General features: G+C 37.8%; 38 protein-coding genes. 22 read left to right on the top strand and 16 right to left on the bottom strand.

Going from position 1 to position 47094, the window contains the following annotated elements; translation table 11 throughout:
* Window positions 1-269: 269 nt before the first annotated feature.
* The 4 genes from BWI92_RS20820 to BWI92_RS20805 all read right to left on the bottom strand — a co-directional run bounded on the left by BWI92_RS20820 (window position 270) and on the right by BWI92_RS20805 (window position 4897).
* Window positions 270-1859, bottom strand: a complete 1590-nt coding sequence (locus BWI92_RS20820) for a glycerol-3-phosphate dehydrogenase/oxidase (protein ID WP_095166411.1) — start codon at window positions 1857-1859, stop codon at window positions 270-272.
* A 376-nt stretch (window positions 1860-2235) separates the two neighbouring features.
* A complete protein-coding gene (locus BWI92_RS20815; RefSeq protein WP_229241912.1) occupies window positions 2236-2628 on the bottom strand; it encodes a DUF3299 domain-containing protein in 393 nt (130 codons plus the stop codon).
* Between the two features lie 330 nt (window positions 2629-2958).
* Window positions 2959-4212 (bottom strand): FtsX-like permease family protein, encoded by a 1254-nt coding sequence (locus BWI92_RS20810; RefSeq protein ID WP_095166409.1) that lies wholly within the window; start codon window positions 4210-4212, stop codon window positions 2959-2961.
* Window positions 4213-4255: 43 nt separating this feature from the next.
* Complete coding sequence (locus tag BWI92_RS20805; RefSeq protein ID WP_176464493.1) at window positions 4256-4897, bottom strand: ABC transporter ATP-binding protein; 642 nt, start codon at window positions 4895-4897, stop codon at window positions 4256-4258.
* Between the two features lie 977 nt (window positions 4898-5874).
* Here BWI92_RS20805 and BWI92_RS20800 point away from each other — a divergent pair.
* On the top strand, window positions 5875-6951 hold the full coding sequence (locus tag BWI92_RS20800; RefSeq protein WP_095166407.1) for an alpha/beta hydrolase: 1077 nt from the start codon (window positions 5875-5877) through the stop codon (window positions 6949-6951).
* A 178-nt stretch (window positions 6952-7129) separates the two neighbouring features.
* Here BWI92_RS20800 and BWI92_RS20795 read toward each other — a convergent pair whose 3' ends face one another.
* Both BWI92_RS20795 and BWI92_RS20790 read right to left on the bottom strand, forming a co-directional pair.
* Window positions 7130-8335, bottom strand: coding sequence for a GTP-binding protein (locus BWI92_RS20795; protein WP_095166405.1), 1206 nt, complete (start codon window positions 8333-8335; stop codon window positions 7130-7132).
* Window positions 8311-8700 carry a MerC domain-containing protein gene (locus tag BWI92_RS20790; RefSeq protein WP_095166403.1) on the bottom strand — a complete coding sequence of 130 codons (390 nt, stop codon included), beginning with the start codon at window positions 8698-8700 and terminating at the stop codon, window positions 8311-8313. Before BWI92_RS20790 ends, BWI92_RS20795 begins: the two co-directional genes overlap by 25 nt.
* 202 nt (window positions 8701-8902) lie before the next feature.
* Here BWI92_RS20790 and BWI92_RS20785 point away from each other — a divergent pair, with 202 nt between their 5' ends.
* The 3 genes from BWI92_RS20785 to BWI92_RS20775 all read left to right on the top strand — a co-directional run bounded on the left by BWI92_RS20785 (window position 8903) and on the right by BWI92_RS20775 (window position 11528).
* Window positions 8903-9457 (top strand): hypothetical protein, encoded by a 555-nt coding sequence (locus tag BWI92_RS20785; RefSeq protein WP_095166401.1) that lies wholly within the window; start codon window positions 8903-8905, stop codon window positions 9455-9457.
* A 210-nt stretch (window positions 9458-9667) separates the two neighbouring features.
* Complete coding sequence (locus BWI92_RS20780) at window positions 9668-10648, top strand: glycosyltransferase family 2 protein (RefSeq protein WP_095166399.1); 981 nt, start codon at window positions 9668-9670, stop codon at window positions 10646-10648.
* Between the two features lie 130 nt (window positions 10649-10778).
* Window positions 10779-11528 (top strand): DUF5672 family protein, encoded by a 750-nt coding sequence (locus BWI92_RS20775; RefSeq protein WP_095166397.1) that lies wholly within the window; start codon window positions 10779-10781, stop codon window positions 11526-11528.
* Window positions 11529-11603: 75 nt separating this feature from the next.
* Here the strand turns inward: BWI92_RS20775 and BWI92_RS20770 are convergent, their stop codons facing one another.
* From BWI92_RS20770 to BWI92_RS20760, 3 genes are all read right to left on the bottom strand, one after another.
* Complete coding sequence (locus BWI92_RS20770; protein ID WP_310588938.1) at window positions 11604-12725, bottom strand: ATP-grasp domain-containing protein; 1122 nt, start codon at window positions 12723-12725, stop codon at window positions 11604-11606.
* 615 nt (window positions 12726-13340) lie between these two features.
* Window positions 13341-14801, bottom strand: coding sequence for a M17 family metallopeptidase (locus BWI92_RS20765; protein WP_095166395.1), 1461 nt, complete (start codon window positions 14799-14801; stop codon window positions 13341-13343).
* A 107-nt stretch (window positions 14802-14908) separates the two neighbouring features.
* Window positions 14909-15130, bottom strand: a complete 222-nt coding sequence (locus BWI92_RS20760) for a DUF2795 domain-containing protein (RefSeq protein ID WP_026997867.1) — start codon at window positions 15128-15130, stop codon at window positions 14909-14911.
* A gap of 553 nt (window positions 15131-15683) precedes the next feature.
* Here BWI92_RS20760 and BWI92_RS20755 point away from each other — a divergent pair.
* From BWI92_RS20755 to BWI92_RS20735, 5 genes are all read left to right on the top strand, one after another.
* The gene (locus BWI92_RS20755; RefSeq protein ID WP_095166393.1) at window positions 15684-16292 is read left to right on the top strand and encodes a hypothetical protein; all 609 of its coding nucleotides are present in this window, start codon (window positions 15684-15686) and stop codon (window positions 16290-16292) included.
* 152 nt (window positions 16293-16444) lie between these two features.
* Entirely contained in the window at window positions 16445-17182 is a 738-nt protein-coding gene (locus BWI92_RS20750; protein ID WP_095166391.1) for a copper homeostasis protein CutC, read from the top strand.
* Window positions 17183-17277: 95 nt separating this feature from the next.
* Window positions 17278-18237 (top strand): N(4)-(beta-N-acetylglucosaminyl)-L-asparaginase, encoded by a 960-nt coding sequence (locus tag BWI92_RS20745; RefSeq protein ID WP_095166388.1) that lies wholly within the window; start codon window positions 17278-17280, stop codon window positions 18235-18237.
* A 725-nt stretch (window positions 18238-18962) separates the two neighbouring features.
* On the top strand, window positions 18963-20786 hold the full coding sequence (locus BWI92_RS20740; protein ID WP_095166386.1) for a glycosyltransferase: 1824 nt from the start codon (window positions 18963-18965) through the stop codon (window positions 20784-20786).
* Window positions 20787-21374: 588 nt separating this feature from the next.
* Window positions 21375-22916, top strand: coding sequence for a GH3 auxin-responsive promoter family protein (locus BWI92_RS20735; RefSeq protein WP_095166384.1), 1542 nt, complete (start codon window positions 21375-21377; stop codon window positions 22914-22916).
* Between the two features lie 80 nt (window positions 22917-22996).
* Here BWI92_RS20735 and BWI92_RS20730 read toward each other — a convergent pair whose 3' ends face one another.
* Entirely contained in the window at window positions 22997-23773 is a 777-nt protein-coding gene (locus BWI92_RS20730; protein WP_095166382.1) for a porin family protein, read from the bottom strand.
* A gap of 436 nt (window positions 23774-24209) precedes the next feature.
* Between BWI92_RS20730 and BWI92_RS20725 the strand changes: the two genes are divergently transcribed.
* From BWI92_RS20725 to BWI92_RS20700, 6 genes are all read left to right on the top strand, one after another.
* The gene (locus BWI92_RS20725; protein ID WP_095166380.1) at window positions 24210-25235 is read left to right on the top strand and encodes a gliding motility protein; all 1026 of its coding nucleotides are present in this window, start codon (window positions 24210-24212) and stop codon (window positions 25233-25235) included.
* 150 nt (window positions 25236-25385) lie between these two features.
* Window positions 25386-27275 carry an ABC transporter ATP-binding protein gene (locus BWI92_RS20720; RefSeq protein ID WP_095166378.1) on the top strand — a complete coding sequence of 630 codons (1890 nt, stop codon included), beginning with the start codon at window positions 25386-25388 and terminating at the stop codon, window positions 27273-27275.
* Between the two features lie 4 nt (window positions 27276-27279).
* Window positions 27280-27714, top strand: coding sequence for a Fur family transcriptional regulator (locus tag BWI92_RS20715; RefSeq protein ID WP_095166376.1), 435 nt, complete (start codon window positions 27280-27282; stop codon window positions 27712-27714).
* Between the two features lie 138 nt (window positions 27715-27852).
* On the top strand, window positions 27853-28932 hold the full coding sequence (locus BWI92_RS20710) for an LptF/LptG family permease (RefSeq protein WP_095166374.1): 1080 nt from the start codon (window positions 27853-27855) through the stop codon (window positions 28930-28932).
* Window positions 28933-29164: 232 nt separating this feature from the next.
* Complete coding sequence (locus BWI92_RS20705; protein WP_095166373.1) at window positions 29165-30052, top strand: DMT family transporter; 888 nt, start codon at window positions 29165-29167, stop codon at window positions 30050-30052.
* 218 nt (window positions 30053-30270) lie between these two features.
* Complete coding sequence (locus BWI92_RS20700) at window positions 30271-31665, top strand: DUF6056 family protein (protein ID WP_141234860.1); 1395 nt, start codon at window positions 30271-30273, stop codon at window positions 31663-31665.
* Between the two features lie 280 nt (window positions 31666-31945).
* Here BWI92_RS20700 and BWI92_RS20695 read toward each other — a convergent pair whose 3' ends face one another.
* Complete coding sequence (locus tag BWI92_RS20695; protein ID WP_095166371.1) at window positions 31946-32905, bottom strand: MoxR family ATPase; 960 nt, start codon at window positions 32903-32905, stop codon at window positions 31946-31948.
* Window positions 32906-33247: 342 nt separating this feature from the next.
* Between BWI92_RS20695 and BWI92_RS20690 the strand changes: the two genes are divergently transcribed.
* Window positions 33248-34579 carry a DUF58 domain-containing protein gene (locus tag BWI92_RS20690; protein WP_217903457.1) on the top strand — a complete coding sequence of 444 codons (1332 nt, stop codon included), beginning with the start codon at window positions 33248-33250 and terminating at the stop codon, window positions 34577-34579.
* A 231-nt stretch (window positions 34580-34810) separates the two neighbouring features.
* On the opposite strand, the gene BWI92_RS20685 is transcribed toward BWI92_RS20690, so the two are convergent.
* On the bottom strand, window positions 34811-36085 hold the full coding sequence (locus BWI92_RS20685) for a Glu/Leu/Phe/Val dehydrogenase (RefSeq protein WP_095166370.1): 1275 nt from the start codon (window positions 36083-36085) through the stop codon (window positions 34811-34813).
* A gap of 444 nt (window positions 36086-36529) precedes the next feature.
* Between BWI92_RS20685 and BWI92_RS20680 the strand changes: the two genes are divergently transcribed.
* The 5 genes from BWI92_RS20680 (at window position 36530) to BWI92_RS20660 (ending at window position 41483) form a co-directional block, all read left to right on the top strand.
* Window positions 36530-36928: a TraR/DksA C4-type zinc finger protein gene (locus BWI92_RS20680; RefSeq protein ID WP_229241904.1), complete on the top strand. Its 399-nt coding sequence runs from the start codon at window positions 36530-36532 to the stop codon at window positions 36926-36928.
* 233 nt (window positions 36929-37161) lie between these two features.
* Complete coding sequence (locus BWI92_RS20675; protein WP_229363425.1) at window positions 37162-39684, top strand: M14 family metallopeptidase; 2523 nt, start codon at window positions 37162-37164, stop codon at window positions 39682-39684.
* 71 nt (window positions 39685-39755) lie between these two features.
* Complete coding sequence (locus tag BWI92_RS20670; RefSeq protein ID WP_095166368.1) at window positions 39756-40097, top strand: phage holin family protein; 342 nt, start codon at window positions 39756-39758, stop codon at window positions 40095-40097.
* A gap of 230 nt (window positions 40098-40327) precedes the next feature.
* Window positions 40328-40756, top strand: coding sequence for a hypothetical protein (locus BWI92_RS20665; protein ID WP_095166367.1), 429 nt, complete (start codon window positions 40328-40330; stop codon window positions 40754-40756).
* Window positions 40716-41483, top strand: coding sequence for a geranylgeranylglyceryl/heptaprenylglyceryl phosphate synthase (locus BWI92_RS20660; protein WP_095166365.1), 768 nt, complete (start codon window positions 40716-40718; stop codon window positions 41481-41483). Before BWI92_RS20665 ends, BWI92_RS20660 begins: the two co-directional genes overlap by 41 nt.
* A gap of 97 nt (window positions 41484-41580) precedes the next feature.
* Here the strand turns inward: BWI92_RS20660 and BWI92_RS20655 are convergent, their stop codons facing one another.
* Both BWI92_RS20655 and BWI92_RS20650 read right to left on the bottom strand, forming a co-directional pair.
* Window positions 41581-42339: a tetratricopeptide repeat protein gene (locus tag BWI92_RS20655; protein WP_141234859.1), complete on the bottom strand. Its 759-nt coding sequence runs from the start codon at window positions 42337-42339 to the stop codon at window positions 41581-41583.
* Between the two features lie 45 nt (window positions 42340-42384).
* Window positions 42385-42813 (bottom strand): hypothetical protein, encoded by a 429-nt coding sequence (locus tag BWI92_RS20650; RefSeq protein ID WP_095166360.1) that lies wholly within the window; start codon window positions 42811-42813, stop codon window positions 42385-42387.
* A gap of 373 nt (window positions 42814-43186) precedes the next feature.
* Between BWI92_RS20650 and BWI92_RS28925 the strand changes: the two genes are divergently transcribed.
* Window positions 43187-43417: a helix-turn-helix transcriptional regulator gene (locus tag BWI92_RS28925; RefSeq protein WP_095166358.1), complete on the top strand. Its 231-nt coding sequence runs from the start codon at window positions 43187-43189 to the stop codon at window positions 43415-43417.
* Between the two features lie 26 nt (window positions 43418-43443).
* Here BWI92_RS28925 and BWI92_RS28360 read toward each other — a convergent pair whose 3' ends face one another.
* A complete protein-coding gene (locus tag BWI92_RS28360; protein WP_229363432.1) occupies window positions 43444-44439 on the bottom strand; it encodes a serine hydrolase in 996 nt (331 codons plus the stop codon).
* A 56-nt stretch (window positions 44440-44495) separates the two neighbouring features.
* Window positions 44496-46529, bottom strand: coding sequence for a glycoside hydrolase family 3 protein (locus BWI92_RS28355; RefSeq protein ID WP_229363416.1), 2034 nt, complete (start codon window positions 46527-46529; stop codon window positions 44496-44498).
* Window positions 46530-47094 lie beyond the last annotated feature (565 nt).

The following is a 47094-nucleotide window of genomic DNA, read 5'->3' as shown; positions in this document are numbered from 1 at the left end:
CAATAAATCTTATCGTGACTACATGAATCGATTCAGATATTTTACAGACGAAATGGGAAGAAATATTTCGTTGAGAGTGCAGTATAGATTTTAAAATAGGGGTTAGGGGTTAGGGTAGGGTTAGGGGTGCAAAACGCTCCCACATCCTATCTACTCACTTTTAACCCACTTTTTTCAACTTTTAAAAAAAACTAATGCCTAACCCCTGTTTCCTATACCCTAAAACACACTTTGTGCCTCTGTGCCTGTTCACTAAAAAACGCTCACCCCTATCCCCTATCCCCTAACCCCTCAACATTCAACACCTCCTCCACATACCACTCTGCTTTAGCAGCAGCGTCAGCATCTCTTAGGGCAAGACCCAATCTTCTTAGTAGTACATCTTCTTTGGTACAAGCCATTTCGTGACGTACGGCATAGACTACTTCAGCTTTGATAAATGGATGTCCCGCTACCAATAAGCTCTTCAGATCAGCATCCTTGTTTGACAATTCTAATACTTTTCCAGCATTGCTACCGTACTTTTTCATGAGATGTTGTGCTACCTCAATGGATACATTATATTTGTTTACGAGTATCTTCCAATCATCAAATAGATAACCTTCTCCCCCAAATAATACCTGTTGGTCGGTTGTACATTCTACAACAGATTGTTTCAAAACATTTTCCTGAACCATGTCCACAGTATCTTTCGCCATCAAACGATAGGTTGTCCATTTGCCACCCATGATACTAACTAGTTTAGAACGTTTATCTATTTCCACCTCATGGTCGCGCACAAGTGATTTAGTTTCAGAGTCGAGCGCTGTATGGAGTTTGGCTTCCAACAAAGGACGTTGTCCAGCAAAACCAGAAGTAACATCTTTTTCGGTTACAGGCGTCTCCAAATAGCGGTTTACATAATCTATTAAATAAGTACGCTCGTAATCTTCCAATTTTGGATTTTCGCTCAATTGGTCTTCCTCGTCGGTTGTACCCACCAAAAGATGGTCTTGCCAAGGAATCATAAAGATGACGCGTCCGTCGTCGGTTTTAGGAACTAAGATAGCCGCATCGCCTTGAAGAAACTTTTTGGGCAAAACGATATGCGCGCCTCGGCTTACTTTTATTCGAGGTTTCATCTTGCTATTGGCCATTTTACGAATATGATCTGCAAAAGGACCAGTGGCATTAATAAATGCTTTGGCATGGATTTGAATATCTTCCCCTGTAAGCAAGTCTTGTGCAAGAAGCGTTTTGATACGTCCTGTATCTTCGTTTTTGACAAACTTATTAGCTTGTATATAATTAAATGCCAGCACGCCCTTTTCTACTGCCGTTTGTACCAAGGCCAAACAATAGCGAGCATCGTCGAGCTGCCCATCATAATATAACACCGCCGAGTTCAGACGCTTTTTCTTAAGTTCAGGAATTAACTCCAAAGCCTCCTTTTTCGAAAGTCTTTCACTTGACGAGATATTCTGTGAACCAGCAATCCACTCATACATCTTTAGACCGATGGTATAATAAATACTTTCGATAAAACTAAAGCAAGGAGTAAGCAAAGCCAAAGGGCGAGAAAGATGTGGTGCGTTTTTCAGCAAAATCTCCCGTTCTTTTAGGGCCTTTCTTACCATTTTGTATTGTTCCCAGTCCAATTTTTTAACAGCCTGTTCCAAGTACCTAACCCCACCATGGATGAGTTTGGTAGATTTGGAAGAAGTCTGAGACGCAAAGTCATTTTTATCAATAATTACTACTTTCAAACCTCGTAGTACTGCATCAATCGCAATACCAGCGCCAGTGGCTCCTGCTCCTATGATACAGAGGTCAAATTGCTCGGTTTGGCGTAACTGTTGGAGTTGGGAATGTCTGTTCATTGTTTATATATTTGATTAGGGATATATAGAAGAGGAGACCTTCAATATAAAGAAATTACAATTTCAAAATCGTCTGAGTAAATCAATCTCGAAGTTTTCTTGATGAATGAAAGAATATTTGAGATAGTTTTGAGTATAAAGTACTATAAATAAACAAGCTACTTAAAAAATAGTTATAATTCTTGTTAAGTTCACAAAGAAGCCTAAAACTCCCTTTTTTTCCAAACATTTGTTCAAACTGAGGTATTTCTTCTACTTGATTATCAAATGATAAGAAGTTGAGCAGCTTGTCATAAGCTCACAAAAAAAGTCTTGCTAGTTTAGCAAGACTCCTTGAAAAATACAATAAAATTAACAATTTGATATATCCTTTTGATTACTCTATAACTTCAGCATCTTCAAGAATATAATTCATTTCGTAAATATCGTCAGCATTGAGTTTTAGTTTACCTGTAAACGTGTGCATTTCGTCAGTTTTGTATTTCTTAGAACTTCCTTTTTTAGGTTTCAAAGACATTACTGACTCGGGGCCAGCCCCTCCACAAAAGAAACATTGGCTGTAAGGAAATGCCGATAACACATATACATTAGTAGCAGCATCTACAGGAATCACATATCCTTTGATCGTAACTTCTTTATGTTCTAATTTCTTGATGGATGCTCCAAAAGTTGGATACAACATATAAATAGATTCTTGTGGATACCACTTCTTTTTGAAGACTACATCCTTCAAAATTTCCCAAGTAAGTTTTTCGCCTGGTGCAATCATGCGCAAGGCAGGATGCTCATGAGCCAATACGCTAGTACTCAATAGTAAACTCGCAAATACAAAAGAAAGAAAGCTCTTTTTCATTGATACAAAATTTAGTTTTTAGTGTTGAAATCGTAAATTCAAGTTGCCTGTAGGAGATTTTCGCTTTTTACAAACGATACTGAATTATAAGCAATTGTGCAGAATTTAGATTTGAGTTTTGTGTTTTAGGCACAAGGCAAAAAGTGTAAAATTGTTTTTTTAGTAACAATAAATATGTTTTTGCCGAATGCCCATAGCTAAAAGCCCAAAGCTCAAAAATGTGCTTGCCTAAATAAGCACTCTTACTTAATCGTCTGCCAAAGTTCTTGAAATATCTATTTTGTAAATACCTAAAGAAGGTATCGCTGCGGCCAGTAAACCTATTATCAAAGCTCCTGCTAACAACCACACTTCTTCGGCTAACAAAGATAAAACGCCAAAATCATAATGAAAGTTTTGTTCGACATTCTGTGCCATAACTCCTAAACCTAAACGACTGAGAAATACTCCCACCATATAACCTATAATACTGATAATCAATCCTTCGGACAGTAATAATAAAAATAATTTTGTACGACTAGCTCCCATCGACAACATCAAAGCCATTTCATATTTTCGCTCTTTTAACGAATTATACAATGAAACAAATACACTTATTCCCGAAACAATAATGATAACCAGTGCTATCAGCTTCAGTGTATCAATCCCAACACCCATCAAGGCAAACAAACGATTCATTTCAATAGCAGGCGTAGCAGTCTGCATGGTAGAGTTTTCGTTGATACTTCTTGATATCATCATACCCATGGCAGGATTTCTAAATTTTACGAGCATAGCTGTAATCTCCTTTGCCTCCTCATGATGCTCTTCGCCATGTTCGCTGTGTTCGTCTTCTGTAAGCAATTTCAAGGCATTGGCACCTTTTCCAGCCTCTTCTGCTTCATGATGCTCGTGTACAGCCCACACGCTTTCGAGTGGCGTTATCAATACTTGGTCAAGCACAGAGTTGCTTTGCTTAAGAATCCCAACCACTTTGAACTTACTTTCTTCGTGATGATCACCCTCGCCATCGTAGCCATGTTGACTGGCAAAAGAATCACCAACTTTGAGTCCTAAATTGCGAGCTGCTTTAGCTCCAACCACGATTTCTAAGGCATTTTCAAATGCTTTTCCTTGTTCAAATTCTCCTTGAAAATGCTCGATATATTTCGGAGTTGTACCAATAATACGATACCCTTGATAGCTATCGCCCATCGAAAGCGGAATAGCTGATTGTACCATCGGGTTACGGGTAAAACGCATGGCCTCATCCATATTGATATTGCCTGTGGGCGAGTCTATTTGATATACCGCCGCCAAAATCAATTGTAGAGGACTTCCTTTAGCACCCAATACCATGTCGATACCTTGTATGTTTCGGGTAAATTTTTCTTCTAATTGTTTCCCTACTAGAAGCAACAAGGAGATAATTGCAATCCCAAGTGACATCAATAAGATACTTAGGAAACTGGTTAGGGGTTTATCTTTAAGGTTTTTCCAAGAAATATGTAATAAATTCATTGTTAGTCAATTTTGTGATTTCCTACGTGATTTTCAAAACTCATTATAAGTACAAGTGCTTCTCGAAAACATCTTTGAGACGCTGATCGTGTGTTACTACCACAAGGCTTGCCCCTATTTCAGAAGTTTGAGTTTTTAGTAAGTCTATTACTTTCAAGCAGTTATCATCATCGAGATTGGACGTAGGCTCATCTGCCAAAATTACCGAAGCATTATTCATCAATGCTCTGGCAATACTCACACGTTGTTGTTCACCCTGTGATAATTGTGTAGTCTTTTTAGCAAGATGGTCTGCGAAACCTAGACTTTCGGCTAAGTGTTGTGCTTTTTCTTTTGCCAAAGACTTGTTTGCCAAATAATTAGCCAATAGCAAATTATCCAACACGCTCAGCGAATGTACAAAATGAGGTATTTGATAAATAATACCCACATTGGCCGCTCGAAAGGCCGCCGCTTGAGCACTATCAAAATGGCTTATTTCTTGGTTATGAATTTGAATTGAGCCACCCGTTGGCTTCAACAAAAGTGCCATAAGGTGCAAAAAAGTAGTTTTACCACGACCAGATTTTCCTAAAATCAACATGGTTTCGCTATCAGCACAGCTGAAATCAGGAAACGTAAATTGCTTCGTAGGAACATTGGATTGAGTCGGATACGCAAAAGTTAATTGTTGAGTAGCTATCACAGTTGATGAATATGTTTTGGGTTGATAGATCATTGAGCGAATAAGCCTTTGTACTTCATCAAATGCTATTTTCAAGCAAAATTTCTGCTTGGTCAGAATCGGATTTTAGGCATTGGTATAGTTTTCACTCCCAAAAGCTAATACCTTCATTCATTTCGCACAATACAATATTTTCTGTCTGTAAATGAGTCAGTTTTTATTACAAATATAAACACTAAGCTCATCAAAACGTACCGAACTGTGGGTTATTCAGAGGATTTAAAGATATTTTAAAGAAGGGGTTTTACATGGCTAGCAATATCTCGGCAGGGATTCCCAAATGATGATAGAGGTTTTTGATGACTTTAAGCGTAAGCGGTCTTTTTCGATTAAGTATTAATGTCGAATTGTGAATGGTGAATTACGAATGTAAATTATTAATACTCCATATCTAAAATTGATTCAATCTTACTCTTTACTATTATTTTTTCCTGAAAATTTGAAGTTACTAGTTCAAGCCTTAATCTTGAACTTATTCCTTTAAACAGTTTTGAAAACGGAAACGACGTAGAAATGAGAGTGGAAGGTTTGTAGAATTTCATGATGTAGCTATTTTACAGTTATTATAATCAAATATATAAGTTTGAATCGTTTTCTCCTAATTCGCTCATAACCCTGTCTATTCATCGCCTATAATGCAATTATAAAAGATTATCTAATAATTAGTTAGATACTTTAAACCTTGACTTTTGAGTTGTTTCTAACTTTTTTACCTTAGAGTAGAAAGCCCTTACAAACGGCTTTAATATTCTATCACAAATACCCAATGTATAGTTATCATTTGTTAATTATGCGTTTCTCAAAGCCCCATTTTGGTAAAATTTAGCATGTTTTTGCTAATTTATTATAGAAGTTTTCAAATTTAGAATAGCATAGAACAGCTAATTTGCTAAATTTGCGTCCACTTTTGAGGAACAGCAATTTTTGAGTAGAAAGCTATGAGTAACAACGTATTATATTTTGAACTAACCACCCCAGTTGAAGACGACCGCCCAATTTATATATCTGGCAATTTTAACGGGTGGCTCCCCGACAAGGAAGATTTTCGTTTGAAAAAAACAGAGGAAGGAAGATATGTTTTGAAGTTTCCACACTCTGTACCACTTCCTGAAAAACTTGAATACAAGTACACCAAAGGTGGCTGGAATCAAGTGGAGTTGGATGAATTTGGTAACGCTACTTACAACAGAGTAGTTACCAAGAAACTAGGTGTCATGCACGACTTTGTGCCACACTGGCGCTTAGATGGTTCGAACTTGCAACAGGATTTAATGCCTGAAATCAGACTAATTTCTGATTCATTTGATATGCCTCAGTTTGATACCAAACGTGCGGTATATATCTTGTTGCCTCATGATTATGACAAAACTGACAAAAAATATCCTGTCATGTACTTACAAGATGCCCAAAACCTTTTCCAAGAAGGTTCGGAATTTGGGAATTGGGGTATCGACAAACAATTGGCAGTATTGGCATCTCGTGGTCATGGCGACGTGATCATTGTGGCTATTGCACATGGTGGCGAAAACCGCTATAAAGAGTATTCTCCGTACAATAACCCTAAATTGGGCAAGGGCGAAGGTCGTAAGTATGTACAATTTATTAGTCGTACTTTGAAACCTTACATCGATGCCAATTTCCGTACGCTCACCGATCGTGAACATACAGGTATTGGAGGAAGCTCATTAGGAGGATTGGTAAGTATTTATGCAGGTTTGATGTATCCAGAAGTATTTGGGCGCTTGATGCTTTTCTCGCCTTCTCTTTGGGTTTCGCCAAATATCTACTTCGATGCGATTGACTTTTTGAGTCATTTACCCACCAAAATCTATGCATATGCTGGAGGTGGCGAAGGACATTCGATGATTCCAAATGTGGAAAAACTCAAGCAAACTTTGCTACGTCAAGGTAATAAAAAGATAGATATTAACCTTTCTTTGGATCCTGAAGGTAAACACAACGAATCACAATGGGGCAAAGAATTCCCTAAAGCTATCGAATGGTTATTCTTTTAATCATTGAGTGATTTTTTATTGCATAAAAAAGCCATCTTCCACGGGAAGATGGCTTTTTGCATCACACTACCTTTATATAATGTCGTTATTTATATTACTAGTTCAAGACCTAGTCACTAACTAGACAACAAATACAAGCGCATATTCATTAATTCACAAATCACTCATTCACAATTACTTAAAACTCAGGAAACGGATCTTCAAACTTCTTCTTGGCTTCCATTTGTTTGATTTCCTCTTCAGTACAAAGACAATCTTTCAGTTCTTGTATCAATAATTCTTTGTCTAAATCTTGCCCAATAATTACTAATTCATTGATTCGGTCCCCAAAGCGTTCGTCCCAACGCTTCATGATTTCGTCTTTTGAGTCTTGCCAAGCAGGATAAAAAGAACGCTCCCACTTGGGTACGCCTGCCCACCATTTTCCTGCATAGTCTGCACGAAGCGAGCCACCCGCCTGCCCCCAATTCAAGGCATCTTTGGGTCTTGAAGCTAGCCAGAATAAACCTTTAGAACGAATAATTCCCGCATGCCAATGTTGATTGATATAATTCCAAAAACGTGTAGGATGGAATGGACGTGTATCTCTAAAGACGAATGAACTAATGCCATATTCCTCCGTTTCGGGCGTATGACTAGGTTTTTCTAATTCTTGAATCCAGCCTGCCGATTGTGAAGATTTTTCGAAATCAAACAACCCTGTATTGAGAATATGTGAAGTTTCAATTTTTCCAAAAGTCGATTCGACAATTTTTGCCTCAGGATTAAGTTTCTGAATAATGGTCTTTAATTCAGCAACTCTCTTAGGTGGAAGTAAATCCGTTTTGTTCAAAACAATAACATTGGCAAATTCTATCTGATCTGTTAATAGGTTTACGATGGTGCGCTGGTCGTTAGGATCGTCGTCATTGAGACCGCGAGTCCAGACTGTATCAATTGAGCCAAAGTCTTTGGCAAAATTAAAACAGTCAACCACCGTCACCATCGTGTCTAGTTGGGCAAAACGTGAAAGGTCAATTCCGCTGTTTTCATCAACATACGAAAACGTTTGAGCCACAGGTAAAGGCTCCGATATACCCGTGGACTCTATGAGCAAATAATCAAAACGATGGTCTTTGGCGAGTTTTTCAACTTCTACCATCAAGTCTTCACGAAGTGTACAACAAATACAACCATTGGACATTTCGACCAATTTTTCTTCCGTTCTTGAAAGTACATTTTCTTGTTTGACCAACTGAGCGTCGATATTCACCTCGCTCATATCGTTGACAATTACTGCTACTTTCAAGCCTTCTTTATTATGTAAAATATGATTGAGCAAAGAGGTTTTTCCAGCACCTAAAAAGCCACTCAATACTGTTACTGGCAATTTTCTATTTGACATTTTTTACAAAATTTTATGTTAAAATAATGTGTTGTAATCAGCCCAAAAGAGGCAATCCATCCCAAATACTGCGCAAACCACACTTGGTCTTCATAAAGCAAAGCCCACGCAAAAACAGTGTACGCCACCCAAAGCCCTATTCGGATACGCTTAGGCGTATGCTTATGCGAACTCATCCAAACGGCGATGAAACCCAAACCTATAAAGCAATAATCCCAAGAAGGATGATGCGCAAACCCCAAGCTCTCTAACTGAAACTCCCATTTAAACAATAGTAAAATCGGCATCAGCATGCAATGTATGAGACATATACCCGAACTAATAATCCCTACATAATCAAAAGTATTCTTTTTGTAATTTTCCATAAATGCAACATTGTTGCAAATATAAAATATCAAAATTCATTTTTGCAACATTATTGCGAATATTTAAAATATGTTTTTATATTTGCAACACCATTGCATTAATTTAACTAAACAAAAATCAATAAAAACACTTTGTCAGACACTCTCAAATTACCATTTACCCCAACTGACATTGGTAGTCCTTTTTTTAATACAATCATTTATGAAAAACTTACGTAAATCCCTCACAATTTTGGCTTTAGCCCTTGCTGTCGTTACTGTTAGTAGTTGTAAAAAAGACGAGCCAGATCCTGTACAGGATAGTGAAAACCTTACTACTCTAAAGCTCAATTTTACGGCCGATGGAGTTACAAAAACCTTTGCGTTCAAAGATTTGGATGGAATTGGAGGAAATGCTCCTGTAGTAGATAACATCAGCCTAGATGCCTACAAAACTTACAATGTAACCGTACAAGTGTTGGACGAAAGTAAGAGTCCAGCGGAGGATATTACAACAGAAATTGAGGAGGAAAATTTCGAACACTTATTTGTGTACACGCCAACGCCAAGCAATTTGTTGACCATTACTCGTACCGATAAAGACAATAGAAATCTGGAAGTGGGCTTAAAAGCTTCGGCTGTGACTACGAATGCAGGAACAGGCACATTAAGAGTTGTTTTGTATCACCAACCACCACAAAACGGTGTTCCAATCAAAGATGGTACAGCTAAAGGAAGCACAGATTTTGATGCACAATTCAATGTGACAATCAAATAATTTGCCTAGTAAAATATGGTGTAGATAAAATACTTTTGGTATTTCATCCATTTTATCAGCGCTTTGTACCTATACCTCTTAGTATCGAATCTGCAAAAACCTCTATATTTGTGTGTTTTTGCAGATTTTTTTATGCTTATAACTCCTAAAGCTAAGTTTTTCAAGAATTTACAGAAAGGGTTATAAAATCTCATATACCAACCAATCTCGATGATTTCAGTAGCGCTTTGCACCTACAATGGTGCCAAATATCTAGGTGAACAATTAGAAAGTATTCTGAACCAAACTCGCTCGGTCAATGAAATCGTAATTTGCGACGACCGCTCTTCCGACGCAACTGCTGATATTGTCAAAGCTTTTCAAGACAAAGCTCCTTTTCCTATATATTTCAACAGAAATGATTCACAATTAGGCTCAACCAAAAACTTTGAGAAATGCCTTCAATTATGTCAAGGCGATATTATTTTCTTATGCGACCAAGATGACTTTTGGATGCCTGAAAAGGTTGAAAAATTAGTGGGTTATCTCGAAAAAAATCCCCAACAACAAATGGTATTCAGCAACGCTGGTATGATGGATGAAAAATCGGAGCGCATAGAAGGACATATCTGGCAGGAAGTAATGTTTGATGATACTATGCAAAAAATCTGGCAAGCAGGTGGCGCTGCTCAGATTTTGTATAAAGGATATGTGGTAACGGGAGCAACAGTGGCACTACGCAAAAGTGCTTTGGACAATATGCTACCTTTTCCTACTTCGGTAAAAGACTTGATTCATGATGCGTGGATGTCCATATCATTAGCACTCAAAAATCAGATTGGTTTTGTTAATGAAGAACTGATTTTGTATCGTCGTCATAGTGCTCAACAAGTTGGGTTTGGCGGTGGTGGCGAAGCTGTTAGCTTCAAACAACGTTTTTCGAGACCTAGAGCCGAAAAACTACTTCCTATTCAGGAGGAATTGCATCGTTTGGAGTCTACCTTGGGTTTGCTCAAACAACATTATCCAGAAGTACCTGCTAGTCAATTTGCCAAGCTGGAATCACATCGGGATTTTGTCAAATTTAGACTTGAATTACCTGAAAATCGTTTGTTAAGAATAGTCCCTATTGCATTCAAGTTTTTGGCAGGTAAATATTACGACCCTCAAAAACATTGGTGGAAAACTTTATTGGGGGATATGATAGAATGAAGGGACAATGTAAAAAAGGCATTAAGGCACAAAGTGTTTTACCCTATAAACATAACACATACTTTACACTTTGTGCCTGTTTACTCTGTGCCTGTTCACTTTTAATTTTATCAACTTAACCAGCAACACAATGTCCAAACATATAAAAGCTATTTCACATAAAAATCAGGTTGCGGTGGTGATACCGATGTATAAATCTGAGATGACACCGTTTGAGCAAAAGTCCTTTGAACAATGTATCAAAATTTTGGGGCATTATCCTATCGTCATTATCAAACCTGAATCTTTGGATTTGGAGCATTTGAAGCAATCTCATGCTGCTATTCAATTTCAAAATTTTGAGGATAAATATTTCAAAGGCATAGAAGGCTATAACGCTTTGCTAACGACTGTCCATTTTTATGAAGCATTTTTGGCTTACGAATATATGCTGATTTATCAGTTGGATGCTTTTATTTTTAGTGATCAACTAACTGAGTGGTGTAATGCAGGCTTTGATTATGTAGGCTCACCACATATCGAACCCGAGCGTTGGAAAATTGGAGACAAACTTCCAGGGAATTATCATCAATTCCGTAGAATTTATATGAATGGGGGTTTTTCTTTAAGAAGAGTCAAAGCTATGATTCGTTTCTTAGAGATTTTGAAGTTTTTCAAAAAGGAGTGGATTTCAAATGAAGATGGTTTGTTTTCGCTTCACTTTATCCAGCTTCGTCCGTATAGACCATTGTTAAGACTTCCCAATTGGCAACAAGCGCTACAATTTGGTTTTGAACAACATCCCCAACTCTGCTATCAGCTCAATAACCAACAACTTCCCTTCGGCTGTCATGCTTGGGAAAAATATGATCATGGGTTTTGGGAAAAATATATGAAGTAGCTATGAGCATTCGGCTCTCGGCCTTCGGCAAAGTAATTAATGCTGAATGCCGATAGCCGAATGCTGAGAGCTAATTTAATTTGTTGGCTTATCGGGTACTGGTGCTGACGCGTGGTAACCATCAAATACCACTTGTGCATATTTATCCAAAAGCTCTTTTACACGTTCCTGCGATTCCGACTTTACAATTACGCCTACATGAAACTCTTCGTCCATACGCCAACAAACCTCTGTATCATCAAAAATCATGGGGTCGGTATATCGTTGACGCGTCAAGGAAATCAAGATACCTGCGTACATATTTTGTACTTCGGGTAAAGTATATTCCAGATTACGAGCCATAGCTGTTTCGATATTGGCCCATTCGCGCCATAGATTAATACCTGTAGCAGCCTCTACCATTTCGGCCAAGTGTGCCCCTCCTACTCTAGAGGCAGTTTCTAAGAAGATAAATTTCCCTGTAGCATGATCTCGAATAAACTCGGTGTGACTAGCACTAAATTTCATTCCGAAGGCTTTCAATACCTGCTCATTCATTTCTTTCAAAGCTAAATCCTCCTCCGAGCCAACCTCCACAGTCATAGAGCGAAATACACCTCCGCCATGCGCTACTTCCATCGGAGTAGACAAATAACGACTACAACGTGTAAAAATTGGTTGACCACCCACTGTCAAAGAATCTACGTGGTAGACATCACCGGGGCGAAACTGCTCGACCAGATATTCAGAACGGCGCTCGCCTAAATAATGGACCACCTCCCACAACTGTTCTGAGTTATGGACTTTACGAATCCCCGTAGCCGAAGCTTCCGAGCGAGGTTTGACCACACAAGGAAATTGAACTTTTTGAGTAAATTCAAACACATCATTATCGTTGAATAAAGATGAAAACAACGGCACGTTGATTCCAGCTTCTTCTGCTTTCATTCGCATCGCCAGCTTGTCTCTAAACAAGCGCCCTGTCGTTTGTCCCATACCCGGAATACGGAAATGCTCTCGCAAATGAGCAGCCTTTTCGACATCAAAGTCATCGAGTGCAACAATACGGTCTATTTTTCGGGAGCGCATCGCATAGCCCAAACCAAGAATAATTTCTTGAATATCGATACTACCATCTGGTTTTTCTTCTACATAAAAAAACTCATCGACGGCTTCGCGTGCCCACGGACGATGTTCTAGTTTTTTATTAGTCAACAAAAAACCCTATTCCCAGCTTGCTTACAAGCACGCAAAAACTCATTGCCTTTGAAATAGGTTGAGATACACAAAAAGGTTAATTCTTTTGTCATAAAGTAAAGGGCTATATCGGTTTTGGTTAGAGTGTCTTAGAGGTACACCAGAAGAAGATACCAGAACTAAAAGGGCAGAAAGTCTCAATGCGATGCTGCAATACGACTTTATTGATTAAAGCCTTTGATACCTTTCTTAAATATAGCAAAAAAGATGGGATTGGAAGTAAAATGGAAAGGAAATATTTAGGCAATAAAGACAAAGTAAGAAGTAATCTGATTGAAACATTTTCGTCACGGGTGAATAAATTCACCCGCTAAGTGGAATTGTTGATCAACAGCTAATGCTGTACGAAGGATTTCCAATAATTGCGGATTTGGGATTTCTGAATTCGGAAATAAAGTAAAATACCTTTATTTTTTACAAAACATAAAAGATTATACTTCCGAAATCCCATATCCGATATCCGAAATAGGCAGTTTTAGAATCCTTCGTACAACCCTAATCAACAGCTATCAATGGGTGTATTTCAAAACTATTAAACACTCTTTGCCTTATGCCTCTTTGCCTGTTGCCTGATTACTACAATACTCCTTCAATAAAATCTATCAACAAGCGAATACCAAAAGCAGTACCCGCTCGACTTGGAACAAATTCGGTATCGCCAAAGGCCGTGCCTGCAATATCGAGGTGTGCCCAGTTGGTATGATTTTCGGTAAATACTTCTAAAAACTTGGCTGCTGAAATAGCCCCAGCCATTGGTTTTCCCGAATAATTTTTAACATCAGCTATGTCAGAAGCTATATCTTCTTTGTACAAATCCCACAAAGGTAATCTCCACAAACGCTCTCCTGTATGCGAACCAGCATTACTTAAACGAGTAGCTAATTGGTCATTATTGGTAAATAGTCCTGCCGCATGATAACCCAATGTTGAGATACAACTTCCTGTCAAAGTAGCCAAGTCGATAAGATAATCAGTTTTATAGTTTTTGACCATATACCCCAAGCCATCTGCCAAAATCACACGCCCTTCGGCATCTGTATCAATGATTTCGATGGTTTTTCCCAAATACGAACCAATAACATCACTCGGCTTAAAAGATTTGGCGTCTACTGCATTTTCACAAGTTGGCACAACACCGATAATATGTATTGGTAGCTTTAGTTTAGCTGCTAATTCTACTGTACCCAACACAGCAGCAGCACCTCCCATATCCGATTTCATAAGGTGCATATTCGTTGAGGATTTGATAGAAATACCGCCCGTATCGAAAGTTACGCCCTTACCTACCAAACCAATTGTTTTTTGTGGCAAAGGAAAACGATATTCAACTACAATCATCGCTGGGTCATGCTCGCTTCCTTGACCTACCGCCAATAATGCCTCAAAACCATCTTTCTCCAAAGCAGGTCGGTCGATGATATGGGCAACATAACCAAATTTTTGCGCAGAAGCTACAGCCCAATCACACAAGACTCGCGGTGTTTTTTTGTTGGCAGGAGCATTCATCAAATCAAAAATCTCCATCTGCGTTTCGGCTGTGGCAATACCTTTATCGACTAAATTTTGGGCATTTTCACCGAATAATTCACCTGTAACAAGAGTAATCTGCCCATTTTCGCCAAAAACCTCTGAAGGCGTTTCGCTTTCTGTTTTGTATAGCTTGCTATTGTATTGTCCCAACACAATGCCATTGGCAACCCATTCGAGTTGCTCAAGATTCAAAGACGAAACGATAATATCTATTTTGGCAGCTATTCTTGTTTTTTGGTGATGAAAGAAATAGCGTAAAGCCTTTATTACTTGTGCAGAGTCAGCATTTTTTCCTAATCCTAAGAAAAATACTTTTTGGGCTTGAGCGGTATAAAACGAAAACGTTTCTTTTAAATCAGCCTTAAACTCCTTCGCTAAAATATCTGCGTCAAATGCTTCAGACTGGGCAATAGCGTGTAACTGTGTGGATAAGTTATCACTTTGATTTAGTACATATAAGCGGCTTTGTGCCTGTGTATCGAGAGAAGAAGAAAGAATAAGAGACATAGCTTTAAAAGTTTACAGCAATCGAGTAATAGCTTTTAGCATTACTGACTACCAAATGGACCTCAACCAAAAATGCCACCTTAGGGGTGGCATTTTATGGGGATTAATTAATATTCGTCTTCATTAAAGAAGAAGTCGTCTTTTGTAGGATAATCTGGCCAGATTTCTTCGATACTCTCGTAAGGTTGACCATCATCTTCCAATTCTTGTAAGTTTTCGACTACTTCTAATGGCGAGCCTGTACGGATCGCATAGTCAATTAATTCATCTTTTGTTGCTGGCCAAGGAGCGTCTTCTAAGTAAGATGCAAGTTCTAGTGTCCAATACATATTCTTTCTCTAAATTTGGTTACTGGTTAAACGAAGGTAATAGAGCAATCTACTGACTATAAATCAATTATGTCTTTTATAAATGCTTATTTTACCCCTATTTTTTGATTGATTTAATAGGACTGCAAAAGTACAAGTTTTTTGAAATTACCAACATTACTGGTTTGTAATTATTTAGATAATTCAAATAAATTTTCAAAATGATAAATATGGGGTTATTTGCCTACCTTTTTTCTCTATTTCTACAAAAAAGCCCAAATATTACCTCTATTTTGATTTTCTCATGCGTAATTAACTAATTTTTCTATAAAAAAGTATATTCAAAACCCTGTTTTTTTACGAAAAGTGCCTTTATTTTTTGGGTTTTTCCCGAAGATATAGATAACTAATTGATAATGAATCTATATCCACTCATATCCCAATAAAAATATCATCAAGATGCTTTTACAAAAACAAAATTCAAATTGTTGTCATGCAGGATGTCCTGTCACAACTATATTTGTACCATTGTATACACTATGTTAATTATTCTCACTCTATGAAACACGCTAGCATGAAAAAGCTTCTTTACTACGCACTATTCTTATTATTCTCACCTGTAGCCCAAGCTCAATTTATCAAAATCGACAATGGTGTTCTGTTTAGTTCGTTCCGAAATGAGCTCAAGCTCGATATTCTTACTCAAAGAAATACTAATTATGCCACCGCCCTTGGGATTGATTATTTACAGAAAAAGCATTTTTATGTATCTTCTCAAATAGGTTATCTACAAGTAGGTGGACATGAGCAAGACGATACCCTTATAGGTACAGGATTCGATCAAGCTTGTGAACAAACAAGTTTTATTCATATCAATACTCAATTTCGCTATTTGATTACTACAGAAAAACCCATTAGCCCCAGCGTTTTTATTTCACTTGGTCCATTTGCCAATATTCTTTCTGGAAAAAAAGAATTCAAAAGTTATTATCAAGGTTATAACTTTCAAAATTTGTATGGAGGTCTTAAAACTGAACTCGGTATTACCAAAGACCTACATAGTGTAAGACTAGGACTTGTCGGAAGCTATATGTACAACCTCTCTCCTACGGCCAAATCTTCTGCCCTTGAGCTAACCAGTCCTAGCTACAGCATTATGTTTACCCTAGGTTATCGTATCTGAGCTATTCAAACATGAAACTTTGGTATTTTTTACCGTTAAATAAAATCTTGTTAAGTACTTATTAAAAATTTTTATTAAATGACTCATCAAAAGTCACGTGAAATGATACCTTTACATATATTTTAAAAATCCCTTTTTTCTGATAATATTTTATGAAAATTGAAATTTGCGCTTACTCGCTCGAATCATGTATCGCTGCCGAGCAAGGAGGTGCTAATCGTATCGAATTGTGTGCTTCGCCTTACGAAGGTGGCACGACTCCATCAGCAGGCCTTATTCAACTAGCCAAACAACATACTTCTATCGAAGTTCATGTCATGATTCGTCCACGTGGTAGCGATTTTTGCTATTCTGCACTTGAACTAGAGCAGATGAAACAAGATATGCTTGTAGCTAAACAACTAGGAGCCGACGGTTTTGTTCTTGGCATTTTAGAGAAAAATGGTCGTGTCAACGTTGAACAAACCAAAGCTTTCGTCGAATTAGCTCATCCTCTGCCTGTTACTTTTCATCGCGCTATCGACATGACTCCCGATTATCTGCAAGCACTTGAAGATATTATTGAAGCAGGTTGTAAACGTATCTTAACTTCAGGACAAAAAAACTTGGCAGAAGAAGGCGCAGAAAACCTTAAAGCTTTAATTAAACAAGCCAATGGAAGAATTGACGTTATGATTGGTAGTGGGGTCAATGTGCGAAATGCCTTAAAACTAGCAGCATTAGGCGCTGATGCCTTACACTTCACAGGCAAGTCGACTAGAGATTCGGAAATGGAGTTTAGGAAAGAAGATATTGCGATGGGCGGACTTTCGGAAGTTCCCGAATATGGTGTAATGTATTCAAACGTCGAAAAAATTCGTGCGGTCGTAGCGCTATTCAAATCCGCTTAGCATTTTTGAGTTTTGTTTTTAGTGATTGAGAAACAACTTATTTAAATAACTGAACATACCTCCACTCGTACTTTAAAACATCCAATTTCTCAGATATGAAACGTCGTACCTTTATTCAACAAACCTCTGCTTTGGCTGGACTTTCTGCCTTAGCAGCTAATCAGACTCAAGCACAAAATTCAGCTCCTGCTGAATTTCCAATTATTATCTCTACTTGGAACAATGTCAAAGCTAACGAAGCAGCTTGGGCGATGGTTCAAAAAACAGGTCGTGCTCTCGATGCTGTAGAGGCAGGAGCGCTTATTCCAGAAGCAGACCCTAACGAAATTACCGTAGGTTATGGTGGCTTGCCTGACCGTGATGGTCACGTTACACTAGATGCCTGTATCATGGACGAAAAGGGCAATGCTGGTTCTGTAACATTCCTGGAAGGCATTATGCACCCTATTTCGGTAGCTCGTGCCGTGATGGAAAAAACGCCTCACGTAATGCTATCAGGAGCAGGCGCTTTACAATTTGCTCTTTCGCAAGGCTTCAAAAAGCAAAACTTATTGACTGAAAGTTCTAAAAAGGCTTGGTTGAAATGGAAAAAAGAATCCAAATACGAGCCAAAAGTAAATATTGAACGTCACGATACTATTGGACTTTTGGCATTGGGCAAAAAGGGTGAAGTATCTGGCGCTTGTACCACTAGCGGGATGGCATACAAAATGCATGGTCGCGTGGGTGACTCTCCAGTAATTGGAGCAGCCGTATTTTGTGACGATGAAGTGGGTGGCGCTTGTGCTACAGGCTTGGGAGAGTTTGTACTCAAGACCTTAGGTTCATTCCTCATTGTAGAATTGATGAGAAATGGTCGTACGCCACAACAAGCTTGTGAGGAAGCCATTATGCGTATTGTCAAACGTTATAACTACAAGGAATTCCAGATTGGTTATTTAGCCGTAAATAAACAAGGAGAATATGGCGCTTATTCAATTCAAAAAGGCTTTAGTTATACCCTCACGAAAGAAGGCATAACCAAAGTTTATGAAGCTGATTATTACATGAAATAAAGAAATAGGCTACAAATCAACAATACACGGTTAGTACTGTACGAAGGATTATGAAAACTGTTTATTTCGGATATCGGATGTTGGATTTCGGAAGTATAATCTTCTATATTTTGTAAAAAATAAAGTTTTTTACTTTGTTTCCGAAATAAGAAATCCAAAATCTGCAATAGTTTGACTTCGTACAGCACTAATACACGGTCATTTTTATATGACTACGGTATTTTTGCGTTACTACTTTCAGAAAAAATCTGGCAAGTTTATTTTCAAAAAAGCCCTCAAGTTATCATGATGACTTGAGGGCTTTTTTGAAGGCGAAAAGAATAACTTATTATTCGGGAAAAGATTTTCCTCCTACGACTTAAAGAACTATTCAAAGAAATAATTGTACATACCTTATTCTAAAGAATAGAATAGACCTGCATATAAAATGGTAAAAATAGTATATATTAAAGTCATTATATTTACCACAAGGCACATATCAACCACAACATTCTGATTATTAATAAATTACAACAAAAGCACATTAATGACGCATTTGGATTTAGCTGATTTTAGGGCTTTTATTGATATTTTTTAATAATTAGATTTTATTAAGAAAAGCCCCAAATAGCCCATTTTGAGCCAAAATAGAAATATGGCTTTAAGTTTCCTATTCACTGAATATACTTATATATTAGCAACCTAATAGCTTGGTACAAGCAGCCAAACCTTATAACTAAGAGCCGATGGAAATACAAAATCCTTTACAATCTGCTACCCAAAAACAAAAGATATTAATAGAAATTGCCTGGGAAACCTGCAACCAAGTAGGTGGTATTTATACTGTAATTCGTACAAAAGTCCCCTCAATGGTGGAAAAATGGGGCGATGACTACTTCTTGCTAGGACCGTACTTCCCACAAACAGCATCTGCCGAATTTGAACCTATTCATGATTTAGATGATTCAGTTTTAGGTAAAACTGTTCAGAAGATGCGCTCAATGGGCTATGGCGTGCACTATGGTTACTGGCTCGTAACTGGAAAGCCTCGCATTGTCTTATTTGATTTTTGGTCAATCTACAACAATATCAATGCCCTCAAAGCAGGCTTGTGGGAGCGTCATCAGGTATCTACGTTGAATACTGAGGAATTGGTAAGTCATGTAATTGCTTTTGGTGAAATGGTTCGCGTGTTTTTGACCGAATTAGCGAAGGAACAACAAAATAAAATTGATATTGTAGCCCATTTCCACGAATGGATGGCCGCTTCTGCTATTCCAGATTTGCGTAAAGACCAAATAAAAGTAGCCACTGTATTTACTACTCACGCTACCATGTTGGGTCGTTACTTAGCTGGTAATGTTCCGAATTTCTATGATAAAATAGATACCTTCGATTGGCTCAAAGAGGCTCGTCATTATGGTATTGAGGCTCAAGCCACACTTGAGCGTTTGGCAGCATTGCAGGCGCACGTTACGACAACCGTAAGTGATGTAACCGCTAAAGAATGTGAATACTTGTTAGGAAAAGTACCAGATTTGATCCTTCCTAACGGTTTGAATATCACAAGATTCTCGGCTATGCACGAGCATCAAAATTTACATACCAAATACAAAGATCGTATCAACGAATTTGTGATGGGACACTTTTTCCAAAGTCAACCATTCAATCTCGAAAAAACATTATATTTCTTTACCTCAGGGCGTTATGAGTATAGCAACAAGGGCTATGACCTTACGCTCGAAGCATTGGCTCGCTTAAACTGGAAAATGAAGCAAGCTAAGATTGATAAGACGGTCGTAATGTTTTTTATTACCAAACAACCTTATCATTCAATCGACCCTGAAGTATTGCATTCGCGTGCTGTAATGGATGAAATTCGTGAAACTTGTAATTCTATCGAAAAACAAGTAGGTGAGCAGCTTTTCAAAGCATCTGCATCGTCGAGCGATTTACAAATGCCAGACTTAAACAATTTTGTGGATGAATATTGGCGTTTGCGTCTAAGAAGAACGATTCAGACTTGGAAAAACAATAAACGTCCAAAAGTAGTCACACACTTGCTTAAGCAAAATGATGGTATCACAGATTTTGTTCAGAAATCTAATTTGATGAACAATCCTGAGGATAAGGTAAAAATTGTTTATCACCCAGACTTTATCGTTTCTACCAACCCATTATTTGGACTTGATTACGGACAATTTGTACGTGGTTGTAACCTTGGGGTTTTCCCAAGTTACTATGAACCATGGGGTTACACACCGCTCGAATGTATCGCGCGTGGCGTACCAACTATTACTTCTGACTTGTCAGGTTTTGGTGATTATATGATGCAAATCATGCGTGATTACGAGCATTGGGGCGTTATGGTGGTCAATCGTAAAACACAAGACTTCTACAAAGCAGCAGAACAATTATCGGAAATGTTGTTGAAGTTTGTCAAACAAAGTTTACGTGAACGCATCACCCAACGTAACCGTGTCGAAAGCATTTCGGATACCTTCGACTGGTCGAATCTAAGAACGTATTACGATACCTCTCATGATTTGGCATTGAAAAGAAGAAAATAAAACGACTTTTATGTTAAAAAAGAAGAATAAGATTTAAGTTACTAGGCAACAGGCATCAGGCAAATAGTTTTTAACCACAGCCTTATTTCGCTATAAGCTAAAAAATAAAGATGTGTTCATACAATTATAAAAACCTGTTGCCTAATGCCTAAAGCGCATCACTTAAATCTTATTTTTGCACTAATACTTAAGTTAGTGGGCAAAATAAAATTTAAGATTATACTTTGGGCTTTTAGGTAACGGCTTTCAGCAGTGGGATTTGGAAAAAAGCATGGCTATGGGTAATAAAAAACATTTTAACACTCTTTGCCTTGTGCCTGTTGCCTAAACTCATAACTTAAATCTTACTTTTGCATTACTACTTATCTTGCTTGTCTTTTGTGCATTATCCTTATTCATCCTCTAACTCTGACTTTTACCACCTCATTCAGTCTTCAAGCGCTATTTTGTGTACTTCTTTAAGTTGTTTTCTGAATAAAAAATAAATCTGCATTTGCGCAGAAATACCTACGAGTTAGTTTCCTGATATTGACACAATCAATTTATTCTGTTAAGTTTGTTTAGAACACTTATAAGATTTGTTAGCGAATGGATTTTCTAAATGAAACGCTAGTTTGGCTCATGAAAAAGCGTCTTCCTCGTATTCAGGCTTTTATGGATAAGCCTATGGATACGCAAGAGACGATGTTTTGGCAATTAATCCAAACGGCTAAGAATACAGAGTGGGGTAAAAAATACGATTTTCGTAGTATTTCTTCTATTCGGGACTTTCAACAACGTGTTCCTATTTCTTCGTATGAAGATTTGTTTCCTTTCATTGAACGTACCATGAAGGGAGAACAGAATATTCTTTGGCCTTCCAATATTCAATATTTCGCCAAATCTTCTGGTACTACCAACGCCCGCAGTAAGTTTATTCCAGTATCAAAAGAATGTCTCGATGATTGTCATTTTATGGGTGGTAAAGATATGATGACCCTTTTGGTAGAAAACAAACCTGATACTGAGGTTTTTAGCGGAAAAGGTTTGTCAATTGGGGGAAGTTTGTCGTCCAATCAATTGAATTCGCGCAGTGTCATGGGCGATGTGTCGGCGGTAGTCATGAAAAATTTGCCTATTTGGGCTCAGATTATTCGTACGCCATCCTTGGATGTAGCGTTGATGGATGTCTGGGAAGAGAAAATTCAGAAAATGGCAGAAGTTACCTCTCAAGAAAATGTCACAAGCATATTGGGAGTTCCTACGTGGACATTGGTATTAATTGATAAAATTTTAGAAATCACAGGTAAAGACAATATTCTGGAGGTATGGCCCAACTTTGAATTTTTCATTCATGGAGCAGTGGCATTTCATCCTTATCGGGATATGTTCAGAAATAAAGTTTTTCCTTCTGAAAGTGTTAATTATCTAGAGATTTATAATGCTTCTGAAGGATTCTTTGGTGTGCAAGATGATATTTCACGCAAAGACGAAATGATGCTGATGCTTGATTATGGTATCTTTTATGAATTTATTCCAATGGAAGAAATCGAAAAAGAATACCCAAAGGCTGTTTCGTTAGATGAGGTAGAAATAGGGAAAAACTATGCCGTTATTATCTCTACCAATGCAGGATTGTGGCGTTACAAAATCGGCGATACAATCCGTTTTACGACCAAATATCCTTACCGTTTCAAAATTTCGGGGCGTACTAAGCAATTTATCAATGCCTTTGGAGAAGAAATTATCGTTGAAAACTCAGACATTGCTATCACTAAAGCATGTGAAGCTACGGGCGCAATTATCAACGACTATACGGCAGGACCTGTGTATATGGACGGGGGTAAAAGTGGCTGCCACGAATGGATTATCGAATTTGATCAAGAACCCAACAATCAAGAAGTGTTCAATCAGGTTTTAGACCAGACGCTCCGCTCTATCAACTCTGATTATGACGCCAAGCGCTACAAAGACATGGTACTGACTCCACCTAAAATCAACGTGGTTCAGAAAGATACCTTCTATTCGTGGATGCGTAGTAAAGGTAAATTGGGAGGACAACACAAAGTGCCACGATTGTGCAACTCACGAGAATATTTAGATAGTGTTTTAGCTGTAGTTCATCAGAATAATACTGCTAATGTGAATTAACTAAATAGGAGTCATCACAAATTGAGTGAATGTTGAATGGGTGATTTAGTGATGACTCATGTTTCATTATATCTGATTTCCTAAAATTTCAATCCAAAATCAATCACTAACTGGTTGGTTTTGGTAATCATATCAGCAAATGAGCTGCCTCTATTAATTTCTGAAAGTCCTCTTTGATATTGCAATCCAAAGAAAAAGGCATCTGTTCCTGTTCCTAATTTTTTCTCAAACCCAGCCCCCAATAACAAGTTGGCTTCTCCAAAACCAAAAATCCCTGAATTCGGGGATACTCTGTCGCGGTATTGCACTAAAGCATTTTTGGCGTAATTGACAGGCTTTTCTGCAATATTAATATCCAAAGTACCTCCAAACTGGATATAAAAAGGCATTCCCGGGGTTACTTGGTCACTAAAGATTTTAAGCGAAACAGGTATTTGAAGATATTGAAGATTGAATTCTGCGGCATTTGCTTTAATCTCATCTTTGGTCAAAGGCTTTTGCACAAATACGTCGGTATCATAAAAACTATTGTAAATATTATACGAAACGCCTTTTACCGTATACCACAAACCAGTACTAAAAGCATATTTCTGAGCAAAATAAAAATCTGCGACCGGCCCAACGGTCATATTAATTTTGGCTGCACCATCTGACATTCCTCTAAAGTTTTTGACACCTTCGAAAGAAACAAAAGTAATCGCTGGTGAAAATTTAAAGCCAATTGACATGTTATTGAATCGACCGCCCCAATATTCGCGAGAAGCCGCCGACAAACTCGATGACCATAATTGATTCTGTGCTAGCACATTTGTAACAGTAGCCAGAATAAAAAGGGTTATTAATACGTTTTTCTTCATAATTTTGCAGGTACTTACCTGATATATTTTGATTGATTAAGTAAGTTTTTATGGACTGTTGTGTAAGTATACTTTTGATTTTCAAACTATAAAACAGACAATCATTCAATTTATTTTGCCAATGCCGTTGGTAAGAGCAATACAATACCTCGTTTTAATAAATAAAGGATACGCTTTAGACTATAAGCAGAAGGCATCAGGCAAAATGTTTTTATTCTTTTATGAGAGATCATTTTGAACTTTCGGCTTTCAGCTATGGGCTTTCGGCAAAAACATATCTGTAGTTACTACAAAATATGTTAAAACTCTTTGCCTTGTACCTGTTGCCTAGTTCCTCAACACACAACTTAAATCTCATTTAGCACGATTAATTAATACTCATAATAAATCAACTCACTCATTTGAACCCTGATTGCTTTCAACAGCTACCACAAGCATGAAAATTTTTGCAAAAATAGGACTTCTCTTTTTAGTTTCAGTATGCCTTTGGGCTTGTAACAATAATACAGATGGCGAACCCGATGTAAGTAATGTTAAAGTCGACGTTAAGATTCAGTACTTAGACAAAGAACTTTTTGCTTGTAAAACCGAACAAGATGTACTGGTTTTTCTACAAAAGTACACAGAGTTTGCTAGTCAATATTTTAATACAACGCCTGCTTCTTTTCCTGTTTTGGCCAACAAACTGTTTACACAAATTAGCAGTCCAGCTTTACAAGAGTTTTACCAGCAGTCTCAGGAAAAAGCATTTTTTGGCAACCAAAATCTTGAAAACGACTTCAAAGAAGCCTTCCAGCATATCAAGTACTATTATCCAGACTTTAAAGAACCTAAAATTTATACTATTTTTACAGGCTTTTTCGGTCAAGGAACAATCCTTAATCCAGAGCTACGCGTAAGTGATTCGACAATTATTGTTGGAATAGACTATTTTATGGGTGAAAAAGGTAAATATCTACCCGATATTTATGATTATCAAATCAAAAAGATATCACCTGCTGTGGTAGTACCTCAAGCCATACTACAACTTTCGAGCCGATATAATACCTCTAATCCACAAGATAGAACACTACTTGCTGAAATGGTTTGGTATGGAAAAAGTTATGTTTTTGGAAAAGTAATGATGCCTTCTAAAGCTGATAGCGTATTTTTGGGCTATTCTAACGAACAGCTAAACGCTACCTATGCTAATCAAGAAGTTGTATGGGCATATTTTATTGATAACAAACTCTTGTATTCGACCCAAGACCCCGCTAAAGGAAAATATATTGGCGAACGCCCTTCTACTCCAGAAATTGGCCCCGCTTGTCCTGGTAGTATTGGAAGATGGATAGGCTTCAGAATCGTTTCGAAATACTATTACGATGACGAAAAACTAACCATTCAAGATTTGATGAAAGAGCCCGATGCGCAGCGTATTTTTGAGGCTTCAAAATACAAAGGACTACCTGACGAAGAATAATATCAAGTAGTCAACCATTTGGCTCGATTTTATGTTATCATTGCGAGATTGATTAAAGAAATTTAAGACTATTACCTTAATAGTCAAACCAACTAATAATTCATTTAATATCAACTGTTTTCATCAAATTGAGAGCAGTGTTATTCAAATATGGCAAAGCGAAGCGATAAGTTTGGAGACGATGCATCTCCACAGGATAAAAAGAAAATTACGAAAGAAGGACTAAGAAAAGCGTTATCGATTTTTAGATTTACAGCACCTTACAAAGGAACATTTGCGATTGGTTTTATATTTTTGATTTTATCACAAATCACCTCCATGAGTGTGCCTTTGTTGATGGGTCAAATGGTAGCGTCTATCCTTTCGCCCAACGATGCTCAACAAATGCAGGCCATGTCCAACAACCCTATGATGCAGCAAATGCAAAGTAGCTCGGTCATGAACCTGCCAAAGCTGACACTCGACCAAATGACCTTGTTATTCTTGGCGATTTTGGCGGCACAAGCTTTGTTTTCGTTCTTTAGAGTTTACACCTTTTCGAGAGTAACAGAACGCTCGATTCGCGATATTCGTAAAGAGCTTTATGGCAAAATGATTTCTTTGCCTGTAACGTTCTTCGAAAAAAATCGTGTAGGCGAACTAATGAGCCGTATTACTTCGGATGTAACTCAATTACAGGATATTCTTTCAGTAACATTAGCTGAGTTTTTCCGCCAAATCTTTACGTTGATTGGAGGTATCTGTTTGATTATTTATTTCTCAGGAAAACTTACGCTATTCATGCTTTCTACCTTCCCGATTTTGGTGGTAGCTGCCTTCTTTTTTGGAAAGTTTATTCGTAAAAATTCTAAAAAAGTACAAGATGAATTGGCACAAACCAATGTAATTGTAGAAGAAACCCTTCAATCAGTTAATGTCGTAAAAGCATTTACCAATGAAGCTTTTGAAGTAAATCGTTATACGACTTCGCTCGAAAAAGTATTGAACTGGGCGCTTCGCACTGCCACTTTTAGAGGTAGCTTTATTTCATTTATCATCTTTGTTTTGTTTGGAGCTATTGTAGGGGTAGTTTGGTACGGTGGTCATTTGGTACAAAATCATGAATTGACATTTGACAAACTATTGACATTTATCATCTATACGGGCTTTATCGGTGGTTCTGTAGGTGGTTTAGGTGATATTTATGCTCAAATCCAAAGAACGATTGGAGCGTCTGAACGTATCCTCGAAATTTTGGATGAAGAAGGAGAAGTCTCTACCAACGAGTCTGTAACACCTGTACACGTAAAAGGTGAAATTGTGTATGACAATGTTGCCTTTGCATACCCATCTCGTCCAGATATGCAAGTATTGAAAAATATTTCACTGAAGGTAGAAGCTGGTAAAAAAATTGCTTTAGTTGGCTATTCAGGTGGTGGGAAATCGACAATCGTAGGTTTATTACTTCGCTACTATCGATTGAATAGTGGTAAGATTTTAGTAGATGGTCAAGACGTTCAATCATACAACCTGACTGCTTTACGTCAAAATATTGCCGTTGTACCACAAGAAGTCATGTTGTTTGGAGGTACCATTCGCGAGAATATTGCTTATGGTAAGCCCAATGCTACAGAAGCTGAAATTACGGAGGCAGCCCGCAAAGCCAATGCCTTAGATTTTATTGAATCTTTCCCTGAAAAATTCGATACCATTGTTGGCGAAAGAGGCGTCAAATTATCGGGTGGACAACGTCAGCGTATTGCCATTGCAAGAGCCATTTTGAAAGATCCTGCAATTTTGGTACTCGACGAAGCGACTAGTGCATTGGATTCTGAGTCAGAAAAATTGGTACAAGATGCGCTTGATAAGTTAATGCAAAATCGTACAACGATTATTATTGCTCACCGTTTGGCAACCATCAGAAACGTTGATACGATTTATGTATTGAGAGATGGAGAAATAGCTGAGTCAGGAAGTCATGAGGCATTGCTTTCGCAAGAAGAAGGTATTTATGCCAACCTTGTGAAACTACAATATGAGTCTAGTATTTTAAGCGAGTAAACGTATGAATGCGAGCGCAATTAAAAGCACCTTGAAGGCCTATAGCCTTCGCCAAACAGAATGTCGCGAAGAGATTCTAGATATCTTCTTGACCAAAGCTTACGCATTGGCTCATGCTGATGTGGAAACCCAAATGTCTGAAAAGTTTGACCGTGTAACAGTTTACCGTACACTCAAAACATTTTTGGACAAAGGGCTTATCCACAAAGTACTCGACGATGAGGGTGGTATCAAATACGCCCTTTGCAAAGACAATTGTCATGCCGACGACCACAAGCATCATCATGACCATGTGCATTTTAAATGCACTAAGTGTGGGCTTACCACTTGTCTCGACCACGTAACTATTCCGCAAGTTGCCTTGCCAGAAGGATACCAACGTGTCGAAACCAATTTATTAGTACAAGGCGTTTGTAAAACTTGTAATCAGATACTTTAGGGTTTTTAAATATATTTAACACAACCCAACACTAGGCATATCTCAAACCTCTCTGAAAATGAGAGGTTTTTTATTTAGCTTTGTAAAAAAATCAATAGCTCGTTCGTTCTTCGACTATATACCAACCTTTGCTTAGGCATGAAGATTTTAGATTTATATATTTTAAAAAAATTCCTCAAGACATACGTTTTTGCTGTTTTGATTATTGTTGCCATTATTTTGGTGATTGACTACACCGAAAAGGTTGACAACTTTATCAAAAAACAAGCGCCTACTTCGGAAATTCTCTTTAGCTATTACCTCAACTTTGTACCTTATTGGGCCAATTATATTAGTCCTCTAATGGTATTTATTTCGACGGTATTTTTTACGGCAAACCTAGCAGCTCGCACCGAGCTTATTGCAATTTTGAGTACTGGGGTAAGTTTTCTGAGATTAATGCGACCATATTTGATGGGTTCGGCATTTGTTGCGGTTATTACCTTTTTCATGGTTGCGTGGATTATTCCGATTGCGAACAAAACTCGTATCAAGTTTGAACGGAAATATGTTATTGATACCTACTATTTCAGTGGTAGAGATGTCCATATCAAAGTTGCGCCAGATACGTACGCCTACATGGAAACGTACGACAACAACTCGAATACAGGCTACAGATTTACCCTAGAAAAAATTCAGAATAATCAACTAATGAGCAAGTTGATGGCAGAAAGAATTACTTGGGATACTACTCGTCATAAATGGACTATCCATGATTATCGTATTCGTGCCTTTGAAGGTGAGGGAAAAGAAAAGTTGACGTATGGTGCCAAAATCGACTCAACGATTAATCTTTCGCCCAAAGATTTTGACAGTAATTATCAACTTCATGAAACCTTTACGCTGCCAGAGTTAAATGCGCATATTGCCAAGTTAAAATCTCGTGGTGCCGATGGTGTTGAGGTGTTTGTGGTAGAAAAATACGTGCGATTTGCCAACCCTTTTGCCATTATTATCCTAACCATGATTGGTTTGATTGTATCAGCACGAAAATCTCGTGGGGGCGTTGGATTTCAGATTGCTTTGGGCTTTATGCTGGCCTTTGTTTACATCATGTTTTTTATGATGAGTAAAGGTATGGCCGAGTCAGGTACGATGCCTCCTCTCCTAGCAGTGTGGCTACCCAATATTATTTTTAGCGGTATCGGGGTATTACTATACTATACGATTCCTCGATAATAAAGATGAATAATGAGTTGTGAATTAAAACTTTAACTATCAACACCTTATACTCATCATTCACAATTTGTAATTTATAAATCCTCTAAATGAGTTAACTTTTCAGTTATGAAACAGCGTGTCTATGGACTAATGTTTACTAACTCAATAGTTAACTCATTTTGTTTATACTCCACTTTTATTTCATTTGTTCTAAAACAAGTATACCTTGGTTGATTAAACAACAGATTTTATGCAAAACAAAACTACCAAAGACTATGTCCAATTACACTTTATTGTATTGTTACTTGGTTTTACGGCGATATTAGGGACGCTTATTTCTGTACATTCTTTGAGCACTGTATTTTTCAGAACTGCCATTGCCGCTGTCGGAATATATTTTGTTTTAAAGTTTCGTCAGGTAGATTTAAACATAAATCGTTCGGGTGCAATCAAGTTATTGTCAACGGGATTTTTGATATCATTGCACTGGTTTTTGTTTTTCTTTGCAGCCAAAATATCCAATGTAGCCTTATGCTTGGCGGGCTTTTCCACAGCTACTTTGTGGACAAGTATTATCGAGCCTATTACTTACAAACGTAAAATTCGTCCACATGAAGTGTTGCTTGGTTTATTAGTCATAGGTGGACTTTGCATGATTTTTTTATCGGAAGTAAAACACATTTGGGGCTTGATTTTAGGTATTTTGGCGGCTATGCTAAGTGCCTTATTTTCGGTAATTAACTCCAAACTTGGTAAGTCGTTCCCTTCGCAGGTTATTACTTTTTACGAAATGACAGGCGCAGCGATTACCTCTTTGATCCCATTGCTCTATACACTCAAAAGCGGATATTTAACCATCGAGCAAGTAATCCCACACGGTTGGGACTGGCTCTGGTTGGCAATATTGTCTTTGGTTTGTACTGTGTATGCGTTCAGTGTCACGGTTGAATTGTTAATCAAATTTTCGGCTTTTATTTTCAATCTTGCCCTCAATCTTGAGCCTGTGTATGGGATTATATTTGCCTATCTGATTTTTGGAGAAAAAGAACAGATGAACTTGGGTTTTTATGCTGGAACAGGCGTTATTTTAATCGCTATTTTGATTTATCCTATTTTGAATAAAAGGTTTGGCAATTGATTCTTTTCTTGATCAAAGTGAGTATTTATTAATTGGCTAACAAGAAAATCTAAGAAATCAGGTAATTTTGTTAGAGCTATCTTTCAAATATGCTCATTTGAAAGATAGCTTTGAAGGCAATAAGCATTTAGGAATTCTAAAATTCTTATTACCAGACATCGTCCTATAAGTCTGAGTAGACTTCTTTCATATTCATTCACTCAAGTTTACGTTTGGTTTTGAAACTTATACAAACTAAGGCATTTTCGCATTCGATTATCTGGGTAATTTTCTTACTTAGTGTAGTGCCCATTGCTATTTTGGGCTATTTCAATCATCCATCTGTAGCAGACGACTATTGCTTTGCTTACATGACCCGTGATTATGGATTTTGGGAGGGTCAGCGTTTATACTACGAAGGCTGGTCGGGACGATATATCTCTAATATGCTATTTCATGCCTCGCCGCTAGCATTTGGTTATTTTGGCTTTGTCAAGATTATGCCAGTCCTCATTTTGGTGCTACTATTTCATTCATTTTACCTGATGATTGGAGAGTTTATTCCAACCAGTCGTAGCAATAAACTAGTGCTGACTGGATCATTTTTGAGCCTTTACATTGCTGAATCTGCGAGTATAATTGACAATTTTTTCTGGTACACTTCAGTCTTTATTTTTCCCATATCGGTGTGCTATTGGATGTATTTGGTGGCTGTGCTCATACGATATTATTCTCCACAATATCAATCCCTTCAGAATGCCATTGCCTTACTTTGCGCCACATTAGTCTTTTTTATTGTAGGTTCAAACGAAGTAGTAATGTTGATGATTATTGCTTTTCTAGGGCTAGTTTGGCTATATTTTCGTCTTTTTGAAAAACGTTTTGACAAGTTTTTTAGCATGCTTGGCATTGTAGCAGTGTTGTGTGCGTATTTCTTGGTCATCAAAGCCCCAGGCAACCAAGTGCGAATGCAGGGAGGTGCTTTGAGTGGTAATATCGTCTTGGCAATAACGAAGGCAATCAAATCAACATTCAAAGATAGTTTCCACTGGGTAGTTTATAGTCCACTCCTGCCTATGACTCTTTTGTTTGCGGCATGGTATCAAAAATTTGTACCCAATACCAAGATAGCATTATTCAAAACCAATTTGCTTTATACCATCGCAAGCCTTGGGATTTTGCTCACCTTAATGTTTTTTGCGATTCACTACGGCAACCCTGATGGCGTGCCCGATCGTGTCAAAAATGCCATTTATGTGTTTTTCTTAGCAGGTTGGTTTTACTTGGCATTAAGTATCCTCAATCAGTTTCCAAAACTGATTACGTTACCTTTGCACAACGTCATTTTTGTACTGGGATTAACAGCATGGTCGTTATTTGCCTGGTCAAAAAGTACCAATCTACGAATTATGTATGCGGATATTCGCTCCGGAAATGCCAAAGGATATGATGAAGAAATGACGGCTAGATACAAGCTAATTCAGGAGTCAAAAGCGGATACCATTTATGTAACACCTTTGAAACACGCTCCTAAAACTTTGTATTTTGATGAAATCAAAGACAATCAAGACCATCTTTGGAACAAGTGCTATGCGACTTATTTTAAAAAGAAGGTGATTGTGATGAAGAAATAAATCTGCTAACACATCCTTTCCTTAATTGAGTGATTTTTCGATTGAGTGGATGAGTGATTATTGTTAATCTACATTTTACTAGTAAAGACTCAATGCTTTGCGTCTAAAGAGGTACCCTGTTGAAATACATTATCAAAAAAGGCGGTCGAAATTAGTTTTCGACCGCCTTTTTTGATTTTACCGTGCTAGATATGAGGCTGATTAAGACGCAATCATTGCGTCTCTACTGCTAAAGCTCAGATTTTTAACTACTAAAGTCAAAATGGTTTCTATTTTCAACTTATCTACCAATAGCCACTCTTCTCAAAATGGTATCGATTACCTGCATAGTTGTGATACCATCGGCCTCAGCTTCATAATTGAGCATAATACGGTGGTTCAGTACATCAGGGGCTATTTCTTTAATATCTTCTGGTAATACGTAATCTCTTTCGTCAAGATAAGCTAGCACTTTTGCAGCAAGGTTGAGGTTAATGGTAGCACGTGGTGATGCTCCAAATTGCACATAGCGGGCTTCGTCTCTCAAACCATAATCTCCAGGCTTTCGTGTCGCAAAAATCAATTCGATGATATATCTTTCGAGTGTTTCAGAAATCGTAATTTTATTGATTTCTTGACGAATATTAGAAATGTCTTCTTTTGTCAAAATAACTTTGGGCTTATAATTAAAGTCCATATTTGACATTTTTTGCATTACTTCTAGTTCTTGTTCTTTGCTCAAATATCCCATAAATACCTTTAGCATAAAACGGTCTACTTGGGCTTCGGGCAATGGAAAAGTACCTTCTTGCTCTACAGGGTTTTGGGTAGCTAGTACCAAAAAAGGCTTATCTAAAATGTAGCTTTCGTCGCCAATCGTTACTTGCTTTTCTTGCATCGCCTCCAACAATGCTGACTGTACCTTGGCAGGTGCACGGTTGATTTCGTCGGCCAAAATGATATTGGCAAAAATAGGACCTTTGCGTACTTCAAAATCGTCAAGCTTACGGTTGTAAATCATCGTCCCAATCAAATCAGCAGGCAATAAGTCTGGAGTAAATTGAATACGGTGGAAATTCAAATCAAGGATTTTGGCAAGGGTATTTATCGTAAGGGTTTTGGCCAAACCTGGCACACCTTCCAAAAGAACGTGCCCTCCAGTAAATAGCCCAATCAACAATCTGTTGGTAAGGCGCTCGTGCCCCACCACGATTTTACCCATTTCATCAAATACCTGTTTTATTTTTGCGCGAGAATTCATCAGTCAATAAGAAGTAAGTTTTTGTATCAATTTGCCTAATCACAAGCGAGAAGTTATTGTCATCCTCCTTTTCCAACAACGCTATTCCCCTAGGCTTTCTTGACAAGTTTACGAAAAAAAGCGCAAACTGCCAATCGTATCAGGTTTCAATGATTGGAAGCTTCTTTGCTCTAATTAAAACCTTCGAGTAGGTCAAACGGCTATGTTTCATTCATTTTTCCAAAACTTTACCTTTGAAGTTGGGATAAAGGGTTTGATTTTATGGAAAAAACCATACAAATTTACTAAAAGCAAAGAGTCTCGTTCTATGCTATTGTATTACTCGCACAATTCCACTTTCTCGTGAAACAAATCTTATCTATCTATATCAATAAACCTGTCTATTGGGGATTTACCGCCCTAATTAGCCTTTTCTGTTTAGCATTTGTATTGCCTTGGCTTTTCAATGTTTCTGTGTTATTGAGCTTGGCCTTTGGAGGAATGCTTTTGGTAGACTTAGCCATGTTATTGGGTAGTCAAAAAACGTTTCTTGCCAAAAGATTTATTCCAGAACGTTTGTCCAATGGCGACCAAAATACCATCGAAATTGCCTTAGAAAATCGTTATGGATTTGAGGTAAAAGTTAGCTTAGTCGATGAGATTCCTTTTCAATTTCAAAAGAGAGATTTTCAAATAGATACTACATTAGAAAGTAACACAACACAAAATTTACAATACACCCTCCGACCTACCGAGCGAGGCGAATATCTATTTGGTGCCTTAAATGTTTTTGTAAGTTCACCTGTTGGTTTGTTACAGCGTCGTTTTCAGTTTGAAAAAGATAAAACGGTAGCCGTATATCCCTCATTTTTACAAATGCGAGAATATGAATTAATGGCGATCTCGAACCGTTTGACGGATGTGGGTATCAAAAAAATCAGACGAATTGGGCATACGCAGGAGTTTGAACAAATTAGAAGCTACGTACAAGGCGATGATATTCGAACAATCAACTGGCAGGCTACAGCCCGACGCAACGAGCTGATGGTTAATAGTTATCAGGACGAACGAGCACAGTCTATTTATTGCCTTATCGACAAAGGTCGAATCATGCAAAGTCCTTTTGATGGACTCACGCTATTGGATTATGCCATCAATTCGAGCTTGGTATTGTCAAATATCGCTTTACACAAGCACGACAAAGCAGGCATTATTACTTTTTCGAATAAAATTAATCAAACACTTTTGGCCGATCGAAAATCTGGGCAGCTTCACCGCATTTTGGATATGTTGTACCACCAACAAACACTTTTTCAGGAAAGCGACTATGAAGCATTGTATATCCATGTCAAAAAGCAAATCAAGCAACGAAGCCTGTTGATAATTTATACCAATTTTGAAACGGTCAATTCTATGCGTCGCCAACTTCCTCATTTTCGAAAACTTGCTAAAGAACACCTAGTTTTAGTAGTTTTCTTTGAAAATACGGGACTACAAAATATCCTTGAACAACCCGCATCGACAACGGCAGAGATTTACCAGAAAACTATTGCAGAAAAGTTTTACTATGAAAAAAAGCTAATTGTAAAAGAATTAGAGCAATATGGGATTCAGGCGTTATTGACAAGTCCTCAGCAATTATCCATTAATACCATCAATAAGTATTTGATGTTGAAAGCTAAAGGAGCGATTTAAAGGAGTTATCAGGTATTGGTTATCGGCTATTGGCTTTTGACCTGTTGATTTATACAAAAAGCACTAAGCAATCGTAAAATTATTGATTGCTTAGTGCTTTTAACTTTTTGTTTTGTAATAAGAAAAGGTAAATGAATAAATATATTTCACCCAAAAGCGGTCAAAAAAGGTTTTTCGACCGCTTTTTTGATACTGCTTAAGACACAAACATTGCGCCTCTACAGATACCGATTAATATCCACCTCTAAATTTGTAGGTATCAGCTACTTTTTTGATAGCTACAATATAAGCAGCAATACGCATTGGAACATTAAATTGTTGAGAAGTTAGGAATACCTTATCAAAAGAATCTTTCATGATACGATCAGAACGGCGATTGATACGGTCGAGATTCCATTTGTAGCCCATGCGGTTTTGTACCCATTCAAAATACGATACAGTTACACCACCAGCATTAGCCAAAATATCAGGTACAACCAAAATACCTTTTTCATTAATAATATCATCAGCCGATGCCGAAGTTGGACCGTTAGCACCTTCTACAATCATTTTTGCTTGAATAAAGCTAGCATTATCGTGTGTAATAACGTCTTCCTTAGCAGCAGGCACTAATACATCTACATCCAACGTCAAAAGCTGCTCGTTAGTGATTTTTTCAGCGCCAGGGAAGTTTTCTAAAGTACCACGATTCAAATCTCTATATTTGATAGCACCTTCGATATCGATACCATTTTCGTTGTAATAAGCACCTGAAATATCAGAAATAGCCACTACTTTTACGCCTCTTTCATGCAACAAAATAGCCGCATGCGAGCCCACATTACCAAAACCTTGAATAGCCGCTGTAGCCTTGTACGGATTGATTTTTAGTTTGTCCATACCCGCCATAGCCGAAACCATCACACCTCTACCTGTTGCCTCTGTACGACCCAACGAACCACCCAAAACTAGTGGTTTACCCGTCACGACAGCATTTACAGTCATACCTTTTGCTTTTGAGTATTCGTCCATCAGCCAAGCCATCTCACGCGGACCAGTACCCATATCAGGAGCTGGAATATCACGATCTGGACCAAATACGTCTAACATTGCTACCGTGTAAGCACGCATCAAACGCTCCATTTCACCCGCAGACATTTCGCGAGGGTTACAAGCGATACCACCTTTTGCACCACCGTAAGGAATATCCACTACGGCACATTTCCAAGTCATCCAAGCTGCCAAAGCACGAACTTCATCGATGTTTACAGCTGGGTCAAAACGAATACCTCCTTTGGCTGGCCCGAGGATGTTTGAGTGTATAACTCTGTGACCCTCAAATACTTTGATTCTTCCATCGTCCATGGTAATTGGTAATCCAACCGTTACTTGACGAGCAGGTACTTTCAAGATATAGTACATTTCTTCAGAGATACCTAACAACTCTACAGCCTTGTCAAATCGCTGCATCATGGATTCCAAAGGGTTCTCCTTATCTTTGATAGGAGCTGGTTCTATGTATGTCATAGCATTATCACAGTTTGTTGAAATCTATTGAATTTCATAAAAAAATTGAGTGATTTTTCTCATAAATTAACCACCAGTTCGTTCTTTATAAAATACAAAATAAACTTCTAAAAAATCAATTTGTTAATGAAATATTCACAATATTGCAACCCTTAAACGAGAATGTCAAGTGTCTGGTCTGTAAGTAGAAATACCCGATTTTTTAGCCAAAAACACAATTTTGCACAATTTTTCATTTTTGCTTTTTAACTTTATGGGTAATACAAGCATTTACCAAATAACCATTGGCAAAATTGGTAAATTACCAAATTGTTATTTTTCGGAAAATTTTTATTATTTCTTGAAATATTTCAATTACTAAAAATTTACCACGTATATTTGCGCAATTTTAAGGATGTTCCCTACGCAAAGGGACTTTGACTCACTAAAATCATTGGTACAATTATGATGAATACAGGTTCGGTAGAAGAAAAAACACGCTATTCTGAAGAAGAATTGAAGGAGTTTGAAGAGCTAATCACTAAAAAATTAGATGATACTCGTAGTGAATTAAATTACATCCGTGAAGCTCTACACAAGCGTAACGACCCAGGTACTGATGTGACTTCGGGAAGCTCAAAGTTGATGGAAGATGGTGCTGATACTTCTGAAAAAGAAAGTATGAGCCAGTTGGCTGCTCGCTTACAAAAGTTTTCAACTCAGTTGGAAAATGCTTTGATTCGTATCAAAAACGGCACTTATGGTGTTTGTATCGATACTGGTAAGTTGATCCCTAAAGAACGTTTGAGAGCTGTGCCTCATACACAACAAACCATTGAAGCAAAACTCATGAAGCAACGTTAATCACGTTTGTCAACCGAGTTTCTAGTGCTTTTACTTAAAGATTGGCTAGCCTCTAGAAAATCTTCTGGTAATTCGTGTGCATTTATTTTAAAGCTTTTTATATAGACACCATTCTCAACGTGGTGTCGCAAATTTTTATCGTCTTTCTTTATCAACCAACTTTTCACACTATGAATTACCGCTACTCGTTTAGCATTAGCATATTAAAGCGGGCAACCGCTTTTTTGCTTTTAATGCTTACTCATTTATCGTTTGCTCAAGTGGCAGACAGCTATTATTTGCCACAAAATGTGAAGTATGACCCTGCCATTCCTACCCCACAGCAGTATTTTGGCTTCCAGGTAGGCGAATGGCATATCCAACACGAGCAACTTGTTGGATACATGAAAAAAGTCGCTGAAGTTTCTAACCGTGTCAAGCTTGTCGAATACGGTAGAACTTACGAAAACCGTCCGCTCCTCCTCCTGACGATTTCTTCTCCAAAAAATTTGGCTAATATCGACCAAATCAAAGCTGAACACCATAAACTTGTTGAACTAGACAAATCGTCGAGCCTCAAAACTGCCGATATGCCAATCGTTGTTTGGATGGGATACTCAGTACATGGTAACGAAGCTAGTGGGACTAATGCCTCTCCTTTGGCAGTATATTATTTGGCAGCAGCACAAGGAGCCGAAATAGATTCAGTGTTAAATGAATCGGTGATTTTGGTAGACCCACGCATCAATCCAGATGGTGGCGAACGTTTTTCGAGCTGGGTAAATGCCAATAAAAGCATGAACTTAGTAGCTGACCCAAACAGTCGTGAGTTGAATGAAACTTGGCCAGGTGGTCGCTATAACCACTATTGGTTTGACCTTAATCGTGACTGGTTGTACACACAACACCCTGAAAGTAAAGGCCGTATTGTGAAATACCATGAGTGGAAGCCAAACATTTTGACTGACCACCACGAAATGGGTAGTGGCTCGTCATTCTTTTTCCAACCAGGAATTCCAGCACGTACGCACCCGATTACGCCAAAGAAAAACATTGAATTGACTGAGAAAATCGGGAAATTCCATGCCTCAGCATTAGATAAAATCGGCTCTTTATATTTTACGAAAGAAGGTTACGATGATTTTTATTACGGAAAAGGTTCGACCTTCCCAGATGCACAAGGTTGTATAGGTATCTTGTTTGAACAGGCTAGTTCACGTGGACATTTACAAGAAACGCCTAACGGTCCGATGAGTTTTGCCTTTACGATTCGTAATCAATTCACGACGACCCTTTCGACACTTCGCGCTGCCAAATCAATGCGTCAAGAATTGTTAGATTACCAACGCACGTTTTATCAGGAGAAAAACCCTAGCGCTACGCAAGCTTACGTTTTTGGTAATACAACAGATCATGTGAAGACTCATGAAATGATCCGTATTTTACGTCAGCACGACATTGAAGTATATCGTTTGTCAAAAGATGAAACAGTAGAAGGTAAATCATTCAAAAAAGAAAATTCATATGTAGTGCCACTTTCACAACCACAGTATCGTTTGGCTCAGGGTATTTTTGAAAAACGTACCAAATTCGAAGATTCACTTTTCTATGATATTTCAGCATGGGGAATGCCATTATGCTTCAACGTACCTTATGGCGAAGCAAAAACTCCTGTAGCATTAGGTGAAAAGATATCTAAAAATGATTTCCCTAAAGGTCGCGTAGTTGGTACAAGCAATTACGCTTACTTGTTTGAATGGGACGGATATTTTGCTCCACGTGCAGCCTACGAATTGCAGAAAAAAGGCTATAAGCTCAAAGTTGCCACAGAGCCATTTACAGGCGTTATCGAAGGTGGTACCAAATCTTTTGACTATGGTACAGTCGAAATCACCGCAGGTGGTAACCAACTAAGTAACCTCGACGGATTACGTGCTTTGTTAGAGAAATTGGCAGAACGAGATGGCGTTGATTTCTACGCTGCTCCAACAGGCTTAACGCCAACAGGTATAGACTTAGGAAGTAGCTATTTTGCCCCAATGCGCGCACCACGTCCATTGATGATTACAGGAGCAGGTATCAATCCAAACGATGCAGGAGAAATTTGGCACTTATTGGATACTCGCGTAAACTTACCGTTGACGATGTCTGATATTGCCCAAGTAAACCGTATGAGCCTTGACAAATACAATACCTTGATTTTGTCGAGTGGTGAGTATAGTGCCTTGAATGAAGAGAAAATCAAAAACTGGGTACGTGCAGGTGGTACGCTAATCGCTGTAACAGATGCTGTACCATGGGTAGCTTCGAAAGGACTTTCACCTGTAAAAATCAAAAATACGCCAGCAGATACCACTTCAAGTCCAAAACCTTATGCTTTGGCTGAACGCTACAAAGGCGCTCAATTGATTGCTGGAGCTATTTTTCAAGTAAAATTAGACCCAACTCACCCTATTGGCTACGGTTACAAAGAACCAACTTTGAGTGTATTTAAGGACAATACGATTTTCTTAGAAAAAATCAAAGATCCATACAATGCACCACTAATTTACTCAAACGATCCGTTGGTTAGCGGGTACATTACTGAGCCAAATAGAAAGACGATGAAGAACACTCCAGCGGTAGTTGCTACGGCTTACGGAGCAGGAAAAGTTATCGTGATGACTGACAATCCTAACTTCAGAGCTTTTTGGTATGGAACTAATAAGTTATTTTTGAATGCTATTTTCTTCGGAAGCAATATTCTTTCTGGTATCAGAGGGGGCGACGAGGATTAATATATAGCCCGAACCCTAGTTCGGAGTTCATTTATAAACCTCCGAACTAAGGTTCGGGCTGATTCAAAAATATGAAACTTTTAGAACCCAACGGCTTGGTCGATAATTTGTACAAATATGTACAAACTCAGATTGAACTTACTCAAATAGAAGTTCAAGAACGCATTGAAGCAGCCATCAAAAAGCTGGTATTGCTACTTGTTTTGGGCATAGTTTCTGCCATTTTCCTTGTCTTTGTCTTCATTACTTTTGCCCTTTATCTAAATCATGTTACCCACAGTGACTTTTTAGGATTTGTGATTGTCACAAGCCTATTAGGTATCATAACAGGGCTAGTATTTTATCTTCTCAAACAACCTTTACAGGAAAATGAGCCCCCTAAAACTAACTCAATCGAAACAATTGAGCAGTAGTCGGTAACTCATTTTTACAGAATTTTTACAGAAAAGAACACTTTTTTTCCTAGTTTTGAACGCAAAGAGCTTTCAACACGCCAAGGTCGTGCGTGTGCTTTATGCTTCGATTGGTTATTCTTTAGTTTACAAAAACATATTTTTTGTGCTAAAGTCCTGTTTTTTCACACTGTTGAAAAGGTTTATAAATCGTTTTTCAAAAATCTTTCGAGATAAAAGCCCTATCCCTTATGTTACCAGCATTGAGTTCTCAAAACATAGCTGCTCGTAAAGAGCAATTGCAACAAGAAGCACAGGAATATAAAAATAAAATAGACACACAAGTAATCACTCTCAAAACCGAAGCTACTAAAGTTGGTACAGCCACTTTGGTCATTGGTGGCGTTTTGTTTGGAACCTATTTGCTCTTCAAATGGCTTTCGCCTGCCGATAAAAAAACGAAGGTGAAAGAAATTGTCTATGATGAAAATACTAATCTTCCCGTAGCCGTTAAAGAACCCAAAGAAGAATCATGGATTATTAGCTCAATCAAAGGATATATTATGTCCTTTTTGATTGCCATTGCTAAAGACAAAATCTTAGAGGCGATTTCGCTGATGAAAGAATCTATTAATGCTGATGCAGACGACAACAACAACCTTACTCCAACAACTGAATAGTTTTCGACAACAAGGCAAAAAATCTCTTGCTGTCCTTATCGACCCTGATAAGGTAGATGAATCTTCTTTATCGAAGTTGTTGGGACTGTGTAATATTTCTCCAATCGATTTCTTTTTGGTGGGTGGTAGTCTCATTACCACTCCTTCTATACAGTCTGTGATTAGTCAAATCAAATCACAGACCTCCAAACCAGTCATTCTTTTTCCTGGCAATAGCTTGCATATCGAGCCATCGGCCGATGCTATTTTGTTTCTATCACTACTTTCTGGACGCAATCCTGAGTTTTTGATTGGTCAGCATGTGGTAGCAGCTCCTTTGCTCAAACAAAGTCAACTAGAAGTATTATCGACAGGCTATTTGCTTATTGAGAGTGGTCGCCCGACAACGGTTTCGTATATGTCTAACACCACACCTATTCCCAATAACAAGCCTGAAATAGCAGCTTGTACCGCTTTGGCAGGACAATATTTAGGAATGAAATTGATTTATCTGGATGCAGGAAGTGGCGCAGAAATACCTGTTCCTGCCAAGTTGATTCAGGCAGTGAGAGGGATGATTGATATTCCGTTGATTGTAGGAGGAGGCTTAAATACACCAGAAAAGGTAGTTCAAGCCCTAGAAGCAGGGGCCGATATTATCACGATTGGCAATGCCTTTGAGGACAAACCAGAGTTTTTGGAAGAAGTAGCAAAGGTTTTTGAAAAATACAATCAAGCTTTTGTTTGATTTTGAGCCCTTTCTTCATTTTTCTAATGATAACACTACTCATGATAGCCTTGAATTTGGGGTTAACAGATGTTTTTTTAACATTTTATTAAAGTTATCATTTTTTCAAAAGGTGTTCTATCTGCTCTAATTGCACTTGGAATGGATAATTAACATATACCATATTATCTTCATTCAAAGAATATCCTGTTTTATTTTCATTCTGAGCTTTCAAAAGGCAATTGTATGCTTCACTAATGCGATGTAGAGATAGAAGGGTTTTTGCTTTATAAAAATTAGCGTCGCTTAAATTGGGATATTTATCTAAACACTTATTGAAATTTATCAGAGCTTTCAAGTATTTTTTTTGCTTTAGCTTCAAAACTCCCGCATAATACCAATCCATATAATGTGTTTTTTCCTCAGGTTTTGAAATACAGATTTTAAGGTATTTCTCAGCTGAATCGAGCGTATTGAGCTTTAAATAAGATACTCCTATGTAGAAATAGTAACTGTGATCCATTTCAAACGCATTAGGTTGTTTTTTAGCTATTGCCATAAAATCAATAATGGCATTTTTGTAATCTCTCACAAAAATGCATTCCATAAACCCTTTGTACCCAAGCCAACGTGCTGTGTCTAACTCTACTGCTCTATTTAGATTTTTCATGCCATTATAATAATCTCCATTTTTAAAATATGGCATCGCCTTCTGCTGCCATAAATAGGCATTACTTGGATCTATTTCAATCAGTGAATCAAGACAATATTGCCACTCATGAGTTGTATAGCTGTACTTTTTCCAAGGAGTGGCGTTTTGACTAATAACTGAAAGAGAAGATATGAGAATAAACAATAAACTATGGAATGATTTCATTGACTTGGCCATTAACTATTTTGAACGAAAAATAAGCATAATAATTTATCGGTACTGTCGTCCCATCTTGATTTGTACCAACAAACTTTTCCCATTTTTTAATCCCTTAACCAATTCTAGAATATGTACTTTATAGTTTTCGGGGAACTCTCTCTTTTGATATTTATCATCTATTTCGTACAAATGAAAAAAGCCTGAATTACCGTGACAATTCACAACAAATCTAATCGTGATGATTCCATTAATTTGAGGATCATACTTGAAAAGCTTATTCAAGGTTTTAGCACAGGAATCTACATTGAGAGGATATTTATAGCGTAAACTGTAATATTGATATATAGATTCTTTTTTTCCACAAATTGTGAATCCAGAAGTCGTATCAAATGGGTATTCTCCAGCGCCAAAATGTTCTATAATTGTTGCATTTTCTTGTGCAAAAAGATTGAGAGAGCCTAGATAGAGTACAATGAACACTAAATATCGTAATTTCTTATAGAAGCACATGAATATATGGGTATAAATTACAAACATAGTTATCCACTATAATTTATCTTACCAAGTATTCGTTTTTTATCGTTGAGATTTAAAAATTACATTAGTGACTTTGATATATACAATGCGTCTATCGGATATAGAATTTAGAGTTAGTACTGTAAGAAGGATTTCATGATGTTCGGAAACATTCATTTCATGAGCATTTTTGCCGTAGCGGCAACCCTTGCGGTTGCCATGTGGAGGTGAGCAATCGCAAGGGTTGCCACTACTACAATTTTATCTTAAATACAAAACTTAATCCTTCATACAGTCCTGATTTAGAGTTATTAATTTTTAACGATAGTTTCTACCAATGGATATATTTTCTACAAATCTGATACGATACCGACAAAATTTAAACCTTACTCAAGAATATATTGCTGAAGAACTTGGCATTAGACAAAGCACCTATTGTGAATGGGAAAAGGGACGCTCCCCAAAACTAAAATACCTACCGAAGTTAAAGGAGATTTTGAGACTGAAAAGTATTGACGAGCTTTTTAAAGATTCTTACCTTCATAAAAACGAACAGAGTGAAATATAAACGATTTCAAGAACTCCTATTTTGTACTATTTGAGCGCCTTATACACCACATCCATTACTTTTCTACGAATACCTAAAGTATTTATTTTGGTATTTTCGGCTGAAGTATTTACTCTATTAGACAAAAATACAAATACGATTTCTTTGCTTGGGTCTACCCATACGAGCGTACCCGTGTAGCCTGAGTGTCCATACGAGGTGGGTGATACCAAAGAAGATATATAGCTACTAGAGCCTCCTGCTGGTAATCTATCCCAGCCCAATGAGCGATGGCTTCTTGGTGATTTGGTTTGGGTAAAATATTCGACAGTACTTTCTTCCAAATATTTTTTGCCAGCATACGAGCCTTTAAGTAAATTCATCTGCATCAAAATAGCCAAATCTTTTGCCGAACTAAACAAACCCGCATGACCTGATACACCTCCCAACATGGCAGCAGTTTGATCTTGTACCGTTCCTTGTAGCAATCTCTCTCTAAATACCTTATCGTTTTCAGTAGGTGCCATTTGTACTTTTGGAAAACGTTGTAAAGGATTATAGCCCGTAGTGGCAAGTCCTAGAGGTTGATAAAAGGTGTTTTTCACCAATACATCAAGGGTTTGTCCTGACACCTTTTCTACCAAATGTTGCATCATAATCAAGCCCAAATCACTGTAGACAAATCCGTAGTGCCCCTCTTTGTCTTTTTTGCCAGTCAATGATGATTGAATTACCCAATGCCAAACAGAATCACGAATGGCAGTTTTGGCATACATTCCTTCGGCTACTTGCAATGGATATTCCGACGATTCGGTATTGCTATAATATTCATTTTTCCAACCTAAAGATGTACGTGTACGGCTCCAAAAAGGAATGTAAGCTACCAATCCTGCCTGATGCCAAAGCACATCTTTGATAGTCATATGTTCTTTATTCGTGCCACGTAACTCCTCTAAATAAAAAGAGACCTTTTGTTCAAGGTCTATTTTCTTTTGATCATATAAAGCCATAATGGCTTGTAAGGTGGCAGACACTTTGGTCACTGATGCCAAATCATAAATCGTTTGGTCGTTGACAGGATTGCTGGACGACTCATAACTTAGTCGTCCGAAGTTTTTTGATACACAATTTGCCCTTTACGAGCTACCACCACTTGACAGCCCGGGAAGGCTTTCTGTTCAATGGCATTCTGAACAATCGTATCTATTTGATTGAGGGTTGTGGTATTAAAACCCAAACCTTCAGGATTACCATCTTGTACTAAACCTGTTTGATTGGTAATGATACCATCCCCAGCTTTGTAAAGTCCTTCTACAGATACTGGAAGTTTTCCTTTGGCTGAAAGTCTACCAAATATTACATTAGCAACTGCTTTGTGCGCTTCTGGTACATCCTCATAGCCACAAATAACAGTTTTTGACTCGTTGAAATATTTTAAACTATAAGGGTTTCCAAAAACGCATAGAATAACATTGGTTTTCTTTTCTAGTTTTTTGATAAACTCCTGCATTGAAGTACTTACGCCATAGCGTGTGTAGGGCGTGTTCTTCAAATCATGAATACCAACAACCACCGTACTAGTTGAATCTACCGAACGAAGGACTTCATTGTAAAATGCCTCAGAATTTTTGCCTCCACTAGTAAAATGTTGGAAGTTACCGTATTGATCTAATGCTCTTTCAAAACCATTATCAGGATTAATGTCGATGCCCACGGATACCAGTTTTTTATCGGCTGCACTCATGGGAAGTAAAGTTTGGTCATTTTTTACCAAAGTCACTGCATTGTTAAATAACTCCTGACGAATCGCTGCCGCCTCTTGCGTATGAAGGTCTTGATACAAATTGGTAGTTTCGACGTACTTGAATTTATTTAACCCTACCCAATATTTTGCATGTAAAATTTTCTTTACTCTATAATCTACCTCCGCTTGTGGAATCGTACCATTTACGATAGCTTCTTTTATTTTTTTGATACCTTCTGGAATATTTTCAGAGTATAGCAAAATGTCATTTCCTGCTAAAAAGGCTTGTAAATCTACGCCTCCAGGAATATGAGGCGACGTTTGAACGCCACGCATATTCAAGGCGTCTGTAATGACTAAGCCTTTGAAACCCATTTCTTGTTTTAATAAATTCGTTACAATCGTTGGAGAAAGCGTAGCTGGTTTCCAATCATATACTGGTACTTGGAGGTGCCCAACAATAACAGACTTAATAGAATCATTAATCAATCGTTGGAAAGGATATAGCTCCATATCCTTAAGGCGCTGTGCACTGTATGCCAATTGCGGCAAAGTACGATGCGAATCGCCATGAGTATCGCCATGCCCAGGGAAATGTTTGGCGCAAGCAAGCAATTGTTCGGCCTGCATTCCACGCATATATGCACTACTTTTGGCTGCTACGTTTTCACGCAATTCACCAAAAGAACGGTGTCCAATAATTGGGTTGTTAGGATTGCTGTTGATATCTACTACTGGAGCAAAATTGAGGTGCACACCCAAACGCTTACATTGTCGAGCAATTTCTTGCCCCATACGATAAATCAGGTCGTTGTCTTGAATTGCACCAAGGGTAATTTGTTTTGGAAAAGCCATCGTATAATTCATACGCATCGCCAAACCCCATTCGCCATCGATGGATACTAACAAAGGAACACGAGCCTGCGACTGAAGACGGTTATTGATTTGAGCTTGAAGGTGAGGTTCGCTTTTGAAGAAAATTACGCCGCCTACTCCATAATTGTTGACAAGTGTTTCGACTTTTTTGAAATGCCCTTCGCCATTATTAGGATGCACCGCTAACATAAAGAACTGACCAATTTTTTGGTCGTCAGTCAAGGTTGCAAATACACTATCAACCCATTGGTTTTCAAGTAAAATACTGCTAGTGTTGAAAAGAGGAGCATTAGGCGGTGTAAAAACCATATTTGCAATTGGGTGCGCAATTGCCACACGACGCACGCGTGCACGACTTTTGCGTGAACGACTGCTTTTACGACTCACATGGCGACGCTTTCGGGCTCTTTGTTGTTCAAGAGGTGAAGCCGACGAAACATCTGTTGCCACAACAATGGCACCTAACAATAGTGTTATAATACAACTTAACGCTAATAATCTTTTCAACATCATCTTCTCTAATTTCCTATTCAGTCTATTGCTAAACTAAACGAATTCAATGGCTAGGTTATCTTTTATTGTCCGTTTTGACAATCATTTTCCACAAAAACCTCTCCTCAATCCTAAATCCACAAAACAAATTTTCTTTTAAATAACAAATTTACCATAAATACTTTGGCATTAAAAACCTGAAACCAAACTTATTATCAATTGAGTGATTTGTGATTGAGTGTTTGAGTGATTTAGGTATTAATACAGAATTGAGAGTCATGCATTAGGGTTGTACGAAGGATTTTATTTTGGTCAAAAGAACTCTTTTGCTTAGATTTTTTGATGTAGTGATAAGGACATTTTCTAGAATTACATTATTACCCTTTTAAAGAGCTCTGTAGGAGCTGATGAAAAAATTAGTTTCTGAAAAACTCCCGAGTAAACTACCATAGCGCTGTAGTGTAATTAATAAGGCTAATTTTGCACCAATATGTGTCAACCCGAACTTTAAAACAAAGATGATTCTATAAATTTCATTAAAAAAGCGGTCGGAAATTGTTTTTCCGACCGCTTTTTTGGGTAATAA

The sequence above is a fragment of the Flectobacillus sp. BAB-3569 genome (genome assembly GCF_002270355.1).
GTDB classification, from domain to species: Bacteria; Bacteroidota; Bacteroidia; order Cytophagales; family Spirosomataceae; genus Flectobacillus; species Flectobacillus roseus.
This window is presented reverse-complemented; position numbering and strand designations above follow the sequence as displayed.

Coding starts and splice junctions, on each gene's coding strand:
- BWI92_RS20820 (WP_095166411.1), bottom strand. CDS start 1,859: ATGAACAGACATTCCCAACTCCAACAGTTACGCCAAACCGAGCAATTT.
- BWI92_RS20815 (WP_229241912.1), bottom strand. CDS start 2,628: ATGATTGCACCAGGCGAAAAACTTACTTGGGAAATTTTGAAGGATGTA.
- BWI92_RS20810 (WP_095166409.1), bottom strand. CDS start 4,212: ATGAATTTATTACATATTTCTTGGAAAAACCTTAAAGATAAACCCCTA.
- BWI92_RS20800 (WP_095166407.1), top strand. CDS start 5,875: ATGAGTAACAACGTATTATATTTTGAACTAACCACCCCAGTTGAAGAC.
- BWI92_RS20795 (WP_095166405.1), bottom strand. CDS start 8,335: ATGTCAAATAGAAAATTGCCAGTAACAGTATTGAGTGGCTTTTTAGGT.
- BWI92_RS20790 (WP_095166403.1), bottom strand. CDS start 8,700: ATGGAAAATTACAAAAAGAATACTTTTGATTATGTAGGGATTATTAGT.
- BWI92_RS20785 (WP_095166401.1), top strand. CDS start 8,903: ATGAAAAACTTACGTAAATCCCTCACAATTTTGGCTTTAGCCCTTGCT.
- BWI92_RS20780 (WP_095166399.1), top strand. CDS start 9,668: ATGATTTCAGTAGCGCTTTGCACCTACAATGGTGCCAAATATCTAGGT.
- BWI92_RS20775 (WP_095166397.1), top strand. CDS start 10,779: ATGTCCAAACATATAAAAGCTATTTCACATAAAAATCAGGTTGCGGTG.
- BWI92_RS20765 (WP_095166395.1), bottom strand. CDS start 14,801: ATGTCTCTTATTCTTTCTTCTTCTCTCGATACACAGGCACAAAGCCGC.
- BWI92_RS20760 (WP_026997867.1), bottom strand. CDS start 15,130: ATGTATTGGACACTAGAACTTGCATCTTACTTAGAAGACGCTCCTTGG.
- BWI92_RS20755 (WP_095166393.1), top strand. CDS start 15,684: ATGAAAAAGCTTCTTTACTACGCACTATTCTTATTATTCTCACCTGTA.
- BWI92_RS20750 (WP_095166391.1), top strand. CDS start 16,445: ATGAAAATTGAAATTTGCGCTTACTCGCTCGAATCATGTATCGCTGCC.
- BWI92_RS20745 (WP_095166388.1), top strand. CDS start 17,278: ATGAAACGTCGTACCTTTATTCAACAAACCTCTGCTTTGGCTGGACTT.
- BWI92_RS20740 (WP_095166386.1), top strand. CDS start 18,963: ATGGAAATACAAAATCCTTTACAATCTGCTACCCAAAAACAAAAGATA.
- BWI92_RS20735 (WP_095166384.1), top strand. CDS start 21,375: ATGGATTTTCTAAATGAAACGCTAGTTTGGCTCATGAAAAAGCGTCTT.
- BWI92_RS20730 (WP_095166382.1), bottom strand. CDS start 23,773: ATGAAGAAAAACGTATTAATAACCCTTTTTATTCTGGCTACTGTTACA.
- BWI92_RS20725 (WP_095166380.1), top strand. CDS start 24,210: ATGAAAATTTTTGCAAAAATAGGACTTCTCTTTTTAGTTTCAGTATGC.
- BWI92_RS20720 (WP_095166378.1), top strand. CDS start 25,386: ATGGCAAAGCGAAGCGATAAGTTTGGAGACGATGCATCTCCACAGGAT.
- BWI92_RS20715 (WP_095166376.1), top strand. CDS start 27,280: ATGAATGCGAGCGCAATTAAAAGCACCTTGAAGGCCTATAGCCTTCGC.
- BWI92_RS20710 (WP_095166374.1), top strand. CDS start 27,853: ATGAAGATTTTAGATTTATATATTTTAAAAAAATTCCTCAAGACATAC.
- BWI92_RS20705 (WP_095166373.1), top strand. CDS start 29,165: ATGCAAAACAAAACTACCAAAGACTATGTCCAATTACACTTTATTGTA.
- BWI92_RS20695 (WP_095166371.1), bottom strand. CDS start 32,905: ATGAATTCTCGCGCAAAAATAAAACAGGTATTTGATGAAATGGGTAAA.
- BWI92_RS20685 (WP_095166370.1), bottom strand. CDS start 36,085: ATGACATACATAGAACCAGCTCCTATCAAAGATAAGGAGAACCCTTTG.
- BWI92_RS20680 (WP_229241904.1), top strand. CDS start 36,530: ATGATGAATACAGGTTCGGTAGAAGAAAAAACACGCTATTCTGAAGAA.
- BWI92_RS20675 (WP_229363425.1), top strand. CDS start 37,162: ATGCTTACTCATTTATCGTTTGCTCAAGTGGCAGACAGCTATTATTTG.
- BWI92_RS20670 (WP_095166368.1), top strand. CDS start 39,756: ATGAAACTTTTAGAACCCAACGGCTTGGTCGATAATTTGTACAAATAT.
- BWI92_RS20665 (WP_095166367.1), top strand. CDS start 40,328: ATGTTACCAGCATTGAGTTCTCAAAACATAGCTGCTCGTAAAGAGCAA.
- BWI92_RS20660 (WP_095166365.1), top strand. CDS start 40,716: ATGCAGACGACAACAACAACCTTACTCCAACAACTGAATAGTTTTCGA.
- BWI92_RS20655 (WP_141234859.1), bottom strand. CDS start 42,339: ATGAAATCATTCCATAGTTTATTGTTTATTCTCATATCTTCTCTTTCA.
- BWI92_RS28925 (WP_095166358.1), top strand. CDS start 43,187: ATGGATATATTTTCTACAAATCTGATACGATACCGACAAAATTTAAAC.
- BWI92_RS28355 (WP_229363416.1), bottom strand. CDS start 46,529: ATGATGTTGAAAAGATTATTAGCGTTAAGTTGTATTATAACACTATTG.